Here is a 55874-nt window from a genome sequence, read left to right as displayed (position 1 = left end):
GCAGATCACTGTGCCGCGTTCCAGGTCAAGGGCCGCGTCGGCATAGTGGGGAAGGTCCTGCATGCCGACGAGCGCACCGGCGCTGTCACGTATGACGAGGCGCGAGCCAAGGCTCTGGGATGCTTCGGCTTTTTTGCCGGTAAGAGTCCAAGTGATGGGGTTGATGGATACCGCGTCTGGGAGCAGGGTGATGTTGTGGCCCGTGACACCTGGGGATTCTGTGTTGTATGAAATGATAACGCCTGTGTCTTCTGCTCTCTGCGCAAAGCTTAAATGAGGATTGTCCTTTAAATATCCCCGGGTGATGGAATAGCCGATCACATAGGCGGCGATCATACGCTCCTGAACCTCTGGATGTTCTTTTAAATAGAGACTGAGGATAAACTGGAGCAGCAGTGAGCCCTGGGAATGGCCGGCCAGAATAAAGGGGCGGCCGTTGTTATGGTGCTTAATGTAATAATCAAAGGCTGACAGCACGCAGGTGACAGGCCCTTTTGTGAAGAGCAGGTTGTTTTCCGGCGTATTGTCAAGAAGGCATTCGAGGGCAGCCTGGCGGTACGCGGGCGCGTAAAAATTGCCATAGGCTGAAAAGACAGAGGCCTTTGTCTGGAGATGCTCTGTGGCCCGGATACGCATGGCCTCGTTGTTTATCTCGCAGATACTGGGGCCATGCGGGGTTTTATAGTAGGCTGTGGGGTAGAGGTAAAAAATATCGACGGGCTTGTCGTCAGGCTTTGCTATTTTTTTAGGAAGACACAGCCAGTTTTGAGTGAGGCTGTAGTCGACCGGGGTATCTAAATCAGGGAGATATGGATGCTGTTTCATACGGACTCCTTTTATTTTATAGGATTGTATTATCAGCATCTATTATAGCTTAAATATTTTTTTACAGCAAATCAAAAAGGCCTTGACCTTTACGCGGCGTCAACGTCTATAATGGGTGGCAGGAGGAGCAGAATGATGGAATATACGGTTAAAAAGCTGGCGGCCCTGGCAAAGGTTTCGCCGAGAACACTGCGTTATTACGATGAGATTGGGCTGTTGAAGCCGGCGCGTATCAACAGTTCAGGCTACCGGATCTACGGGAAGAATGAGGTTGACCGCCTTCAGCAGATTTTATTTTACCGTGCGCTGGGGATTGAGCTGGCAGAAATCCTGCAGGTTTTGGACGCCCCGGGCTTTGACAGCCTGGCCGCTTTAAAAACCCACAGGGAACAGCTCCTTCTTAAAAAGAAGCAAATTGACGATTTGATCAATACTGTGACCAAAACGATTGAGAGCAGGGAAGGAAAAACGATAATGAAAGATCACGAAAAGTTCAAAGGCTTTATCCAGAATAAGATTGAAGAAAATGAGAACCGTTACGGTGAGGAGATCCGCAAAAAATATGGCGATGAGGCGATTGACAGAAGCAACGCCCAGTTTAAGAACATGTCACCTGAAAAATACAGTGAATTTGCCGGCCTGGAAGAAAAAATCCTCGACCTTTTAAAGGAAGTAACCCGGCTGGGAACCATTGATAATCTGGAAGGTGAGGAGATTGCCCGGCTTCATAAGCAGTGGATTACGCTGGCGTGGGGAAGCTACAGCCCGGACGCACACCGCGGGCTGGTCCAGATGTACACAGAAGATAAACGTTTTAAAGAATATTATGAAAATAAAGCAGGAAAGAACAGTGCAGAACTGCTTAAGCAAAGTGTGCTGAAGTTCATCCGGTAAACCCTTAAGTCTATGAGCAACAGGGCCCTGCAGAGAAGGTAAGTCTGCAGGCTCTTTTTATTTTTGCCTAAAAAAGGGTTTAAAACAAATAAACATAGTTTGTCAAAAAAAATCTCAGCCGATTTTGATCTCCGAATATAAAATGATATAGAAATTTTATTTATCAGGAGGAAATCATGAAAGAACAGAGAAGAAACATCTACAAGCGAAAAGACAACCGTTACGAGGGGCGTTACATTGTAGGGTATGAAAGCGTGTATGGAAAGGCCATATACCGGTCGGTCTACGCCCATACCTATGAGGAAGCGGTAGAAGTTTTGGAGGAGGCAGAGGAAAGGGTTCACGAGGAGGTTGAGCTTCAGCGTCTGCTGCGCAGACAGAAAACACAGCAGCAGACAACCGGGATTTTACAGAGAGCCTTCAGCCATGACGAAATGCTGAAGGTCGTCCGGACACTGACGCTTCAGGAATGGATGATTGAGTGGCTGGAGGGGCACAAGAGAAATACGATTCGGCCGACCTCCTACATGCGGTACTACAATGTGATTTACAAGCATATCATCCCGCAGATCGGCAGCTATAACCTGCTGGAGCTGACACCGGATATTATTCAGAAATTCGTCAAGTATTTGTGCGAGGACGGAAAAAATGATGATACAGGCCTGTCGCCTGCAACGGTCAGGAGCTATATGATGATTCTAAAGAGCGCGCTTGAGCTGGCTGTGGACCAGGAGCTGATGATCAAAAATCCCTGCAGAAAGGTGTCGCTGCCACCCAAAAGATTCCATAAGCCGGTTTATCTGGAGCCGGATGAGTGTAAACGGTTGGAATATGTGCTGCTGCACACGGATGACAACCCCAAGTCTGTCGCAATTCTGCTGGCATTAAAAACCGGGATGCGGCTCGGCGAGCTGGCGGCCCTCAAATGGGGAGATGTTGATTTCTCCAACCGGGTAATACATGTACGGCATTCGGTTCAGCGGGTTAAAACCTTTGAGCCGGAGGGACCAAAGACAAAGCTGGTCGTTTCAGAGACAAAGACAACAAACTCTGTGCGGGATATTCCCATGAATAATGGGCAGTACGAGTATTTAAAGGCTTATCACCGGATGGTCGTGGCCGACTCGTGGGGAAACATCAATGAAAACACCTTTGTTTTTCAAAATCAGTCGGGGAGCTTTATTGACCCGAGGGTGTACCAGCAGTATTTTAAAGTCGTTCTGAAAAAGGCAAAGGTCAAGGAGGTCAATTTTCATGCGCTCCGCCACACCTTTGCCACCATCGCAGCCAGCAAAAATATGCAGATATCTGTCTTGAGCAGGATATTAGGACATTCAAACGCAGCATTGACATTACAGTTATATATCCATTCCATCACAAATCAGGACAGGGCCGAAATGTCTAAAGTAGATTGGGAATATTCAGCCTGATCTTTTTTTACAGGCCAAAAAGACCGTGTAATGAGGACACTTGTACCCATAACTTGTGCACTAACATGAAATGTGGTAAAATGGACAGGTATATTTAGAAAAGGGAGGGAGAAAATGAGTTTTTCTGAAATTGTTGCTGCGGTCAATGACTTTGTGTGGGGCCCATACATGCTTGTACTGCTGGTGGGTACAGGTGTTTTTTTGACCATACGCCTGAAGTTTTTGCCGTGGCGGAATCTGGGATATGCCCTTAGATCGGTGTTTACCCGTGCGCCCAAGGATGAAAACACTAAGGAGCACAGCGGAGATATCTCGCCGTTTCAGTCTCTGATGACCGCTCTGGCCGCGACTATTGGCACCGGCAATATTGTCGGTGTTGCCACCGCCATGGTATTGGGCGGCCCAGGGGCTCTGGTGTGGATGTGGATCAGTGCGCTGTTTGGGCTTTCCACCAAATACGGCGAGAGTGTTCTGGCGGTCAAATACCGTGAGACCAACTCGTCTGGTGAGATGGCTGGCGGCCCCATGTACGCCATGAAAAAGGGCTTTAAGGTTAAATGGCTGGGGAGCCTGCTGGCATTTTTGTTTTCACTTTTTGCCGTTATAGCGTCCTTTGGGATCGGGAACCTGACACAGGCGAATTCCATCTCCGATGCGGTACAGAATACCTTTGGGGTACCAACCTGGATAACTGGTGTTGTCCTGACTGTTTTGGCGTTGATCGTTCTTTTGGGCGGTATCAAGAGTATTGGCCGTGTCTGCGGTTTTATTGTTCCGATCATGGCGGTGTTCTATTTTGCAGCCGGAATCCTTGTTATTATCATCAATTTTCACAACGTACCGGCTGGAATCGTTGAGATTTTCCGCATGGCCTTTTCACCTCAGGCAGTCGCCGGCGGCGTGGGCGGTTCCATCATTGCGAGCATGCTTTCAGCCATGCGCTGGGGCGTCGCGCGAGGGGTGTTTTCAAATGAAGCGGGTCTTGGCTCTGCGCCGATAGCAGCGGCAGCGGCTAAAACAGACCACCCCTCAAGACAGGGCTATATCAATATGACGGGTACCTTCTTTGACACACTGGTTGTCTGCACGATTACCGGCCTTGTTATCGCATCCTCAGGTGTTCTCGGGACAATCGATGCGGCGGGTGAGCTCTATACCGGAGCGAACCTGACCATCCGGGCGTTTGAGTCAGCCATTGGACCAGTGGGCGCTTTGATCGTCACCATTGGTATTATGCTGTTCGCCTTCTCGACCATACTGGGCTGGGAGTACTATGGCGAAAAGTCACTGGAATATTTGATCCCTTCAACTGCGGCGGTTAAAATTTACCGGTTTGTCTTTTCAGTCGTCACATTTTTTGGCGCGACAACGGCACTGCAGATTGTGTGGGATTTTTCCGATACCATGAATGGCCTGATGGCCATTCCAAATCTTATCTGTCTGTTGGTGCTCAACAAAGTGATCGCCCGGGAATGCTTTGATTATCAGGAAAATATCCTGATTCCTGAAAGGGAAATGCGCAAGCTCAAAAAGCAGAAGAATTGAAAAAAACGCCTGCACGTAGATGCAGGCGTTTTTTATTTAATTTTTCGGGCTGTGACAACCAGACGGCCATCATCCATGTCAAAAACACAGGTAGAAAGGGTCAGGATTTCATCGTCAGGCTCAAGAACCACATCGGTTTTGTAGAGGCTTCGGGCCTGGATACGCTGGAAGTAAGAGAGAAAATCCTCGTCGCCTGCAAAATCGGGGCGTCTGTAATCATAGTTGGCCTCGGTTTTATAGACAGAGAAGATTTCCCATTTCCCCGGGTCACCAATACGGTCATACTCGATGGTCTGGTGTGCCTTAAAAAAGCTCTCATCCAGATAGCTGTGAAGATCCCCGAAGGTGGAGGATTTCTGGATGTTGTGGCTGTGCCCATACAGAACGCTGTTCTGGGCCTTTGGCACACGGTTAAAGTTGTAGGTATAGTCGAGAAAGACCGCGCCCCATTGGGATTCCTCGCCCTCAAAGGTAGTGTATAAATACTTTTCGTTATTGTCGGTCTGGACAACCGGATAATCAATGGTGGTGCCCTCTATTTTTATCCAGCCGACTGTATCCGGATTAACGGCTTTGAGAGCATCGAAATCAATGCCAGCATCCTCTGCTGTTGGCTGGGCAATGCTCACAACCTCTTCTTTTTTAAAATACTGGCGGATATAGGGCAGGCTGTAGTAGATCAGGCCAGCCAGTGAGGCGATGATGACAATAATACAGATGCTGTTTATGATGCGGTTGTTTGTCTTTTTATTTTCAGTCTTTTGGTTTTTGCTCATTTTGGCTTCCTTTGTCAAAAATAGTAATGGGTCTATTTTAGCATAATTACATTAAAAAGAAAGTACCTGCGTTTTAAAAAGAAAAATTTTTTATTTGTGATTGACAAAGACTTTGAGCATGTGTTATGATTAACGAGTTATGAAGCCGCACATGTAAGGTTATAAGTCAGAAATGCACCTTTCGTGGCGAGACTGGTATGAGGAGGTGTTTTTATTATGTACGCAATCATTAAAACAGGTGGTAAACAGTACCGTGTTCAGCAGGACGATGTGATCGAAATTGAAAAAATCAATCTCGAAGACGGCGCAAAAGATATTGCTTTTGACGAAGTTTTAGCTGTAAACAAGGACGGTGAATTAACCGTTGGTACTCCGGTTGTTGAAAATGCAGTGGTTAAAGGCGAAGTTTTAGAAGTCGCTAAGGCTTCAAAGGTAATTGTTTATAAATACAAATCTAAAAAAGATTACCGTAAAAAACAGGGCCACAGACAGCCATTTATGAAAGTTAAAATTACAGCAATTGAAGCGTAATGATTACAGTAACTTTTGAGAGAGACCGGGATACAATACGAAAAGTAGAGGTATCCGGACATGGAGAATATGCGGATTCAGGCGAAGATATTGTATGTGCAGGGGTTTCGATCTTAACCATCAGCATATTGAATGGTCTGAGTGAGATCGTTGGTTTGAAAGATTTAAACCGCCAGGTGGAGGAAGGCTATACTTCCTTTGAAATTCCTGAGATCAAAGACCCAGTGCAGAAAATCCAGGCGGACGCCCTGATGGATACCTTCCATTTGGGGCTGTGTGCCACAGAAGCCGCTTACAGAGATTATGTTAAAATAATTGATAATTAACAGGAGGTGAAAATAATGATTAAAATGAACCTTCAACTGTTTGCCCACAAAAAAGGGGTAGGTAGTTCTAGAAACGGTCGTGACAGTGAATCCAAACGTCTTGGCGTTAAAAGAGGAGACGGTCAGTTCGTATTGGCTGGTAACATTTTAGTAAGACAGAGAGGAACTCATATTCATCCTGGCAAGAACGTAGGCCGCGGTGGCGATGATACTTTATTTGCGATGTGTGACGGTGTCGTAACTTTCGAACGTAAAGGCAAAGACAAGAAACAGGTCAGCATTTATCCTCGAGAAGCAATGTAGTTCTTTTAGGACGACAGTCGAATAAGTTCAAAAACCTCTTATTGTATTTTTATGATAAGAGGTTTTTCTTATATATGGGTATATAAACATTGGAAATGAGGTGCTATAATGTTTGTTGATCAAGCGCAGATATATGTAACTGCCGGCAACGGTGGTCATGGCGGAATGAGCTTCCGCCGTGAGAAATACGTCCCGAACGGCGGGCCAGACGGCGGAAACGGCGGCCGGGGAGGCAATGTTATTGTCCAGGCCAATAACGGCCTGAGAACGCTGCTGGCGTTTAAATACCGAAAAAAATACAAGGCGGAAAGCGGCGGCAATGGGACCGGAGGCCGCTCGACCGGTAAATCCGGTGAGGACCTGCTCATAAAGGTGCCGGTAGGCACAGTAGTCAAGGATAAGACAACTGGCCGGATTCTCTGTGATTTAAGCGAGGACGGCGAATCCTGTATCGTGGCCCAGGGCGGCCGGGGCGGACTTGGGAACATGAATTTCTCGACCTCCACCAGGCAGGCCCCGCGCTTTGCCCAGGGCGGTGTAAAGGGCCAGGAGAGAACCCTGGTGCTGGAATTAAAGCTTTTGGCAGACGTTGGACTGCTGGGCTTCCCAAATGTTGGGAAATCAACCTTTTTGTCCATGGTAACAGCCGCCAAGCCAAAAATCGCGAATTACCATTTCACGACCATTGTTCCAAACCTTGGCGTGGCAGCGTGGAAGGATTACGATCCCTTTGTCATCGCGGATATTCCGGGCATTATTGAGGGCGCCCATGAGGGCACCGGCCTGGGAATCCAGTTTTTGCGCCATGTTGAGCGGACGAAGCTTTTAATCCATATGCTGGATGCCTCGGGCAGTGAAGGCCGGGACCCTCTGGCGGATTTTAAAGCGATTAATGAAGAATTAAAAGAATACAATGAGCGCCTGGCACAGAGAATGCAGGTGGTGGCCCTGAATAAGACCGACCTGATCGCGGATCCTGAAGAGCTGGAGCTTTTGGTGTCAGAATTTGAAGCGATGGGCTATGAGGTATTCCCCATATCCGCCGCTACAGGAAAAGGCATTGACGCCCTGCTGAGCCGTGTGATTCAGCTGCTGGACGAAATTGGCGAGGTTGAGCCGATCTTTGAGGTGGAAGCCGACGAGGATGTGGTGTACAAGGCTGATTTTGATGAAGAACCCTTCACAGTACACAAGGAGGGCGATGTCTATGTGGTCGAAGGTGATTTTGAGCGGCTGATCAATTCCGTCAATTTTGAGGACTTTGACTCCATTGGATATTTTCAGAGAGTGCTTAAGGATAAGGGGATATTCAAAAAGCTTGAGGAAATGGGGATACAGGACGAGGACACTGTCCGGCTCCAGGATATTGAGTTTGAATATTTTAAATAAAATTGAGCGAGATATGCTATAATAGAAAGAGAGAAATATGCTAACAAGTAAACAGAGAAGCTATTTGAGAAAGCTTGCCATGGACATTCCCGATATTATTTTTATCGGAAAAGACGGGATTACCCCTGAGGTTATTCAGCAGACAAGAGACGCCATTGTGGCCAGAGAGCTGATAAAGGGGAAAATCCAGCAGAATTCCATGGAAGAGGTGGAAGATGCCGCCCGGAAACTGGCCGAGGCGACTAGGTCAGAGATTGTCTGCACCATCGGCAATAAATTCATATTATATAAAAAGAATCTTTTGAAAACAAAGATAGAAGTGCCGTCCAAAAATTCTAAGACACTGAAGAAGAAAAACAAACGGTAGCTTTTTAAAGAGGTAAGTATGGAAAAAATAGGCTTATTAGGCGGGAGCTTTAATCCGGTTCATACCGGACACCTTTTGCTGGCAGAATCGGCCAGAGACCAGTATGGTCTGGATAAGGTGCTGTTTATACCTGCCGGCAACAATCCTTTTAAAGAGATGGATAAGGAGATTGACCGCAGGCACCGCCTGAAAATGGTGGAGCTCGCGACCCGGTCCAACCCTTATTTTGAAGTGCTGTCCATTGAGATCGACCGGCCAGGAATGACCTACACCGTCGATACCATCGAGCAGATCAAGCAGACTTATCCGGAGAGTGCGTTTTATTTTATCACCGGCGCGGATATTATGTTTGAGATCACGCTTTGGAAGGGAGCACCAGAGTTGCTGGCCTCTGTCAATTTTATCACGACCTTCAGGCCGGGCTATTCACACAACAAGCTGGACGCGCGGATCGAGGAGCTCCAGGAAATTTACGGCGCCAGGATCTATAAACTATTTACCTCAGAAATGGACATCGCTTCCTCCGATATACGGGGAAGGGTGAAGAATGGTTATTCCATAAAATACCTTCTGCCAGAAACGGTGGAGCAGTATATTATTGAAAATCAGCTTTATTTGGCGAAGCCGTCTCAGGGAGATGCAGAATGAATGTTGCGGAAATTCAAAAAAAATTAAAAAAAGAACTAAAGCCCAAGCGTTATGAGCACACCTTAAACGTGGTGGACTCAGCCTTGAAGCTGGCAGAAATCTATCCCTGTGACGCGAACAAGGTGAAATACGCGGCCCTGCTGCACGACTGTGCCAAAAATTACAGTGACGCAGAGCTTCTGGCAACAGCGGAGCGGCATTACCTCAATGTGGATGAGATCACCCGGCGTGAGCCGCAGCTGCTGCACGGCCCCGTAGGGGCAGTGGTGGCCCGGACGGAATACGGCATTGAGAACAAGGAAATCCTCGGCGCCATCAAATACCACACAACCGGGCGCAAAAACATGAGTGTGCTCGAAAAAATTATCTATCTCGCTGATTTTATCGAGCCTGGGCGCAGTTACCCGGGCGTGGATAAGCTCAGGAAGATGGCTTTTGAAAATCTGGATGACGCGATGATCCAGGCGCTGACCAACACCATCCGCTATATCAGCGGAATTGGCGGCCTGATTCACGAAAGGACTGTCTCGGCACGTAATTATTTGATCCTGGAAAAAATGGATCGTGAGAAAAATGAAAAGGAGTGATTGATATCGAACCAAAAGAGTTTGCAGAAAAAGTAAAAGAGTGGATTGACGCTAAGAATGGAACCGACGTTGAAATCATTGATATTGCGGAGGTTTCGACCCTGGGCGATTATTTTGTCATCGCCAGCGGTAATTCGGAACGCCAGGTTAAGGCCATTGCCGACAACGTTGAATATGAAGCCGAAAAGCTTGGTATTGTCCCGAAAAGCATTGAGGGCGAACGGGAAGCCCGCTGGATTTTACTGGACTATTATGACGTGATCGTCCATATCTTCCACGCAGAGGAACGCCAGTTCTACAACCTGGAACGCCTCTGGAAAGACGGAACAAGACCTTCTGCCTTTGAATAAGCAAGGGGCCGGATATTTATTCGGTCCTTTTTCTTTGTTTATGGGGCGTGTCCGCTTGCGATTATGCTTTTCCTATTGTATAATTATAAAGTTAACAAACACCGAATTGTAAAAAGAGAGGTATACAGATGAAAATTGGAATTGTCGGATTACCCAACGTCGGTAAAAGTACAATTTTTAATGCGATAACAAAAGCCGGCGCAGAATCCGCCAACTATCCCTTTTGTACCATCGACCCCAATGTAGGGGTGGTGACCGTACCGGATGAACGGCTGGAAGTGCTTGAGAAAATGTATCAGTCCAAGAGAGTGGTGCCCACCACCATTGAATTTGTGGACATTGCGGGCCTGGTCCGAGGCGCCAGCAAGGGCGAGGGTCTGGGCAACAAGTTTTTGTCCCATATCCGTGAGGTCGATGCCATCGCCCATGTGGTCCGCTGCTTTGAGGACGAGAATGTCGTTCATGTCGAGGGAAAGATCGACCCTCTGGACGACCTTGAAACCATCAACCTTGAGCTGATTTTAGCCGACCTGGAAATGGTAGACCGCCGGGTTGAAAAAACGCGTAAAGCCGCAAAGGGCGATAAAGCTGAAAGGGCGAACCTCGAAATTCTGGAAAAGCTGAAGGCCATTCTGGAAGCGGGAAGAATGCCCCTGGATACGGATTTTTCGGAGGATGAATGGCAGTATGTTTCCGGGCTCCAGCTCATTTCGACAAAGCCGGTCCTGTACATCGCCAATGTGTCTGAGGATGATCTGATTTCAGATAACGCCATGGTCAAAGCCTTAAAAGAAAAGGTGTCCGGCGATAACCGTGAGGTCATCAAAATTTCCGCCAAGATCGAGGAAGAGATCGCTGAGCTCGACGATGAGGAAAAAGCCCTGTTCCTGACAGATCTGGGACTTGAAGCCTCTGGGCTGGATCAGGTTATCCGCGCGGGTTACAAGCTGCTGGGCCTGATCACCTTCCTGACTGCCGGGCCAGAGGAAACACGCGCCTGGACCATCCGAAAGGGCACAAAAGCGCCGCAGGCAGCCGGAAAGATCCATTCCGATATTGAGCGGGGCTTTATCCGGGCTGAGATTACAACCTATGAACAGCTGGTGGAAGCCGGCTCGGACGTCAAGGCCAAAGAACTTGGAGTGACCCGGATCGAGGGTAAGGACTACGTCATGCAGGATGGCGATGTCACATTTTTCAGGTTTAATGTATAATAAAATTGTCCCGAAACGTGTGCTGCATGTTTCGGGATTTTTCTGTAAAAGAGGAAACAAATGAGTAAATGTGTATTAGTGGGTGTCAATGCAAAATATGTGCACACCAATCTTGCCATAAGAGCCCTGAAAGCAGCCGCGCAGGCGGAAAATATCGAGCTCTGTGAGGTAACCATTAACGACCAGATTAACGTGGTGGTCGGCAGGCTTTTGAGGATGCAGGGAGATTATTATGGCTTTTCCTGTTATATCTGGAATATGGACTTTATTGCAAAAATCAGTGAGGTGCTGAAAAAGAGCAGGCCCAACTGCATTGTCTTCTGGGGAGGGCCTGAGGTTTCCTATGACAGCGGGCGCCTTCTGGAGGAGCATCCATTCGTGGATTATATTATTTCCGGCGAGGGGGAAACGGTTTTTCCTGAATTTGTAGAGACACTGCAGAGCCGGGATAAAACCCCGCTTCTGAAAATGGAAAACGTCAACTGGTTTGGGCGCAATGTGTCCCATTCGCATGTAAACGGCGAAAAGGTGGGGATTGTCGAGGATCTCGGCGCGCTGCCCTTCCCCTATGACGACCAAAATATCCAGCCGGTTTCAGACAAAATCATTTATTATGAAAGCATGCGCGGTTGCCCCTTTCAGTGCTCCTACTGCCTTTCTTCCACCCTGCAGAAGGTGCGCTTTCTGCCCCTTGAGCGTGTTTTCAGAGAGCTGGATTTTTTCATCCGTCACGATGTAAAGCAGGTGAAATTTGTGGACCGCACCTTCAATGTCGATATCCGGCGGACCAAGGCCATTATCGCTTACCTGGTCGAAAAAAAGTGCGCCACGAATTTTCATTTTGAGATCGCGGGGGATCTTCTGGACGACGAGCTCCTTGAGATAATTGCAAAAGCACCAAAGGGCCTGCTGCAGTTTGAGATCGGTATCCAGAGCACTCATGATGAAACGCTGGAGGCCATCACGCGAAAGACCGATCTGAAAAAGATCCGGAAATATGTGAAACGTCTCATCGGGTTTAAAAACTGCCATGTGCACGTGGACCTGATCGCCGGGCTGCCAAAGGAAACCTACGCGGTTTTTAAAAAATCCTTTGACGAGACCATTGCCATTGAGCCGGATATGCTGCAGCTGGGATTTTTAAAGCTGCTGAAGGGAACAAAAATCCGAAAAGAAGCGGATAAATTTTATTACCGCTATGCGAGCTTTCCGCCCTATGAGGTGATCAGTAATGATTTTATCTCCTCAGACGAGCTTATGCGCTTAAAGGACATTGAGGATCTGGTAGACCGCTATTACAATTCCGGCGCCTTTTATCTGAGTTTGAAGTATATTTTTGAAAACCAGTGCTGGGGCTCCCCTTTTGAGTTTTTTGAGGCTTTCTCGGACTATTGGCGGGAGGAAGGCTTCTATGAGCTGGGAAAATCAAAGGAGCAGCTCTACGGAATTATGCAGACATTTACGGCCTCAGGCGTCGAGGTGCCCCATAAAGAAATGCTCGGGGAGCTGATCAAAATGGATTATCTCAGGCAGGGGCACCGCTCCCTTCCCGGTTTTTTTGAAAACCGAACCCTCTCAAAAACAGAGGCCTTTGAGCAGCTGAAGGACGAAGCCTTTGTGGCTGCATGTCTGCCAGCGCTCTCAGGACAGCCTGCCAAGCAGGTGATCAAGCGCGTCTTTTTCCAGTATTTTGAAGAAAACGCCCTTGACCTTGCCCAGAGGTATCTGGGGACAGCGCCGGGCAGGGGAAGACTCTGCGTCTTTTATGAGGGTGCGATGGTCCGGGTGGCCGGGTAAGCACACACGCCATTTTACGGCATAAAAGCATGTGTGTCTGGACAGCAAACCGGATAGTAAACCGGACAAGGTTCCGGTTATGGTTCCGGATAGCAAACCGGACACATTATATAAACCAAACCAAATGAAACCAAACCAAAGAGAGAGGGCGCTGCCCTCCCTCTACCGGATTAAAATAATTTTCATATTCGTTCCCTGTCCCAGGGTGCTCTCGATCACGAGCTCTCCCCGGTGGAGTTTTACAATGCTCTCGATGATGGAGAGGCCAAGGCCTGTGCCGCCGGTTTCCCTTGAGCGGTCGCCGTCGACCCGGAAGAAACGCCGGCGGACATTTTCGAGTTCGCTCTCAGGAATGCCGATGCCTGTGTCGGTGACAGACAGGATGCACCTGTTTGCCGTCTCAGTGCAGCTGAAACAGATTTTTCCCTGTGCCGGGGTGTATTTCATGCTGTTGTCGGCAAGTGCCCTTAAAGCCTGCAATATGAGCGATTCATTGCATTTTACCAGACAGTGGTCGACCCGGGTCAGCTCAAAGGAATGGGTGGCGTCGATCATTTCGCATTCATTGTATACCTTTGTGACAAGCTCGCCTAGGTCCGCCGGCTCAAATTTCTGTGTGAAATAGTTGTTTTCAAGGCGGGTGATCAGGAGCAGCTCCTCCACCAGCTTTTTCATATTCTGTATCTCTTCGTTAATAGAATCCACAGATTCTTCCAGGAGCTGCGGGTTTTCCTTGCCCCAGGAGGAGAGGATGTCCGAGTAGCCCTGGATGACGGTCAGAGGAATCCGAAGCTCGTGCGACGCGTCTGAGACAAACTGCTTCTGAGCGTCAAAGGCTGATTCGAGCTGGCCGATCATCTGGTTGAGGGATTTGATGAGCTGATCCAGCTCGTCGTCGTTTCCGGTCTCTTTGATACGGGTATTCAGGTTGTTTTCTGTGATGTTTTTAGCGGTCTCGGCGATCTCGATCAGCGGCTTAAGAGAGCGCTTGGTGCCGTAAATCCCGATAAAGATAATGATCGCAAGGCAGACAATGCTGATGGCGATCTGAATACTGAACAGGGCAGTCATGTAGACAAAGCTGTCATTCAGATTTTTTACGACCTGGATGTAAATAGTGTAGTCGTCGCTGACAAGATAGCTTGAGCCGAGATAATAATACTCATTTTTGTTGTAGCGGAAGGAGTCCACGTCCACGTTGTCCTCGGTCTGGTCGGCGGGGTTGTCAATGTGCACTTTAAAGATGTCAATGTTGTATTCCGAAAAGTTATCCTGGTTCAGAAGCTCATCCACGCCTTCGGAGGACAGGTACACATCCCCGTAGTTATCCGAAATTTTATAAGAAATCAAGGTATTATCCTTGATATTGGGGTATATTTTTTCAGAGATAAAGTCCAGCCGGCTGCTGGTGGGAAGCGACAGCAGCGCCTCTTCGTTTTCCTTGATCACGTTGATGATATAGCTGTTGAATTTTATGAGATTGCTCCGGTTTTCGTTTAAAACGATTTGCTGGGAAAAATAAAACACCATTACAAAGGAAATGACCAGCAGAATGGAGAACGCCAGCACAAAAAACAGGACGATGCGCGTGTAGAGCTTCATCGGTTTTGGTTCCTGAACCCTATTTGATGACATAGCCACGCCCTCTCACTGTCTGGATCAGCTTTTTTTCAAAGGGCTTGTCAATTTTATCCCTCAGGTATTTTATATAAACGTCTACGATATTGTCATTTCCAAAATAGTCAAAGCCCCACACCTGGTCCAGAATTTGTTCCCGGGACTGGACCAGCCCGTGGTTGAGCACAAGGTAGTGCAGAAGGTCAAACTCTGTTTTTGAAAGCTCGATGCTCTCGCCCCCGCGGCTAACCATAAAAGTATCGAGGTCGATGGACAGGTCTTCAAAGGCAACTCTGTTCCTGGGCGAGACAGCGGCTTTTTTTCGGAGATTCGCCTTGATGCGCGCCAGAAGCTCATCAAAAATAAAGGGCTTGGTGATATAGTCGTCGGCTCCGAGATTGAGGCCGTTGACCACATCGCCGGTATCATCCTTCGCGGTAAGAAATATAACAGGCAGCTCGGGAGAACGCTCGCGTATATACTTTAAAACCTCGTAGCCGTTAAACTGGGGCAGCATGATGTCCAGCAGAACCAGGCCGATGTCCGGGGTGTTGTTGAAAACATCAATGGCCTCTCGTCCGTTAAACGCCTTGACCGTTTCAAAGCCTGCGTGGTTCAGCTGAAGCTCGATGATGCGGGAAATTTTTTTATCATCCTCAACAATAAGTATGCAATCCATGGGGTACCTCCTCCTTTTATCTTTCTTTATTATAAGGATTCTGGGGGTGGGTTGCAATGAATTTCGCTTGTTCAGGCGCTTTAGCTCTTGAATTTATCCAAATTTAAGGATTGGCCTATATACTTAATAATAATAAAATTCCAAAAAATAGGAGAATAAAATGCGCATATTATTTATAGAAGATGAAGTGAAAATTACAGACGCTCTCCAGGAGCTGTGTAAAATCCAAAATATAGATTGTGATGTGGCGAACGACGGTGAGGAGGGGCTTCTCTTTGCCCTGAATCCGATTTATGACGTCATTGTACTGGACATTATGCTGCCCATGAAGAGCGGACTTGAGATTCTCAAGGAGGTCCGGGACAGGGACATTACAACGCCTGTTTTAATGCTGACGGCCAAGGGGACGGTTGACGATAAGGTCAAGGGCCTTGACCTCGGCGCAGATGATTACCTGATCAAGCCGTTCTCTGCCAAGGAGCTCTTTGCCAGAATCCGCGCGCTGAGCAGACGCCCCGACCATGAAATAAAAGGGGAAATCATCTCCTTTGAGGATGTCAGCTTTAACACCAAGAAGAACATGATGCAGACGCCGGAAAATGAGTATAAGCTCTCTGTGAAGGAAGCGAAGATCCTTGAAATGCTGCTGAAGCGTCCGAACCAGGTATTTACAAGAGAACAGATTTTAGACCGGGTGTGGGGCTTTGACAAGGAAGTCAATGAAAACAACATTGAAATATATGTCCATAATCTCCGTAAGAAACTCGCCAATACAAACGTTAAGATTGACACAATCCGTGGTGTGGGTTACACTTTGAGTAAAAAATAATGTTTAAAGAGATCAAGAGGCAAATTACGCTGTTCAACACTTTGATTCTCATTGCTTTTCTTTTTTTATTTATCCTGCTGCTGGGCTTTCTCGTCCAGTGGAGTCTGGGCCTCACCGGGGAGGTTTACCTGATGGATACCGCCAAGGGCATCATCAATAATTCCACGGAGTCTGAAAAGGGCGACGGTATTTTCAACAATAATTCCATGCACGACAAAATGGGGTATGAATACATTGAATGGGATGAAAATAACCAGACCGTCAGCATGAAGGTCGAAGATAATGATTTGATTATGCATGGCTACGAACTGGCAATGGATCAAAGCTTTAACAATGATTTTAAGGTTTTTAATCTTAACGGGGCAGATTACAGAGTTTATGTCACGCGCTTCAGCCGTGATGATGAATCCCACACACTGGAGGTTTTTCAGCAGATCACGACCGAGCGCTCAATGATTACCTATGTTATTTCCTTTCTGCTGTTCATCGGCAGCGGGGGAATCCTTCTGCTGATCCCGATCAGCTATTTTCTGGCCGGGAAATCCTTACAGCCGATCAAGGAGACCTTTGAGAATCAGAAGAAATTCATTGCCGATGCTTCCCACGAGCTTAGGACACCGCTGACAGTGATCCAGACCAATGTGGAGGTCTTAAAACTGAAGGAGGATGAGGTGCTTAAGGATAATATCCGGTGGCTCAACAACATCAGCCTTGAGAGCGAGACCATGGCGCATCTGGTATCGGAATTGCTATTGATTGCCCAGGCGGACAATAAAAAGGTCATTATGAAAAAGGAAGTATTTGATCTGAGTGCGCTTTGCGCCGAGATTATCGACCTGATGTTTGATGTTGCCAGGGAAAATGAGATTGCGCTGAAGGGCAGCATCGCAGAGGGCATTGACTATAAAGGCGATGAGGAGCGGATAAAACAGGCGATTCGTATTCTGGTTGACAACGCCATTAAATATACGCCTGGAGAAGGGACAGTGACGCTCTCTCTGACAATGACAAAGCGGAATGTCTGTATCGCGGTTAAGGATACGGGCGTCGGGCTGACAGAGGAAGCGAAAAAGAAAATATTCAGCCGCTTTTACCGTGTGGATGACGCGCGGAACCGTGAAAAAGGCGGTGTGGGCCTGGGCTTAAGCATTGCGGATATGATTGTTAAGCAGCATAACGGCAAAATAAAAATCGACAGTGTGCCCGATCAGGGAAGCACCTTTACGATTGTACTGCCCAAGACCATTTTAAAATAGTAATAAAGATAAATTTCATGACGTTCTGAGTGTTCGGAATGAGATTTATCTTTTTTTATGGTTTTAACCTCCATAAAATGGACATTAAATAAGGAAAGAGAGTAACGAAGTAAAAATGAATGTTGTACTGTATCAACCGGAAATACCACAAAATACTGGAAACATCGCGCGTACCTGCGCGCTGACAAACACAAAGCTGCACCTGATAAAGCCACTGGGTTTTTCACTGGACGAGAAACACCTGAAACGCGCAGGGCTGGATTACTGGGATCTCCTGGATTTGGCTGTCTACGACGATTTTGAGGATTTTCTGGACAAAAATCCAGATCCCGAAATCTATGTGCTCACCACCCACGCCAAAGCGTTTTATTCGGACATTGAATACACCGGGGATGCCTACCTTTTGTTTGGCCGCGAGACTGCCGGCCTGCCGGATGAAATCCACAGCGCTTATCCAGACCACCGGTTTCGTATTCCCATGAGGAACCATGAGCGGGCCCGTTCGCTTAACCTGTCGAATTCGGTCAATATTGTTTTGTATGAGGCGCTCAGACAACTGGGCTTCCCTGAGCTGATTTAAGCTTTGTGCAGCGTATCATGAAAAACAATGAAAAAAACTGAAAAAATTTTCAAAAAGTGTTCTAAATTCCATTAATTATGTGTTATAATATTTGAATGAAAAAGTAAACGATTCGTCATTAGAGTGAGAAACGTTTACGGGTAGGTGACTATGAATGACAGCAACAGTGGAAAAGCGAAAAGCCGCTTTTCTGAGTTTTGGAAAAAGTATTCAAACTATATCTTTTTTGTTTTCTTAATCGGCGCGACCGTTATTGTAATCCTGACGCAGGTGGATCTCAAGGAGTTTGCAGATACCCTGCGCCGCGCGAATATCGGTTTTCTTCTGCTGGGAATCGTTTGCGTTTTTATTTACTGGCTTCTGGAAGGGTACATGCTCCTGAAGCTGATGCAGCGCGATTATCCCGAGGAGAAGCTGTCTTTTGCGATGATCGTCACCATTATAGGGCAATATTATAACCTGATAACACCCGGCTCCTCCGGCGGTCAGCCGCTCCAGCTCTACGAAATGTCCCGCAGGGGCTACAGTATGGGGACAGGAACCGCCGTGCTGGTCCAGAAATACGCGCTGTACCAGGTTACGGTCACACTCCTTGCCATTCTGGCCACACTGCTCAATCTTTCTGAGATTAACAGTGGCCTGGTTGCGGCGAGATGGCTGATCGCCTTTGGCCTCATCATTAATATCGCTGGGGTTATCCTTGTTTTTATCCTGGCTTTAAGCCCGAGGATGGCCCGCGGGATCATGAATGGCGTCGTTCGGTTTTTGCTGTTTATCCGTGTCTTTAAGGACCCGGATAAATATTATGCCAAGGTGGACCACTTTATCGGGGAATACTCAGAAGCCATCACTGCGCTCAAGGAGCACAAGCTGGAAACCTTTAAGCTTTTCATTGTCTCCATTGTGCAGATCATGATTTTTTACAGCATTAACTACTGGGTTTACTGTTCGCTGGGCTTAAGCGGCTCCAGTGCTTTTCTGGTCATATCCATGCAGGCGATCCTCTATGTAGCGGTTGCCTTTATCCCCACACCGGGGGCGGCAGGCGGCGCCGAAGCGGGCTTTGCTTTGCTGTTCGGGCCGATTTACGGCGCTGTTAACATGTCGGTAGCCCTGATTCTGTGGCGTATTATCACTTTTTACTTCATTATTTTATTTGGGGGTATCTTCCTTTCCCTGAGGTCTGTCATCATGGGGAAAAAGGAATACAAAAAAATCACGCGGACCGAGGCTTTGGACATTGAGCATGTCATCAAACAGGAAGAATTAGAAGAATCATTTAAGAAGAAAGAACAGCTGAAAGAAGGAGATAAATTTGAAGAAAATTGATGTTAAGTACATAAGAGACACTGTCGCAGAAATGTGTATTGAAGCAAACACTGTACTTACCGATGATATTCTCAAAGAAATGGAAGTCGCTCTGGCGCGGGAAGAATCGCCGAGCGCCATCGCCATTTTGGAAACGATGATTGAAAACTTTGAGGTAGCAGAAAAGAAAGAGATTCCCATCTGTCAGGATACGGGAATGGCGGTTATCTTTGTTACCATGGGACAGGACCTGCAGATAACCGGCGGCTCCCTGGAGGACGCCATTCAGGACGGCGTCGAAAAGGGCTACCGCGAGGGCTATCTGAGAAAATCGGTCGTGGACGACCCTTTTATCCGAAACAACACAAACACCAATACCCCGGCCATCATTCATTATAAGGTCGTCCCGGGGGATGATCTTCATATTAAGGTGATGCCAAAGGGCTTTGGTTCAGAAAATACCAGTGCCATGAAGATGCTTAAGCCATCGGACGGGATCAAAGGTGTTGAGGAATTTGTGCTGGAAACCGTTGAGAAGGGCGCGCCAAACGCCTGCGCACCGATCATTGTCGGTGTGGGGGTGGGCGGTACCTTTGAAAAGGCCGCGCTGTTAGCCAAGGAGGCTCTGAGCCGGCCCATCGGGGTGCGCAATGCCAGGCAGCACATTCAAGGCCTTGAGGAAATACTGATCGAACGGTGCAATAACCTGGGGATCGGGCCCATGGGGCTCGGCGGCATCAACACGGTTTTGAGTGTCAATGTGGACGTTTTCCCAACGCATATTGCCGGTTTGCCCGTTGCTGTCAATATCTGCTGTTATGTTAACCGTCATGTGGAACGGACACTTTAGGAGGCTTACATGAGTGTGATACGATTAACGACGCCGCTTTCAAAGGCCGACGCCGCAAAATTAAAAGCCGGGGATCAGGTTCTGATTTCAGGAGTCATCTATACGGCGAGGGACGCGGCGCACAAAAGAATGGTTGAAACCCTTGAATCCGGCGGCGCACTACCCGTCGATTTTACCGATCAGATTATCTACTATGTAGGGCCCTGTCCTGCCAAGCCGGGTGAGATCATTGGCTCAGCCGGGCCGACCACAAGCCACCGTATGGACGCTTATGCGCCTGTGCTGATGGAAAATGGCCTGCGCGGCATGATTGGCAAGGGAAACCGCGGGGAGCTGGTCATCAACAGCATGATGATCAACCAGTGTGTTTATTTTGGGTGTGTCGGCGGCGCAGGGGCACTGTTGCAGGATTGCATAAAATCTGTCGAGGTTCTGGCATACGAGGAGCTGGGGACAGAAGCGCTGCGCAAGCTGGTGGTAGAAGATTTTCCTGCCCTTGTTGTCATTGATTCCAAGGGCAACAATCTGTATGAAACGGAACGTCAGAAATACGCTAATAAATTTATTGATTAGGAGGAATAGGAAATGTCACGTATGGTTATCGAGAGTTCTGTCCGGGAGGCCGGGACAGATCCGATTTTTAGAGTTGCAGGCGAAGCTGCGCAGAGAACAAAGGAACTGGGAACCGAGGCAGCGATCAATTCAACGATTGGGGCATTGATGGATGATCATGGCGATCTGGTTGCCTTCAAATCAGTGTTTGATGTTCTGAAGGGGCTGCCAGATGAGCAGATCTGTGATTATGCCGGGATTCCGGGGATTCCAGAGTTTTTGGATAAGGTGGTGGACGCCTGCTTTAAGTCCTACAGACCAGAAGGCCATATTCGCGCAGTGGCAACACCGGGCGGAACCGGTGCTGTGCGCCACGCGGTGTGCAACTACACCGAGTTTGGTGACCAGATTCTGATTCCAGACTGGTATTGGGCGCCCTACAGCACCATTGCCGATGAAAACAGACGTGAGACCACAACCTTTGAGCTGTTTGATGAAGCGGGCAATTTTAATATGAAATCCTATAAAGCGGCGTTTACAGACCTGCTTAAAAAGCAGAACAGAGTGCTGAGCATTCTGAATACACCGGCGCATAACCCGACCGGCTACAGTATTTCGCTGGATGAATGGAAAGAGCTGACCGCGTTTTATACCGAAATGGCCGAGGCTAATCCTGATGCGAGAATCATTATTCTGTGTGATATCGCGTATATTGATTTTGCAGGAAAGGGTGAGGACGCGCGGGCTTTTATGCCGCTGCTTTCCGGACTGCCGGAAAATGTTCTGCCGCTGTACGCCTACAGCGCTTCAAAGGGCTTTACCATGTATGGCCTGAGAAACGGCGCTATTATCTGTGTCGCGCCGACGGAAGAAATTGCAGAGGAATTTGCAGCGGCCTGCGCCTATTCAAACCGCGGCACCTGGTCAAATGGAACCAGAGGCGCCATGCAGACGCTGGCAGACATTATGTCTGATGACAATCTGCGCGACCGCTTTATCGCAGAGCAGGATTTCCACAAGGGAATCTTACAGAAGCGCGCCAGGGCATTCCTTGACGAAGCAGACAAAATTGGTCTGAAGCTCTGCAATTATTGTGATGGATTCTTTATCAGCATTCCCTGTGAAAATCCAAAGGCTGTCAGCGATCTGCTGATGGAAAAAAATGTGTTCATTGTTGCGCTGGCAAAGGGATTGCGTTTTGCACCATGTGCCGTATCCGAAGAAAAATGCCGCAAAGCGCCGCAGCTCATTTTAGACGCCATTAAAGAAGTAGCAGGATGCTAAAAATAAATAAACGGAGGTGTTATTTTGAAAGTAAAAATTGTTGATGTTGCAAAAGAAGCAAACGTATCGGTGGCAACAGTATCGCGTGTTGTAAACAACATTCCCTTGGTCAACGAAGAGACAAAGGAGCGCGTGCTGGAGGCCATCAAGAAAACTGGATATAAGCCGAATGCCATTGCGCGAAGCCTGAAAATCCAGAAGACCAACACTCTGGGCATCATGATCCCGGATATTACCAACCCTTTCTATACAGAAATGGTGCGTGGTGCAGAGGATGTCTGTGGTATTTATAATTACAACATCATCCTGAGTAATACAGACTTTGACCACGAAAAGGAACAGAACTCCCTTGGCGTTCTTGTTGAAAAGCAGTGTGATGGAATTATCTATGTCGGCAAGCATCTGACCGATGAATTAAGAGACGACCTGATCGACGCTCCCAGCGAGATTGTTCTTGGCTGTGTACCGGACGAATCCGGACAGCTGAGCGGTGTCCTGATTGACAATGAAGCCGCTGCCTACGACCTGACCATTGAATGCCTGAAGATGGGGCACACCAAATTCGCGATTTTCTACGATGAGTACAAGGAAGGCTACATTAACCAGAAACGCCTTCAGGGGATTAAGAAAGCCCTTGGCGAATGGAATGTTGAGCTGGACGATGACCTGGTCTATTTTGGAAGCCAAAGCACACTGGGCGGCTATCATATGATGGAAGAAGCCCTGGCAAGCGGAAGAGAGTTCACCAATGTATTCTGCTTCAATGACCAGATCGCCCTGGGCGCAATGCGCGCGGCTGAGGATAACGGAAAGGTTATTCCGGACGATGTGAGTATCTGCGGCTTTAACAACTTCTGGATCGCAGAGTGGACCAGACCGCAGATCACAACCGTTGGCCAGCCAATGTATGATATTGGGGCTATCGCCACAAGAATGCTCATCAAGATGTGCGAAAAGGAAGAGCGTGAGACAAAAACCGTCTTTGTCCCTTACGAAATGCTGATGCGCAATTCTGTCAAAAATCTGAAAAGTGAATAAAAAAGAGCTGTCGGCTGTCTTTATGGCAGCCGATCCATGTATTTGAGGATATTAAAATGATTTTTATTAATAATACTTACAGCACAGACCCGACGTTTAATCTGGCATTTGAAGAATATGTCTTTGAATCCATGGACCAGGATGAAACTTATTTCATGTTGTGGCAGAACGACCATGCCATCATTGTTGGCAAGCATCAGAATACGATTGAGGAGATCAATCAGGATTTTGTCAAGGAGCAGGGCATTAAGGTGGTTCGCCGTTTAACCGGCGGCGGCGCGGTTTATCATGATCTGGGTAATTTGAATTTTACCTTCATTGTAAATAATGATTCCGGCAAGCCCTTTGATTTCCAGTCCTTTACCAGACCGGTTGTCAAAGCACTGCAGAGCCTGGGCGTCAATGCCGAGTTTAACGGGCGCAATGACATTACCATTGATGGAAAGAAATTTTCAGGCAATTCTCAGTACGCCAAGCGCGGCAGGGTCCTCCACCACGGAACCGTCCTCTTTAATTCAAAACTGGACACGGTTCAGAGCGCCCTGAAGGTAAAGAAGGATAAAATCGAATCAAAGGGCGTGAAATCCGTCAAGAGCCGGGTGACCAATATTGCCGACTATCTGGACCCGGACTTTACACTGGAGGATTTTAAAAAGGCCCTTGTCAGCTATATGTTTGAGGATGGCGAGCTTAAAGAGCGCAGTCTTACCCAAGAGGATATTGCGGCCATCAAAAAGCTGCAGGAAGAGAAGTACGCCACCTGGGAATGGAACTACGGCCGGTCTCCGGAATACAACCTGAGAAGAGAAAGAAAATACCCCTGCGGTCTTGTAACTGTTTTAATGACAGTCGATAGGGGTATTATTAAAGATATACACTTCTACGGTGATTTCTTTGGGAATGGTGATATTACAAAGCTTGAGGGGCAGCTGGTAGGATCAAAGCCCGAGGAAAGTGTTTTGCGCCGCCTGCTGCAGAATAATGATCTGTCGGATTACATCAATGGCATGACAGATGACGAGTTCATCGATCTGATGCTTTATTAGGGAGTGATGAACGATTGGAATCAGAAAACATAACGCGCCTGCAGGTAAATGACAAAGAGATTATTTTGATTGGCACAGCCCATGTATCCCCCACAAGCGTATCTGAGGTAAAGGATCTCATCGAGAGCGAGTGTCCCGATTCGGTCTGCATCGAGCTGGATGCCGGCAGATATGAGTCCATGAACCAAAAGGAGCAGTGGGCAGATACAGACATAGTAAAAGTAATAAAGGCTGGAAAGGCAGGCTTTTTATTTGCCAATATCATCTTGTCAAATTATCAGAGAAAGCTGGCCGAGCAGTTTGACATCCGCTCTGGCCAGGAGATGATGCAGGGAATTGAATCCGCTGAAAAATGCGGGGCCCAGCTGGTGCTGGCAGACCGCAGTATCCAGGTTACCTTTAACCGTATCTGGAAGGGCTGCAGCCTCTGGGAAAAGATGAAGCTGCTGACCACCATCATCATGAGCATCATTGATGATGAAGAAATTACCGAAGAAGAGCTTGAGGAGTTGAAAACAGAGGACATGCTGTCAGCGGCGCTGTCCGAACTTGGAAATTCCTTCAAGGGTGTAAAAAAATACCTGGTTGACGAGCGGGACCAGTATCTGGCGTATAAGATCAAAAACGCTCCGGGTAAAAAGGTGGTTGCGGTTCTGGGGGCGGCACATGTTCCGGGAATACGGGAAGAGCTCTACAAAGACCAGGATATTGCTGAGCTTGAGTCCTTACCGCCCAAGTCAAAGGCCGGTAAGATTATCGGCTGGTCCATCCCGATTTTGCTGGTGCTTCTGGTATTGGCCACCTTTACGGTCAACCCCGGGTCGGGCTGGGAGCAAACGCGCAACTGGCTTTTATGGACTACGTCTCTGGCGGGTATTGGCGCACTTCTGGCAGGAGGGCATATCCTTTCGATCCTCACCGCCATTGTTGCGGCTCCGATTTCCGCTTTAAGCCCTGTTTTGGCCGCCGGATGGTTTTCCGGCATCACCGAGGCTCATTTCAGAAAGCCCAAGGTGGAGGATTTTGAATCTCTGCCAAAGGATCTGGGCTCGCTAAAAGGCCTCTGGCATAATAAGGTGACCAAAATACTCCTGGTGGTAATTTTGACCAATGTCGGCTGTGCCATCGGCAACATTACAGGCAGCCTCAACATTATTGGTATTTTTATACAAACATTCTCCTGACAATCCCGATCTATCGCAGTAATAATTGTATAAACATGCAGAAAAATGAAAAAATAAGGTGTTTTTATAAAAAATACTTGTATATGTATACAATATGCGATATAATGCTTTTAATCAATTTTCGTATATAAAAGGAGGAAATGATGAAAAAGAAATTTTTGGTGTTGTCTTTGGCATTTATGCTGGTGTTCTCCGTGACGTTGGCTGGTTGTAGTGGTAACGGTAAAGGCGATTCTGCTTCAAATGACGATCCGATCGCAGACGGTACATTATCCGTTGCTGTTGATGATACCTATCTTCCAATGGAATTCAGGGATGATCAGAACAATCTGGTGGGCTTTGACGTGGATCTCGCAAAGGCGATCGGTGAAGACCTGGGTGTAAAGGTTGACTTTACAACTGTGGCCTGGGATGGTATTTTCAATGGCTTAAACGCAAAGCAGTATGACGCGATTATCTCCAGTACCAGTATCACACCGGAACGACAGGAAGGTTTCAATCAGACAAATCCTTATGTATCCAACGGTATTGTCATCGTATCCCGCAAGGATGCCACACCTGTAAAAACCTTTGAAGAGCTCGCTGGTAAAACCGTCGGCGTACAGCTGGCCACAACCGCTGATAACGGCGCCCAGAAGTTGAAAGAACAGACTGGAACCAATGTGGAAATCAAACAGTATGACGGCATGTTAGACGCTTTCGCCGCGCTTGAAGGTAAACAGATTAATAATGTCATGACCGATGTGGGCGTTGCCATGTACTATGTGGCTCAGAAGCCAGAGCTGTTTGAAGTAACATCTGAAGTTTTAACCAATGAACCAATTGCGGTTACTGTACGTAAAGGTGAAGATGCATTTACCGAAAAATTAAATGAAACATTGAAAAAATTACAAGAAAATGGTACAATGACAGAGATTTCTATGAAATGGTTTGGAGAAGATATGACCAATAATATCAACTCCGAAATCAAAGTCATTGAATAATCCATAGAAAAAAACGGTTATAAGTTCGGCAAACCACTTTGCCGGACTTATTACTTAAGAAGGAGCGATTAATTTGTTAAACCAAACCCAGTTGTGGGCGATTTTTGACGGAACGATTGTTACCCTTGAGATTGCGGTTGTCGCGATTATCTTTGGTGCAATTTTTGGGGTAGTCATAGCCCTGGGACGAATCTCAAAGAATAAGATTTTTAATGGACTTTCATGGTTCTATATCTGGTTCTTCAGAGGAACACCACTCTTACTGCAATTATTCATTATCTTTTATGCGGTACCGATTGTTTATCTGGATATGACCGGCGCGACCTTTGAAATTGATCCGATGATCTGTGCGTTCATTACTTTTTCCTTGAACTCCACAGCTTACCTGGCAGAAATTATCCGTGCGGCCATCGAATCCATTGACCATGGACAAATGGAAGCTGCCAAAGCCTTGGGAATGAGCTATAAACAGGCGATGGGTAAGATCATTATTCCCCAGACCTTTAAACGTCTGGTAGCCCCGGTGGGCAACGAGCTGATCATGCTTTTAAAGGATACCTCCCTTGTCTCCACGATCGCATTGTTTGATTTACTCAGGACAGTCAAAACAATGGCCAGTGCCACAGGCAGTTGGGTCTACTATATCTATGCGGCCGTCATTTATCTTTTCCTGACAACCATCCTTCAGGTGGTATTCGACAAATTGGAAAATAAGCTTGGCGCATATGAAAAGAGATAGGTGGTAACAACAATGAGTATGGTAAAATTAGTCAATGTAAAAAAATCTTTCGGCGCCCTTGAGGTTTTAAAGGGAATCGATTTTGAAGTAGCATCCGGTGAAGTGGTCTGTATCATCGGGCCAAGCGGCTCTGGCAAGAGTACAATGCTGCGCTGCCTTAACCGCCTGGAACGCATCACAGAAGGCGAAATCTATATTGAAGACGAGCTGATGGAAAAACGCAAAAACGGAAAAGATCTGGAAAAAATTGACCCTGGAAAATTACAGAATCTCTGCTGCGATTTAGGGATGGTATTCCAGAACTTTAACCTTTTCCCACACTTATCTGTTTTAGATAATATTACGATAGCCCCCAGAATTGTGCGCAAGGCCGATTCGGCTGAGACAGAAAAGCGGGCCCTGGAGCTGCTCGACATGGTTGGACTTGCCGATAAGCGGGATGAATACCCGGTGCGCCTGTCCGGCGGACAGCAGCAGCGTGTGGCCATCGCGAGAGCGCTGGCGATGAACCCGAAGATTATGCTGTTCGATGAGCCGACCTCAGCCCTTGACCCTGAGCTGGTCGGGGAAGTGCTTGCCACCATGCAGGAACTCGCCAATGACGGGATGACAATGCTGATCGTAACCCACGAAATTGGGTTTGCCCGTGAAGTGGCAGACCGCGTCATTTTTATGGACGAAGGTGTGATCTGCGAGCAGGGAACACCGCAGGAGGTTATTCTTAATCCACAGGAAGAACGTACACAGAGCTTCCTGAATAAGATTCTTTAGTGGTGTAATGTATTTCAAAAAATGCCCTCAGGGGCTTTTTTTTATACATCTTTTTATGCTACAATAATAAAGATGTCGCATTTCAGATATGTCTTCTAAAGGAGGAGCTATGGTACATTCAAATTATCATATTCATTCGAACTATTGTGACGGCAAAAATTCATTGGAAGAAATGGTGCAGGCAGCCATTCAAGAGGGGCTCACAAGCATTGGCTTTACAGGCCACGCGCCGCTTCCCTATGAGAACGACTGGACCATGAAAAAGGAAACAGTCCGCAGCTATATGGACGAGGTCCGGACTCTGGCAGAAAAGTATCAGGAACACATCGACATCAGCCTGGGCATGGAAATCGACTATTTTATGGATACTGAAGACATCAGCAGCGATTCAAAGGCACTGATTCCGGAACTGGATTTCTTTATCGGCTCGATCCACACCATCGGAAAGATGAGAAACGGATTGATGGCTGATATTGACTACACGCCCGAGATTTTTGAAGCGGGGATAAAAGACTGCTTTGACGGCTCGGTTTCGGCCTTTGTCCGGCGTTATTATGAGTCGCTTGGAAATATGGCCCTCACGATTCAGCCTGGTATTATCGGACATATGGATATCATCAAGAAAAACAATGCGGATAACCGTTTTTTTGACGACCAGGAAGCCTGGTACCAGGAAGCCGCAGGCACCTGCCTTGATAAAATTAAGGCTTCAGGCTCAATCATCGAGGTGAATACCGGCGGCATGATTCGCTATGGAGACCGCTGTCTTTATCCGGAACGCTGGCTGATGGAAACGATTTTGGAAAAAGAGATCCCCATCACCCTAAACGGCGATTCGCATACGACAGAGGGAATTTGCTATGCGTATGAGGAAGTTTTAACGCTCCTGAAAAAAGTCGGCTTTAAAGCCATTATGGTGCGAAAAAAGGGCAGCTGGGCTCAGGAAAGTATCTGAGCGCCATGGAAAAGTCTAAGAACCTGAAAAGGTGGATTTATATCAGTATTATAACAGCAGCTCTGGTGATCTTTGCCCTGTGGCTTTTCCTTCAGGAGGACAGCCGGCAGAAAGCAGTCTTAAAGACCTCCGATACAGAAGTTGTTAATGCCGAAAACGGCCAGGAAAACGCCGCGGAGATCTACGTGCATATTACCGGGGCCGTCAATAACCCCGGCGTCATCAAGCTGGCCCAGGGCTCAAGACTGATCGACGCCATTGAAAAACTGGGCGGCCTGGCAGAAAACGCAGATACCGACAGCGTCAACCTCGCGTCAGTGCTGGAAGACGAGGATAAAATCCACATTTACACCAAAGATGAAACCGCAGAGACAGGCGTCGGCAGTGCGTCTGCTGCATCTGGTACGGGCAGAGTCAATATCAATACAGCCAGTCTGGAGGATCTGAAAACCCTGCCGGGAATCGGTGACGCCATCGGGAAGAGCATCATCGACTACCGGGAGAAAAACGGCGCTTTCAGATCCCTTGAAGATTTGAAGGAGGTTGACCGCATCGGTGACAAGGTTTTTGAGAAGCTGAAGGATTCAATTACACTATAAAAATTATTTTTTTACGAGTTTGTGAAAAGGTTGACAAAGTTTTAACAAAATAATAAGATGAAATGACAGAAAAGTATCAGGATTAGTTATTTACTTTTTGGCCATATGTGTTATACTTTATATTATAAAAGTTACATGAATGGTAGGTGGTTGAATGGAGCTATCAGAAAGACAGAATCAGATTGTGGAAATTGTTAAGGCCAGAGAACCCGTGAAAAGTGTCGAAATTGCAGAGCAGCTCGGCGTTAACAGAGCGACGATCCGGCCTGATTTAAAGGTGCTTACCATGATGGGCATCCTGGAAGCAAAGCGAAAAGTCGGGTATAATTATACGGGGCGTTCGCTGCTGCATGTTATGGGCAGCTACATTAAAACCATCAGCGTCATGGACATCCAGTCTGAGCCGACCACCGTCGAAGAAGACACAACCATTTATGACGGAATAATCACCATGTTTACGAAAGACGCCGGAACACTCTATGTGGTGAAGGACAAATACCTGTCTGGCATTGTCTCACGTAAGGATTTCATCAAGTCGATGATTGGCCGGAAGGATGTTGAAACCCTGCCGATTCCGATTATCATGACCCGAATGCCCAATATAGTCTATCTGGAGGAGCACGAATCGGTTTATGACGCTGCGGTTAAAACCATGGAGTACGAAGTCGAATCGCTGCCCATTGTGAAAAAAGAAATGGATGAAAAAAACAACCTGCGTTTAATCTTGCTCGGAAAGGTTTCCCGTACCAATATTACACGTTATGTTGTGAATTTAGGTAAAGACGATGATACGAATGAATGACAACAAGCCTTTAACCCTATATGTTGTCTCCGATTCCCTTGGCGAGCCGGGTGAAGTGCTGGCAAAGGCGGGGAGAGGCCATTTTGAGGACTCGATTGAGGATGTTAAGGTTTTTTCCTTTGTCCATGAAAAGAGAGAGATTGATCAGATTTTAGCTGAGGCGAAGGGAAAAAACGCCCTGCTTGTCTGTACGATCACAACGCCGGAGTTATTAAAATGTGTTAAAGAAAGAGCAAAAGAAAAACAGGTGCCGGTTTACGATGTGCTGGATCCCTTTCTGGATGAACTGAGGATTTTAACAGGCGTTAAACCGAATCTTGACCCTTTCAGCAGAAGCAAGCTGGATGAGGATTATTTTAAAAAGGTGGAAGCCATTGAGTTTGCCGTCAAATATGATGACGGAAAACGCATGGACCATCTTAACAAGGCAGACATTATTCTGCTTGGGGTTTCACGAACCTCAAAGACGCCGATCAGTGTTTATCTGGCGAACAATAACTTCAAGGTTGCCAACATACCGGTCATGCCTGAGGTAGAACCGCCAAGAGAACTTTTTGAGATATCCAGTCAAAAGATATTCGGATTGATTTTAAATCCCAATAAGCTTGTCAGCATCAGAGAAGAGCGTTTAAAAACCATGAAGCTTACCGGAGATTCAAATTATGCTAGTTTAAAAAGAGTGGAATATGAGCTTGACAAGGCTCAGGAGCTCTTTGATAAATTAGGATGTACGGTTATCGACGTTACATCCAAAGCAATTGAAGAAATTGCGAATTTCATACTTGCAACCATTATGAGGAGGTAGTCAATATGGATAAAAAATGGGTTTATTTATTTAGTGATGGCAATGCGGACATGCGGAACCTGTTAGGTGGAAAGGGCGCGAATCTGGCGGAAATGACGCGAATCGGCCTGCCTGTACCACAGGGCTTTACCGTTTCGACCGAAGCGTGTATCGAGTATCTGAAGGAAAACAAGCTGACCTATGAAATGATCGGCCAGATCAACAGCCATATGTCGGTTCTGGAAGATATTACCAAGAAAAAATTTGGCAATAAAGACAATCCTTTGCTGGTATCAGTACGCTCCGGCGCAAGAATCTCAATGCCGGGTATGATGGACACCATCTTAAACCTTGGCCTTAATGATGAAACCGTTGTAGGTCTGGCTGAAAAGACAGCAAATGAACGTTTTGCCTATGACAGCTACCGTCGCTTTATCCAGATGTTCGGTGATGTTGTGCAGGAAATTGACAAAAACAAATTTGAAAACGTTCTGGATGAAATCAAAGAGCGCGAAGGCTTCCAGATTGACACACAGCTCACGACCGATCACCTGCAGGAAGTTGTAGGGCGTTATAAAGAAATTGTTTTAGCCGAAACAGGTAAACCTTTTCCACAGGACCCGAACGTACAGCTGCTCATGGCTGTTGAAGCAGTATTCAGATCTTGGAACAACCCACGCGCGTTTGTCTACCGTGACATGAATGATATTCCGCATGACATTGGTACAGCTGTCAATGTACAGTCAATGGTATTCGGCAACATGGGTGATGACTCCGGTACTGGCGTTGCCTTCACAAGAAACCCAGCAACAGGTGAAAACAAGCTCTTCGGAGAATTCCTGGTAAATGCCCAGGGCGAAGATGTTGTTGCAGGTATCCGTACTCCTCGTGAAATCGATGAACTCCGGAAAATTATGCCTTTAGTCTACAAGCAGTTCCACGATACCGCAGAGCTCCTTGAAAAACATTATAAAGACATGCAGGATATGGAATTTACCGTTGAAAAGGGCCAGCTGTACATGCTCCAGACCCGTAATGGTAAACGAACCGCCCCGGCTGCGCTCAGAATTGCTGTAGAAATGGAAGAAGAAGGCCTCATCACCAAGGAAGAAGCCGTTATGCGCATTGAACCGTTATCCTTAGACCAGCTGCTCCACCCGACCTTTGACGAAACCGCCCTGAAGGAAGCAGTCGTTCTGGCCAGCGGCCTGCCCGCCTCTCCCGGCGCTGCCACCGGTAAGGTTTATTTTACAGCGGAAGAAGCAAAGACCGCTGCAGAAAATGGCGAGGAAGTGATCCTGGTCAGAAAAGAAACCTCTCCCGAAGATATTGAAGGCATGTACGCCGCCAATGGTATCCTGACCGCACGCGGTGGTATGACCTCACACGCGGCGGTTGTTGCGCGCGGCATGGGTAAGTGCTGTGTTGCAGGCTGTGAGGACGCAAAGGTCGATGAGGACGCCAAGCAGTTCCGCGTCGGTAAAGAATATATTTACGAGGGCGATTATATCTCTTTAGACGGCTCCGCCGGTAAGGTTTATAAGGGAAGCATCGGAACAAAGGAACCTGAGCTCTCCGGACATTTCGGACAGCTCATGGAATGGGCAGACGCCTGCAGAACCATGAACGTGCGCACAAACGCCGACACCCCGAGAGACGCCGCTGTAGCGGTAGGCTTTGGTGCAGAAGGGATTGGGCTCTGCCGTACAGAGCACATGTTCTTCAACGAAGACAGAATCCCGAGTGTACGCCGTATGATCTTGTCAAAGACCAAAGAACAGCGCGAAAAATATCTGGCCGAGCTGCTGCCAATGCAGAAGGAAGACTTTATGGGTATCTACAAAGCCATGAAGGATCTGCCGGTAACCGTCCGTCTGCTGGACCCGCCACTGCATGAATTCCTGCCAACTGAACCGGAAGATATCGAAGCTTTAGCGGGAGATATGGATATGAGTATGGATGAAATGATGAGCACGATCCATGGCCTCGAAGAATTCAACCCGATGCTCGGACACCGGGGCTGCCGTCTTGCAGTCACCTTCCCGGAAATTGCGGTGATGCAGACAAGAGCCATTATGGAAGCTGCCATCGAAGTGAAAAAAGAAGATGGCTATAACATTGTCCCAGAAATCATGATTCCGTTGATCGGCATGAAAGAAGAGCTGGACTATGTCGAAAATGTTGTCAGAGAAACCGCAGAAAAGATCAAGGCAGAAAAGGGCTCCGACATTGACTATAAAGTAGGGACCATGATGGAAATCCCAAGAGCGACCCTGATCGCGGATGAAATTGCCGAAAGAGCAGAATTCTTCTCCTTTGGTACCAATGACTTAACCCAGATGACCTACGGCTTCTCCAGAGATGACGCAGGCAAATTCATTGGTGAATACAAAGAAAAAGGCATCCTGCCAAACGACCCATTCCAGAGCATTGACGTAGGTGGCGTTGGTAAACTGGTCGAAATGGGCGTCAAGCTTGGCCGCACAACAAAACCTGACCTCAAGATCGGTGTCTGCGGCGAGCACGGCGGAGATCCCAAGTCCATCCACTTCTTCCAGCGCGCAGGACTTAACTATGTCTCCTGCTCACCATACCGTGTGCCCATCGCGCGCTTAGCCGCTGCACAGGCCGCACTGGAAATGAAAGAAAAATAGAATGATGAATTGACAAAAACGCTGGCCTGCTATTTTATAACAGGCCAGCGTTTTTAAAGGAGGAACCCATGGCTTATGGAAAACAGACAGAAAAAAACAAACCAACCTTAAAAGACTTTGAAGAACAAACCTCACCCCAGGAAAAGAAGCTGTGGAACGAGTACCTTAAAACCTATCCCGAACCCTTTAAGCGCAGCGCGCTGCCGGGCTTTGACGGCTTTCTTTTCTTCTGCCCCTCTGCCAGACTGGTGGTGGAGCTGGAGAAATTTAAACAGTTTGGGGACACCAGCAGCGGCTCGCTGGGGAAAAAGGGCGACGCCCTCAGGGATTTAGGCTTAAAACGCATTGCCTACACCTACCGTGAAATTGACACCGACTTTGAAGGCACCTGCGCCGCCATCGACCGGGCCGTCAAGCGGGAGATCAGCCAGATGAGCCTGGTAGAGATCAAAAAGCCCGTACGGCTGTCACTGGATGATGAGGACGAGCCCGTGAAGAAAGGGTATAAGATAACCGTCTCCGGTGAGGATGAGGAGTGATGGGATAATCGGTAAGCAATAAAATGGGAATTATTTCCTGAGGCAGAGTGGATGGGTGGCTCATTATGAAAGCTTTGCGTTTAAAACAAAGGTTTTATAGTTGGGCTTGGCCCATCCGTAGACCTGAAATCCTTCCTGGCTGAGGAGATCAATGATTTCAGATTTATGGTAGATGTGGTGGTCACCGGAATTGCTGTGGGCCATAGTGCTGTTTAAAAAGCCAGTCAGCAATTTGAAGGGAACCGTTGGGTCGCCCAGTATGAGGGTCCCGTCTTTTTTCAAAACACGCTGTATTTCACGGATAACCGCTTTTGGATGGGGGTAGTGGTGAAAGGAAGCGTTGCAGACAATCGCGTCAAATTTATTATCCTCATAGGGCAGTTTTTCGGCGTCACCTACCATAAAATGAACGTTGAGCAGCCGTTTTTCAGCCTGAGCGATCATTGCCTCTGAAATGTCCAATCCATAATAATCAGCGTTCAGACGTTTTTGAAGGCGGGCGATAATATTGCCATTGCCACAGCCAAGATCTAAAATTGTTTTAGGATTTAAATCAAGGACGCGGTTCACGATAGTGTCATACATACACTGGACAAATTTTCCATCGTGACTTTTGTCATAATCCTCCGCGGTGCTGTTAAAATAGTCTATAGTGGTCTGTTTAGTGTTTCTGGTGTTTTTCATAATAATCCCTCCATTGATTCAGATTCATTGATAAATATTCAATGAATGGCTATTTTTAACCCCGCCCGTAAAGGCGGGGTTAATTGTGGTGTTATTTTAAAATTAAGGTAAGCATCTGCCGTATAAAAAAATTTTTTTCTTTAACAGAGCCAGCGGCATTGTTCGTGACGGCCATCTGTCCGCCCCATATAAAGCGCGATAGCATGTGTGCATCCCTTTTTTCGATTTCTCCGCGCGCCATCAGGCTTTTAATATAGGTTTCAAGATGTGGAAAAATTTCTTTTGACATATATACTTCCAGCTGGGCATGGAAGAGTTCATTTCCGTCTTTATCGAAAAAGTCACGGTATTTATAGTTTTCTGCTTCGTTTTCGGATGTTGTTTCCAATATTTTGATACACTTGGCTAACGATAGCTCGGTCTGTTTAAAAATATCTACAAAGGGCTTGCTGCACGCCCTAGCGTACTGCGTGAGGGCTTCCTGGTACAGCACATGCTTGTTTTGAAAATAGTGATAACACAAACCGGCTACAACACCGGCCTCTTTGGCAATATCCTTCATCGTTGTGGTCTCATAGCCTTTTTCTGCAAAAACACGCATGGCAACATCTAAAATTTCTTGTTTTCGGATATCCGGGTCCTTTGATACTCGCATTTCATCACCTCACATATATGATAGCATAGTGATTGAATAAGTGTCAATGATTGAAATTCAACAAAAGAGAAGCCTTAAGGAATTGTTGGATGACAAAGTGCAGATGAGTTTGGAGAGGATGTTTGAGCGTTTGTGATGGTGCAGAATGCCTAATGCTGTTCTCAGTCAAAAACCATAAAAAGCTGAGCGGCGAGCCCCGAAAAGGTCTCGCTGCTCAGCTTTAAAGTTTAATGGTGGAATAAGCGGACTCCGGTCATGGCCATGGCGATATTGTATTTATCACAGGCTTCAATGACAAGGTCGTCTCTGATCGAGCCACCGGACTGGGCGATACAGGTGACACCGCTTTTGTGCGCGCGTTCAATGTTGTCGCCAAAGGGGAAAAAGGCATCACTTCCAAGCGCGACACCGCTTATCTGGGACAGCCAGGCTTTCTTTTCCTCCCGAGATAAGGGCTCAGGTTTGCTTGTGAAAAACTCTGGCCATACATCATCAGCCAAAATGTCCTCAGCGTCGTCTGATATATAGACATCAATAGCATTGTCCCGGTTAGCCCGCTGCATATTTTCCTTAAAAGGCAGGTTCAGCACTTTTTCGTGGTAACGCAGCGCCCAGTTATCTGCTTTGTTACCTGCCAGGCGGGTGCAGTGGACACGGGACTGCTGCCCGGCGCCGATGCCGATGGCCTGTCCATCCTTGACATAGCAGACGGAATTTGACTGAGTGTATTTTAGAGTGACCAGTGCAATCAGGAGATTGACGCGGTCCGAAGCGCTGAGCGTCTGGTTCTTGGTTGGAATGTTCTGAAACAGGTCCTCGGTGATGGCCTGGTTGTTTCTGGCCTGTTCAAAGGTTATGCCAAAAACATCCTTATATTCCAGTGGAGCGGGCTCATAATCGGCATCGATCTGGAGAATAACATAATTTCCTTTTTTCTTTTCGGATAACAGCGCTAAAGCCTCTTCTGAGAATGAAGGGGCGATGATACCATCGCTGACTTCCATCGAAATATAGCGGGCGCAGGCCGCGTCACATTCGTCGCTCAGGGCGATAAAGTCGCCGTAGCTTGACATACGGTCACTGCCTCTTGCCCGGATATAGGCTGTGGCGGCAGGTGTGAGCTCCGTGTCCTCGACAAAGTACATTTTCTTTTCAATGTCGGTCAGGGGAACATACACAGCGGCGCCGGCAGGGCTGACGTGTTTAAAGCTTGTGGCGCTCGGCAGGCCTGTGGCTTCCTTTAATTCCCTGACGAGCTGCCAGCTGTTAAAGGCATCCAGCAGGTTGATGAAGCCGGGCTTTCCGTTTAGCACCTGAAGGGGAAGCTCACCATCCTTCATAAAAATTCGGGCAGGCTTCTGATTGGGATTGCAGCCATACTTTAATTCCAGTTCTTTCATTTTTTTCATCCTCCATGTCATATAAAAAGAGCCGACAGATCCGGACTCTTTTGCCCAGACGGTCGGCTCTTGATTATTATACTTCATGTGGTTTATTCCACTTCCGTCAGTCGTATAACTATAAAAACTTTATCATACTCTTAATCTGGTGTCAATGCATTTGTCAGTAATCGTATAAAACCTGTCGTGTCAAGTAGCACTCCCTGGCTCTTTTTCCTGACAAAGACAACAGAAGAAGGCCACGGAGCTGGACAATCCAGACGCGCTCTGCCATTTCTGCAGCGCCCGATGCAGGGAACACTGCGGACCGGGGTCTGTTTCACTGGGCAGAAGCGCATCGGCGTATAAGCCCGTGTTTGATTTGAGGCATTTTAGCTTTATTCTTTTTTAAGACAAGCATAAAATCCTTTTTGTTATCATTTAAGTCTTTATCAATTTAGAAAGATTTGATATAATGAATAACCATAAAAGGAGGTGGAAAGCCTTTGGGTTTTAAAACTATGGATGACAAAATATGGGTGCGCAAGGCCCGAAGGCTATAGAGCATAAATATGACAAAAAAGAAAGTAAAGAAAAAAAGAAGCGCAGTGCGCATTGTTGGAGACATCGTCATTATTCTGATCATCCTGTCCCTTTTGGGGGCGGCAGGATGGATGCTTTATAAGGAGTTTTTTCCCAACAATACGCCGATTCTTAAAATGCAGGTTACAAACCGCGAAGATAACAGCATCGACTGGGCGGCGCTGCGTGAGGTGAACCCCGAAACCGTTGGCTGGCTGAGTATTGAAGGGACAAATATTGATACCCCTGTGGTACAGACAACCGATAATGACAAATATCTGTACACCTCATTTAACGGAGAGTCGGATGAAAGGGGCGTGCCCTTTTTAGATATGAATTATAAATGGCAGCCTAAAAGCCAGAACTCTCTGATTTATGGGCACAGCACCATGCGCAGCGGTGTGCACGTCATGTTTGACGATCTGCTTTATTACTATAAAGACCCCAATTTTATCACAGAGCACAATAAAATTGTGTACAGAAGACCGCCAGAGCTGGGCGGTGATGGCGTTTGGGAAATTTTTGCCGTGCTGGTGGTTGAGCAGGATTATGATTACAGACAGTTGGAATTTGCCGACGATGAGAGCTTTCTGAACTATTACCAAAATATAAAGAATCAGAGCATTGTCGCAAGCAATGTGAGTGTACAGCCGGGTGACGAGATCCTCACGCTGTCCACCTGTATCTTTAATGTCGGACTCAATGACGGCCGCTTAGCCGTTATTGCCCGCCGGGTTTCATAAAAAATCGCCTGGCAGAAGATTGCAAAAGCCGTATCCACAGAGATACGGCTTTTTATTTTGCTTTTTCAGTCCCATTTCTCAAAGGCTTTTATTTTTTCAGTCAGGACTTTTATGTATTTTTCGCCGATCGCGCTTAAGCCGTGCTCGTTTCTGAGAATATATCCGGCGTGGAGCCGCTGGTCATTATCCAAAAGACGGATAGCCCTTACTTCGCTCATGTTGGAATGCATACGGTCAGCGTCGCTGTTGGTCAGGTCCGGTCCGATACTGAAACAGTTTGTGCCGCGAACCAGGGCAATTTTGGAGCAGCGGTCAATCACATGGATATTTTTATCCCAGATTTCATTGAACAGGATCTCCTCAGAGAAATGCATCATGCTGTCCTCCCCCTGGTCGTAAGTTACAAAAGGGTATTCCCTGAGCATATCCAGCGTCAGGGAGGTATTGCCGCTCAGAGGGTGTTTTTTCCGCAGGAAAACATAGGTGGTGAGCTGTCCCAGCTCATAAAAGCCCAGATTGCTGGAATCAAGGAGCTTTTGCATGGTATTGAGATAATGCTCGTTGATACACAGGATGCCGAGCTCACTGCGCCTGGACGCCACATCGTGTATGACCTCATGGGTCGGGCACTCGCGGATGGCAATGTCATAATGCCTGAGCTCAAGATCCTCGACAATCTGTATAAAGGACATGACCGAGAAGGGAAGGCGCTGGGTGGAAACGGAAAAGCGCATAGGCAGTGTTTTCCGATGCTTGTACCGCCTTTCAAGGTACTCGCTTTGCTCAACAATATCCTTGGCGTGGTTTAAGAAGTCCTGTCCCTCAAAGGTGACCTCAATGCCACGGTTGTTTCGTTTAAAAATTGAGATGCCGAGCTGCTGCTCGACCTCACGCACTGCGGTGGAGAGCGTTGACTGTGAGACAAAAAGCGACTTGGCGGCAGACGAGATCGAGTGGTGCTTTGCGATCTCGACGATGTATTTCATGTTCTGCATGGAGATCATATTGATACGATTCCTTTCCTCTGTTTTAATTATACTATCAAAAAATACGATAGCTGGCAATCAAAAATTGAGTTAATTGCAGTGGTTGTGAATTATCAGATATCGTGATATAATATAGCAAAATTACATAGAAGACTTGTTGCATGAAAACCGGTGAGAATCCGGTACGGTGCCGCCACTGTAAGGGGGAGCCGCTGTAAGTTTTATCAACACTGGAGAGCAGTCTCTGGGAAGTTGTTACAGCTGGCAATGAACCCAAGTCAGGATACTTCAACATTTCTTGTTTATACCTAACCTAACGGATCATTGGGAGAGGGTGTTGCTTGTGTTGAGGAACTCTTCTGATGAATCGGTCAGAAGAGTTTTTTTAATGGGAGAAATTATGGAAAAAAGCAGTAAAAGAATTGCGTTTTATGGAAAGGGCGGCATTGGAAAGTCGACCATTGCGGCCAATGTATCCGCCGCCTTCGCCAAAATGGGAAAAAGGGTGCTGCACATAGGCTGTGACCCCAAAGCTGATTCAACGCGGTGTCTGATGAAAAAGCGGATTCCCACAGTCATTCAAAGGCTGAATGAAAAAGGGGAACAGGTGACAACTCAGGATATTCTGTTTACGAGTGAGACAGGTGTGGCGTGTGTAGAGGCCGGAGGGCCGGAGGCAGGTATTGGCTGCGCAGGAATGGGGATCGCCACTACTCTGGAGACATTGGAAAAGCTTGGGATATTTGAAGCGGGCTGGGACTTAATCACCTATGATGTGCTGGGCGATGTGGTCTGCGGTGGGTTTTCAATGCCTATGAGAAAAAAGTGTGTGGATCAGGTATATATTGTCACCTCCTCTGAGCTGATGTCGCTTTACGCCGCCAACAATATCATGAAGAGCATTGTCCGGTACTCTGCCGGGACACAGCCGTTGTTTGGAGGACTGATCCACAACCGGGCACGTCCCGGTACGGATCACCAGGTTGTTGAGTGCTTTGGCAGCAAGACAGGCAGCCCGATTACGGCTTCTGTCTGCCAAAGTGACACGCTTCGCCTTGCGGACTATCGGAGGACAACTGTTTTTGAACAGCGAGAGGGTGAGGTGCTTCAAAAAAGCTTTATGGCATTGGCCAAAGCCATAGCCAGCCAGAAAGGGAAGCTATGGCCGAAGCCGCTTTCCGACGCGGATATGGATAACCTGGGTGAGACACTCTATCAGCTTGAGAAGGAGGACCGTCATGGGCGCAGCAGCTGTTGAGAAGGCGCAGCCAGGCATGGGAGATGAAGCGCTGTCCAGACTTCTTTTCCAGACCGAGGGTGTGCGTGTTCTGGCAGTGGGGCCGCCGGCCTGTCTCCGAATTCTTTATTTCAGAGCGATGGAGAAGGAAGCGCTCAGCCGTCTGAGGCTCTGTCCTGTTTCCAGGCTGGAGTACACACTTGGCAGTTATGTACCCAGGGTTCGTAGGATGATTGAGGAGCTTGTCATGACCAGTGGGACAAAAGGGGTGGTGCTTTATGTCTCCTGTCCAGACCTGCTCACACAGACCGATTTTGAGGCCATGATGTCGGAGGCAGATAACCCTCATAATGTGCCGGTCGCTGTTTTCAGGCGAGGCCCCATGGAAAAACGGAAGAGGAAGCCTGTGGAGCGGCTTGAAGAAATACTTCGGGGCTTTGAGACGGCTCGGGAAAACCACTGGGTTGGAAAGGATGCGTGCCTTTGTCCACCGCCGCCTCTGGCAGCAGATTACAGCGGTGCGATGACGGCTTTTGAAAAGGACCGCGCCCTCTGTACCTGCCTGGTAACAGGCTCAGGCTGTGCCTCCTGCCCCAGATCCATTGACAGTTTCAGCGGGAAGCCCTTCTGGTATTCAAAGATGAATGACCTTCAGATAACATTGGGTGCGGCTGAGAGCATTGAGAAGGGCATCGGGGCTGTCATGCAGGAAGAAAAAAGGCGCTCGGCGTTCATTGTCGGCACGCCGCTGACTGCCATGACAGGTATTGATGACAGTTCTTTCCCAGTGCTGAAGGAAAAAATATTCATACAGACCGACGGGTTTCAAGATGCCCTTGACGGCACCCGGCAAGCACTGTCTACCGTTTCAAGACAGGAGATGCGGCGCTGTGAATACACCGAAAAGCGCATTAATCTTGTGGGATATACGCCCTTTCTTTTTGGAAACCAGCGGCAATTTGAGACGATTGCGCACGATCTGGAGCGATTGGGCTATGCTGTTTACTGGCTGGGAGGCGGAACGCTCGCGGACTTTAGAGACGCGCCAAAAGCAAAGGCCAACTGGGTTATCTCAGAAGCAGGCCTTGATCTGGCAAAATGGATGGAAAAGCAGTATGGTACGCCGTGGTTTTATCAGATGCCTGTCAGCGTAAGCGGCGTCCGGACAGCTTATCAATACCTGGAAAGCATAACCGGGGACGCTGTGTTTCAGGGCTGCACCGAAGATCCGGCGCCTTCAGAGCAGCCGGTAAGAACCGCTGTGATGATCGGCAGCCATGAACTGAACCGCCAGGTAAGTGTGGCCCTGAGAAATGAATTTATTGTTGAGTGCACCATAGTTGAGGCTCGTTCTTTTGGGTGGCCTTTGGATAGAGAAACGGATTATGTCATCGCAGATCCGCTGTATTTTCAGTATCTTCCTGAAGGTGCAGCGCTCAGGGTTCCCTTACCCTTTCCGGCACTTAGCGGAAACCGTTATGTGAAACGGGACTATTGTATCATTGGCCGAAAAGGACACCAGTATTTAAAACAGTTTTTTATGTAATCTAAAAATAAAGGAGTTTAAAATGAAAAAAAAATGGTTAAAAGCAGCAGGCCTGTGCCTGGCTGTCAGTTTGATTTTTGGAGGCTGCGCCAGCAGCGGAAATACCGCAGAAAATGCAGACAAAGTGGAGGCGCATGTCATAACCGATGAGGGCGGTAATCAGGTAGAGCTGCCGGAAAAGATCACCAAGGTGGCCATTACCCCGATTCCGTGGGCATCGGCAGTGTGGACGATTGACGGGGGAAGCGACCGGATTGTGTCCATTAACCCCAGCGCGATGGCCCAGTATAAAAAGAGCTTTATGACTAAGCTGGCGCCGGAATTTGCGGATATTTCCACAGGAGAAATCTCTCAGGATTTTTCCATTAACATCGAAGAGCTTATGAAGCTTTCACCAGAGGTGGCATTTATCTGGAATGACCAGGAGGCTGAGGCCGAAAAGCTGAAGGCTGTTGGCATTACCCCTGTGATGCTGAACTACGCCGAAAACCTTGAGAACCTCAAAAAAGATTTAACACTGGTGGGCAGGGTTCTGAACAAGGAGGATTTTACCCAGGAGCTCATTGATTACCACAATGATACCGAGACATACTTTATTAACAAAAAAGATCAAGTTGCCGCGGCAGACCAAAAGAGCGTTCTCTATCTGCAGAATAAAAAGCTGAGCGTCGCAGGGTCCAAAAATATTAACAACTACCTCCTTGAACTGACAGGTGGGCGCAATGTTGCCGCCGGCTTAGAGAAAAAGTGGGCAGAGGTTAATATGGAGCAGATCATGGAATGGAACCCTGAGATCATCTACCTCTCAAATTTTGACGACACCATGCCAGAGGATTTATATGAAAATAAAATTGAAGGCCAGGACTGGAGTAATATTGACGCAGTCAAAAACCACCGTGTTTACAAAACCCCGGTAGGGACTCTGCGCTGGGATGCCCCATGTGTGGAAACACCGCTGATGCTTAAGTGGATGGGCAGCATCCAGCAGCCTGAAATCTTTTCGGATTATGATATCCGGAGCGACATTAAAGATTTCTACAAGAAGTTTTTTAATCACGATTTAGCCGAAGAAGAGATCGACACCATTTATAATGTGAAAGCAAACCAGTAAAGCTTGAAGAGGAGAGAATATGGATACAGCGGGACTTAAAAAGAAAATCAACCAGAAATACGATGCTGTTTTCGCTGGACTGATCCTCGTTTTGATTTTGGCCGGGATTCTGGCCTTGTGCCTGGGGCGTTACTGGATACCCTTTCCCGATGTGGTTAAAGTGCTTTTATCCAGAGTTTTTCCGGTTTCGGGAAGCTGGGACGCCAATACAGAGAGCGTGGTCATGACCCTTCGTCTGCCGCGTGTAGCGGCAGCGGTACTGGTTGGCGGCTCTCTGGCTTTATCTGGCGCGGTTTATCAGGGCGTTTTTCAAAATCCTCTGGTGGCGCCGGATTTGCTGGGGGTATCCTCTGGGGCCTGTATTGGCGCGGCCCTTGCCATTCTTTTCAGTGTCGGTACCTTTGGTGTGCAGGTTGGCGCTTTTATCGGGGGCATTATCGCAGTCATGATCACAACCGCCATCCCCAGAGTCATCAAAAACAATTCCAATATGATGCTGGTGCTGGCTGGTATCATTGTTACAGGGCTTATGAACTCCATTATGGGGATCATCAAGTATATTGCTGACCCCGAGACGCAGCTGGCAGAGATTACCTACTGGCAGATGGGCAGCATTGCAAAGGTACTGCCAAACAGTCTTCTGATGATCTGCCCTGCGGTGCTTATCTCCACAGTGGTATTGATGGCAATGCGATGGCGGATTAACGTGCTGTCCCTCGGAGAGACAGAGGCCAAAAGTCTTGGGATCACCATCAAAACAACACGGATGATCGTGATTGTCTGCGCGACACTGCTGACAGCCTGCTCCGTCTGTATCTGTGGGACCATCGGCTGGGTCGGGCTGGTTGTGCCGCATCTCGGCAGGCTTTTGGTAGGGCCAGATAATATGAAACTGCTGCCAGTCTCTTTTGTAGTCGGCGGGATTTTTCTGCTGGTGGTGGATACCATTGCCCGGACACTCACAAGCGCCGAGCTGCCCCTGAGCATTTTAACCGGACTGATCGGCGCGCCCTTTTATTTTTATCTGCTTAAGAAGCAAAGGATGAACCTCTCATGAAGCTGGAAGTCAATAATCTTAGTTTTAAATATTTAAACAGCCGCGTTATCTTTGATCAGGTGAATTTCGAACTTGAAAAAGGTCAGATATTATCTGTTTTAGGGCCAAACGGAGCGGGAAAATCGACATTGCTGAACTGCATTGGAAATCTAATGACACCGCAGAAGGGAAAAATTCGGCTGAACGGGGAAGCCGTCGATAAAATGCCGCCCAAAAAAGTGGCACAGAGAATTGGCTATGTGCCGCAAATTCATATTCCCACCTACGAGTACACCGTCAGAGAGTTTGTAGTCATGGGGCGCACCCCTTATCTGGGAAAAATGCGTTCACCGGGCGACGCCGACTACGAGCAGGTGGAGCGGGCGCTGGATATGGTAGGCATAAAGCATCTTATTGAAAAGCCCTATACACAGATCAGCGGCGGAGAGAGACAGCTTGTAACCATTGCCAGAGCCATTGTGCAGGAGCCGGATTTTATCCTTCTGGATGAGCCGACAGCCCATCTGGACTTTGGCAACCAGATTAAGACCATGCGCCTTGTCAAAAAATTGGCTGAAAATGGATTTGGTATTATCATGACAACGCACAATCCCGACCAGGTGTTTTATACCGGTGGTTTTGTTGCCTTGTTAGACCGGCAGGGAAAACTGCACTGCGGAGTGCCTGAGGATATCCTCACAGAGCCAGCTCTCACACAACTCTATCAGGAAAGAGTCTGTGTGTTTTATTCGGATGAGCTGAAACGCCAGGTGTGTATATCGGGGATTTAATGGATGAAAAAATGTAAATTAAAAAAACGCGGCGGATACCCAGTGACAGGTACCCGCTGCGTTTTTTATTTATTTAAACTGGCTCAGATATTCCCGGCCCATGGCTTCTGCCGCAGCAATGAGGGCAGCGGCGCTTTTTAAAGCGACATGGTAGTGTGTCTGGACGCCAACCTTTTCACTCTCAATGATGCCAGCTTCCTTCAGTATTTTCAGGTGTTGGGAAAGATTGGGCTGGCTGAACTCAAGGTTCTCTTTCAGCTCACAGACACAGTGGGGCTTGTCCAGTAAAAATTTAACGATTTTTAAGCGGATGGGGTGGCCCATCGCTTTTAATATTTTGACGGATAACGCTTCAATATCCATATTAAGCCTCTTTTCTATAATAATATAATTGATCTATTATATAATGATTATATAGGATGTATGGTTAAAAAACAAGAGACCTAGCGGATTAATAAAAAGGAATTGACAAATTCCCGATATAAAATGCCTTGACTTTCCCCTGAAAACGTAATATTATAAATATATAATTAAATAATTATATAAAGAGGTGCTAATGTGAATGGAGAATTGCCGGGTTTTATAATGTGTGTGTGTACGGGAAAATGTCCGGGATTTCAGGCGATGGATATATGGGATTTTATCAATCAGGTGCGTGTGGAGCTGCCTGTGGAGTATGCCGTCATTCATCCGCAGCTGTGTGAGGAGGATGGGGACCGTTTTTGGGCAGATTTTTTAAAAACACATCGAAAACTTATAATTGGCGCCTGTGCGCCGAATATGCAGCGAAAAATGTTTAAGGATGCCTTTAGGGAGGCTGGGATGGATATTGAAAAGGATGCGGTTATGCTGGATATCCGGGATATGACAAACGAGCAGGCTTTTGAAAAGCTTGAAAAAGCCCTTGAAGCTATGGGACTGGAGGTTTAAGTATGAGTGACACAACATTTATGGGCGTGGAAAGAAACCGGATTGACTGGTTCCCCCGCATTGATTACAGCAAATGCAGCGATTGTATGGACTGCGTGGATTTCTGTCCGCACCGGGTATTTGAAGTGCAGGAGGGCAGCGTGCACCAGCTGGTGGTAAAAAATCCGGTAAACTGCGTGGTTTTTTGCCGTGCCTGCGGAAAGACCTGCGGTCCGGAGGCCATCACATTTCCAGATAAAGCAGCGACAACCCAGGCCATCAAAGCAATGCGGAGAGAGGATAAAAAATCATGAAGAAGGATTTTTGCGTGCTTCCCTGTAACGGGCTGGATAAATTCGTGGGCTCGCTGACCCGCGAAGTCGCCCTTAAGCTTTTGGAAAATGGCGATCATGAGATGATCTGTCCGGTGCTGTACCACACCGCAGAGAAACAATACAGGAAGGCACTGGCTGAAAAGCCGCTGCTGGTCATTGACGGCTGTAATACGAAATGTGCCAGCAAACTGGCTGCCGAAAAAAATTTAAAGGTATCTGAACGGATCAATGTGAGTGAGAGCGCCAGGGAAAGGGGCTTTCCATTAATCGATTATCTGGAAATGGATGAATCCGTTGAAGACTTTGTAAATGCCCTCGCCGACGGTTTTGAGACAAAGCCCGACGAGGGTGAAGCCTCTGTCTTTGAGATGCCAAATCCCATCCATTACAGGTCCTTTTCCAAGGGGAAATTTATTTTCAAAGTCCCTGAGAGCGATTATTACTTCAATGAGAATGACTGCTGGGCTCTTGTGAAAAATGGCATTGCCCGTGTAGGTATAACAGATTTTGTCCAGCAGAACCTGTCCGATATTTTGTTTGTAGATTTTCCAGAGGTTGGACGGGAGCTTGCTCAGTTTGACGATGTGGGCTCAGTAGAATCCGGGAAATCAATTTTTGAGCTGGTTTCACCGGTCAGCGGTGTGGTTACAGCCATCAATACAGCCCTGGAGGAAGCCCCTGAGCTTGTCAACGAAAGCCCTTATGAAGCGGGCTGGATCGCGGAGATAAGGCTGGAGCAATGGGAGGAGGACACCGAAATGCTTATCCGTGATGAGGCGTATTATGAAATCATGAAGAGGAAGGTGGAAGAAATTGAAATCTAAGGTAAAGGTTATTCCATGCAGCGGTATTGGAAAGGTGCTTGGGCTGATTGCCCGTGAATCAGCCTTGAGGGTGACGGGTGAGCTGCTGCCCGAGACAACCGAGAGCCTGTGCCTGGCCCACATTGTCACCGGCGATGATGAAATTGTCGCGAAAATAGAAGGGCAGCCCTGTATCACCATCGACGGCTGTGCCAAATGCTGCGCGCAGAAAAGTGTGGAGGCCGCGGGAGGAAACATCTGTAATAAGCACCGTGTGATTGATTTTATGAAACCGCACCGGGGCGAGGAACATGGCAACGGAACCCGTCTGACAGAGGACGGCTGGAAATTCGCTGATGAGCTGGCCGAAGTTATGGCAGAAGAAGCAAAAGCAGTGCTGGAAGGAGAGTAGGCAATGGGCGAACAGAATATTGGGATTATCGCGTGCAGTGGTGAGGAATGTCTGGGCGGAACCCTTTCACGGCTGGCAGTCCGCAAGATGATGGAGGAGCTGAGGCCTGGAGAAGTCAGCACCCTGTGCCTGCCCCTGTTCATCGCAGGCGGCGAGCAGGAACGGGCCTTTGCCCAGAACCATCCAACTATATCAGTGGATGGCTGCAGCCTGTGCTGTGCCAGACGCGCCATTGAAAAATACAGCGGTCCGGTATCAGGAATGGTCGATGTGGAGACGCTTCTGGAAAAAAAGACAGCGCTGAAGGACAGCGTGGTTTCGACAAAAAACTTAACACCTGAGCAGTTTAAGCTTGTGGACGTGGTAGCAAAAGAAATTGTCCGGATTTTTGACACGCTGTGAGAATGTACGGTACTCTGGGCAAAAGGCCTTTCATGATTGGATGAGGATCATGAAAGGCCTTTTTTTAATGGCGCTTTTCAAGAAGAGTCTTAAGGAAAGTTTAAAGTAAAAAGCCTGTAAAATCCCAATAGTTTCCATTTGGAAACTACCCCACAATATTGTGCCTTCTTCACAGCTGGCACGCGCTGTTTTATGATAGAAGTGTGAAAAAAATCATGAACCACGAATCGAGGTGAGCCGGTTGTCTTTTAAAAATATGATGACAAAAGAAGACGGTATAGGCCGAAAGATCCGCTGGCTGAAAAAAGCCATTGAAACAGCGGAGGCGGTATTGATCGGCGCTGGGGCCGGCTTGTCGTCCTCCGCGGGCATGACCTATTCTGGTGATCGCTTTAAATGGCTTTTTCCGGATTTTATCAGGGCTTACCATTTTCCGGATATGTATTCGGCAGGCTTTTATCCCTACGACACGCCGGAGGAGCACTGGGGCTACTGGAGCCGGTATATCTACCATAACCGCTACGAAGAGAATGACCGCAAGCCCTATGAAATACTCCTTGGGCTTGTCGGACATAAGGATTATTTTGTGCTTACGACCAATGTTGACCATCAGTTCCAGCTGTCAGGCTTTGATAAGAAAAGGCTGTTTTATACGCAGGGGGACTATGGTCTGTGGCAGTGTTCAAGGCCCTGCTGTGATAAAACATGGGACAATGAGGCCGCAGTCAGGAGAATGGTCACATCGCAGAAGGACCGGCGGATTCCATCAGCATTTTTACCGCATTGCCCGGTATGCGGCGCGCCGATGACAATGAATCTCCGCTGCGACAATAACTTTGTCCAGGATGAGGGCTGGTATGCGGCGCACAGCCGATATGAGGATTTCTTCCGCCGACATAAAAGCTCGAGGCTTTTGCTTTTGGAGCTCGGGGTAGGCGGAAAGACACCGGTGATCATTAAATATCCATTTTGGCAGATGACTGCTGAAAATCCAAGGGCCGCTTTCGCTTGTATCAATCTGGGAGAGGCAGTATGTCCACAGGATATTGCGAAGCAGTCTGTCTGTATCGACGGTGATATTGGGAAGGTGCTCCTGGAGCTCAAAAACGACAGGGGGAGTGACGCTGAGGCTGTAGCGTCTCTAGCGTGCTCAGAGAATAAAAAAAGTAAGGAGTAAGACAATGAAAAAGATAACAGGTGTGTTTGTGAGTATTTTGATGGCGGTTTTGATTTTGGCCGGCTGTTCCGGCCAGGGAGGCAGCGCCCAGAGCGGAGAAGCTCCGCTTAAGGTTGCCATGGACCTGAAATTTCCGCCTTTTACAGAGATGGATGAAAATGGCAATCCCAAAGGGATCGAGGTGGATATCGCCAAAGCCTTTGGCGATTACCTCGGACGAGAGGTCGAGATAATCAATACAGATTTTTCCATGCTTATTCCAGCGCTGGAAACAGGAGAAGCTGACATTATCATCTGTGACATGACAGTCAATGAGGAGCGAAAAGAAGTGGTTGATTTTTCAGAGCCTTATCTGTATGGGCGGACTCTGGCGCTGGTGGGCAAAGATTTTGCTGTACGGAACAATGTTACAGATGAAATGAAGCCAGAGGACTTCTTTGCCATTAAGGACGCCAGATATGTCGGGCTGGCAGGCACGATCTCCGTGTCGGTTCCCCAGAGCTATGGTATCCCGGTTGAGGAGATCACAGATGTGGCCAGCGGTTTAATGGAGATAAACAACGGAACCGCAGATGTGTTTGTGGGAGCAAACACGATCATCGGTAATCATGATGCTTATCCGGATACCACAGAAATTTACTGGGGCATTAAAGAATACAGCCAGTCCGCAATGGCGGTTAAAAAGGGCAATACCGAGCTGCTGGACCAGGCCAACGCTTTTGTAAAAACCATGTATGAGGACGGCGGATTCTACAAGACAGCCGGCGATAAATACGATGAGGCGATCCATAATTATTTGAAGGATGACAGCCTTGGCCTTGATTTTATCATTTATCCGCCAAAGCAATAGGAAGGACGTGCGGATTATGGTAAGAAAGTACAGCAGGCCGCTTCAATACCTGGCGGCAGGCGTTCTGTTTTTTCTTTTGATCCTTTATGTTCTGGGCCATACCACCGATCACCCGCGGTACCACCTGATTCTTGACCAGTGGCCTTTACTTCTGAGCGGCGTAGGCTATACGCTGCTGGTAAGCGCCATCACCCTGGTTCTGAGCGCTGTGCTTGGATTTGTTATTTACCTGATGATGAAAAGCCGCATTCCTTTTATCAAAGGGATCGCGGTTGTTTTCAGAGAGATCATCATGGGAACGCCGCTCTTAGTTATGGTTTTTCTGGCGGTCTATGTGCTGGGAGAGGCCGTGCATATAAACAACAAGTTTGTACTTGGCATTGCGGCCTTAACCCTGTACACAGCCCCCTATGTGGCCAACTCCTACCAGAGCGCAGCGGAGGTGATTGATGAGGACCAGTATGTGGTTATGCAGCTCTACCATTTCACAGGTTTTCAGAAGTATTTTTATGTGATTCTGCCTCAGATGGTAAAGCCTCTGCTGCCGGCGTTCATCAATCACCTCTCAGGGATCATTAAGGGTTCTGCGCTGCTGAAGGTCGTTTCCTTTCCGGAAATCGCCTATGTGATCACCGTGATCGCAGCCAAAAACTGGGCTTCGGTAGAGGGCTATCTGGTAATGTGGATCGCGTATCTGGCTGTGACAATCCCGCTGTCGCTTTTGGCTCAGGTTATTGGAAGGAGGCTTTCACAGTGAGAATAGAGCTGCAACAGGTTACAAAGAAGTATGACACCTGTGTATTAAAAAATTTGAATCTTCTAATTGAAGATAAAAAGGCCGTTGGTATTATGGGCGCTTCGGGCTGCGGCAAATCAACCCTGCTGCGCCAGCTGGCAGGGATCGAGTTTCCAGAGGAGGGAACCATCAAGGTGAATGATACAGTGGTTAACCGGGAAACCGTTCAGGCATACCAGCGGGAGATCGGTGTTGTGTTTCAAAAGCACAGCCTTTTTCCCCATCTGACCCTCAGGAAAAATATTCTGCTGATCCTTGAAACGATTAAGCGTGTGAGCCCAGATGCGGCTGAGCTTAAGGCCAGCGGGCTCCTTGACCAGTTTCATCTCACGGAGCAGGCTGATAAGCTGCCCCGCCATGTGTCCGGTGGCCAGGCCCAGAGGGCGTCCATTGCCAGAGCGCTGTGCACAGAGCCAGAGCTTCTGTTTCTGGATGAACCAACAGCAGCCCTTGACCCGATTCTGACTGGCGAGGTTCTGGAGGCCATCACTGAGCTTAAGCATCTGGGAAAAGACTGTATTTTTGTCACGCATGAGATTGACTTTCTCAAAAAGTTTGCCGACTATTTTGTGTTCATGGACGAGGGAGAAATCGTTGAGCATGGGCCGGCAGGGCTGCTTGAGTCGCCTGAGACAAAGAAGCTGGCTGCATTTCTGAGAAGGGAGGAATAGAAAATGGTTGGGATTTTATACGAGTCAGAGGAATGGTCAAGCTATAAGCTCCTTGAAGAAATCCAGTCCTTTGGAATTGAGGCCTGTCTCATCAGCCTTGAAGAGGACCATGCCTTTGATCGGGTTAACGGCTGTGATCTGCTTGTCAGCCGGATATTTGCCAGCGCGCAGTTCAGAGGGCATCACAAATCGCTTGAGCGCATGCCGGGGGTTATAAAGCAGGCAGAGCGTAAAGGTATTCCGATACTCAATTCGCCCAGGGCGCATTTTTATGAAACCAGCAAAGCCCTCAGTACAGCCCTTCTCAGGGAGAAGGGCATCGCGGTTCCAGAGGTCTACGGCGTGTTTCTGCCCGATGAGATTGACCTGGGAAGCCTCCGGTATCCCTGCGTCATCAAGCCAGACTGCGGAGGAAGGACCAACTGCACAGCCATCATCAGCGAGGCCGAAACGATGGCAGAGACTCTGTCGGAGATGCCGGCGATCAGCATGATTGCGGAGGAATACATCCGTCCTGTTTATGGTTATATCACACGGGTCGAGGTGATTGGCGGAGAATGCCGTCTCATTTTAAAGCGCAGTGTGACATCGGATGGATTGTCAGCCTATCACCTGGGCTCTGTCTACGCCCACTATGCAGACTGCCCCGAAAAGCTCAGGCAGACAGCCGTAAGGGCAATGGCGCTTCTGGACATTGAGTTCGGCAGCCTTGATATTATTGAAACAGAAAGGGATTTTTATATTATTGATGTGAACGCTGTCTCCAACGCGTCAGAGGACAATACCGAGATGTTTGGTTTTGACCTGATGAGGGAGACCGCAGCTTATATTGCAGGACGTTTTAGAGAAATGGAGAAAAGAAATGATGACGATAAAAGAAATATATGAAAATTTTGATCAGATTGGCTGTGTGACTTTTTCAACCCTGGCGGAGAACGGTTATGTGGAATCGCGGATCGCCCATTTTTTCGCCTTTGATGAAGACGGGCTGTACTTTCGAACCATGGACGTTAAGCCGTTTTACAGAGAGCTGAAGCAGACGGGCAAGGTCAGTGTGTGTGGCATGTACCCCAGCAGTCAGGTGAGCCATGATGAAAACAATCTGCCCTCCTTTGTGCCGGGCTATACCATGCGGATCACCGGGGACGTGCGGGAGCTCACAATGGATGAGGTGGAGGAAAAGGCCAGGGGAAGCCGGGATTTTAACGTGGCGGTCTATGACATCCAAAAATATCCCAGGACACGCATTTTTGTGCTCTATCGGGCCTGGGGAGAACGCTATGACTTTGATTACGCAAAAGAAAAGCGGGATCATAAGCTGGAGCGTGCGCGTTTTGCCTATGGCGGCATGTCCTTTGAAAAGCCCGGCCTGACCATAACAGACGCCTGCATCTCCTGTGGAAAATGCACGGAACTCTGTTATTTTGACGCCGTTGAGGAAGGTGAACCCTATAAAATTAACGGAAACCGGTGCGATGAGTGCGGCAACTGCTATCACCACTGCCCAGTAAACGCCATTATTAAAAAATGGTAAATGACTGAAGATCCGCTTTATTGATGCGGGTTTAAAAGTGAGCTTTCAAATAATGACCCTTTGGACAGGCTTCTCATCCATAGGGCCATTATATTTATCTTAAAAGCGGCATGCTGCCAGTAAGCTTATTCACTTTCTTTTTGGAGCCGCAGATGGCAACGCCCATATACTGAAGATCAGCCTCCGGCGCGCCTGCCATGAGGTCAATAAATTCCTCGTAATCATTACAGCCCTGCGCTAAATCTGAAAAATCCACAACGGTCACATCGCTGAAATCGGATGTGTAGAGCCTTTGGCGGATTTCCCGGATGCTGTCTTTAGTTCCCTTCAAAACAGGAATGGGGAAGGCGATAATGCCGAGGTGCACGTTTCCATTTTGGTCTGTTACATCACAGCCCACAATGTCCGGCCTTTTTTTACCGAGCGTAATACCCAGGATAGCGGCGGTATTGGCGATGATGCCAAGGGGAAGCGCTTCATCAATAATCATGACACTTTTTTCATTTTCCAAGTTCATTTTCAGTCTCCTTTTTTGGTTGCTGAAATTCATTTTACACGTTAAAAAGAAAAAAGGCTTGAACGATATTCCTTTAATGGGTGGATTAATTTTAAGGATTAAGAAGCTGATAAGCCAGCTGATTTTTCGAGGCGTCCTCATCCCAATAGGCTGAGAAATCGGCTTGAAAGGCGTCTCTGTCCAGAGGAACGTTTTTAACGATGTCCACTGTTAATGGCAATGAGGCGCTAAAGCTGCCAGACGCCTGAATGCGGACTGTCATCTGCCCGGTCTGGCTCAGGTAGTGGCTCGTCTGAACCGCGTTATAATACTGCTCGAATTTTTCAACAAAAGCCTCCTTTCCTTCAGAAGGGCTGTAATAAAGGTGGCACAGGTTGGTAAAGCTGGTGTCTAGCATGGCCCACTGTCCCTTGGGGTCAATGCTGCACTGGGCAGCGAAATAATCAGAGGTTTCCCGTGCATAGGTATCGGACAGAAGATCAATTTCAGGATTGTTATTTTTCCAGAGCGCCTCAAAGCCAGTGGCATCCTGAAGACTCTGGTCAGCCGTTTTGACCGTATACAGCCGGCCATCAGGATAAAGGCTTCGGGTTGGGTCCTTTTCAGGATTAACGCTCTTGGGCTCATCCACGGTTAAATCAATCTGATATAAATCCTCCAGATAGGCTTCGACGTTTGCGGCGCTGTATTTTTCAGCATCACGGGCGGATTGGGTGAAATGATAAACCATCATTGCCCCGAGTGCAATAAGGACGATTCCAAAGGTGATAAAAGAGCGTGTCTGGCTGTCACGCTTAATGCGTTTATCCAAAAAGTCGAATAGAGGCTGACAGGGCAATTCGCTGTCAGCAGTAAAAAAGGTGGATGTGTAAGCGCTTTTGATCAGATGGTTTACTGTGGCGTCGATGGGGCATCTTTTCAAAATATGGATAAACTGACTGATAAAATAAGGGTCTTGGTGAAATTCGGCAAAAAAATCGGACTGTAAAAATGAATTGAGCGTTTTCAACCGCTGTTTTTTTGTTTTCAGATAAAGATTTTTCACACAGGAAAGGCCTGCGTCGATTTCACGGCGGCTTGCCTCCTGAGCTTTTTTCTGACCCTGCTCAATCAGCTGTTCAAAATCAGGCTCGTCTTTCTCCTGAGCCTGGTTTGGAATATTTTTTTCATTTTCAGAGACAGGAAAGACCGATGCTGGTGACGGCCCGGGGATGGTCTGTGCTGTAAGACTGCCCTTTGCGTATTTAACCGCTGCCTTGTAGGCGTCGTTGAGCTGCCTGAATTCCTCAGGGTGCTCCTCAGGATGATATTTTACTGACAGACGGGCATAGGCTTTTTTGATGGCTTTGAGATCCCGGGTTGGGTTGATATCAAGTATCTTCCAGATATCCATTTAGTCATCCCTCTTTTTTCGGTTCAACTGCCAGTTCAGGAACAGATTTTTCAAGTCCTCTTCTGAAGGGATTCCTGTCTTGTCGCCTGTATCCTCAGTCTTGAATGTCTGATACCAGTTTTCATCCGGGTTTGTGAGTGACGGCCCAAAGCCGCCATTTTCAAGCTCCCAGCTAACCTGATCAAGAAAATAAGAAAAGCGCTCCCGGGCCTTTGATATTGCGTGCGTTTTCTGGCTTTCCAGAGCGTGGGAAAACAGGAAAAGCTCAAATTCCACGGCTTTTCTGAGTTCGCCCACTGTCTGAGTAAACAGCCGGTCACCTCTGGCGAGAAGAAGTCTGTTTTCATCTTTATCCTTTGGATGAATTTTATATTTCTGCAGCGCCGCAACCTTTTTTTCGATTTCATGTTTATCCATGGTGTTGGAATCGCTGATGAGCAGAAGGCTTTTGGTGTTTTTTGTTGAGAGGGCAGTGGCTTCCACTACCAAAATGCCGTTGATATCATAGGTGAAACGGACATCAACGGTCTCCTGGCCCTTTGGCTTTCTGGGCACGGGCAGATCAAGCTTGCCGAGAAAGCTGTTTTCATCTGCGTAGCGCCCTTCGCCCTGGTAGACTTTAAGTTCGATTTTTGACTGGAAATCGCTGGCTGTGCAGTAGATACCCGTGCGGCTGGCAGGAAGCGTCGTGTTGCGCTCAATAAGGACAGACATCAAATCTCTGGAGTGCTCCAGAGGGTTAACAATATTAACGCCGAGAGAAAAAGGACAGATATCTGTCAGGAGAATATCCCGAATATCCTGGTGGCGCGCCTTGATACCAGCATAAGCACCGGTACCCAAAGCCACAATGGTATCTGGCGAGCCAATACTGTCCGCCTCCTTGCCGAGGACATAATTCACATAGAGCTTGACCACAGGCATCTTGCAGGAGCCGCCAACCAGAACGACCTGGTCAATTTCATCGAGGGAGAGACTGCCGTCAATGAGCACTTTTTTTATGGGCTCTGTAAGGCGCGTGAAAAGCGGCGCGGCAATTTCAATAAACTGCTCACGGCTGATTGGAAGTGTGTCGTGAAGCTCCTCGGCAGAAACCGTCATCTTTGCCGTTTCGGCGTCAGTGAGGTCAAATTTGCATTTTTCCGCACTCTGCAGGAGCACCCCTTTGGTATTTTCGTTGAGCGCCTCAAAATCAAGTCGTTTTTCCTGGCAGAAATAACGGGCCAGCAGCCGGTCAAAATCGCTGCCCCCAAGACGATTATCGCCGCTGACAGCCAGAACGTTGATAACATTG

General features: G+C 47.7%; 61 protein-coding genes and 2 riboswitches (2 of these 63 running past the window's edge). Of the genes, 49 read left to right on the top strand and 12 right to left on the bottom strand.

Going from position 1 to position 55874, the window contains the following annotated elements; all coding sequences use genetic code 11:
* Nucleotides 1-825, bottom strand: the 5' portion of a protein-coding gene (locus BUC22_RS04720) for a DUF3089 domain-containing protein (RefSeq protein ID WP_013379983.1). 177 nt of this gene lie to the left of the window's left edge; only the first 825 of its 1002 coding nucleotides appear in the window; the start codon lies at nucleotides 823-825; its stop codon lies beyond the left edge, outside the window.
* 135 nt (nucleotides 826-960) lie between these two features.
* On the opposite strand from BUC22_RS04720, the gene BUC22_RS04715 reads away from it, so the two are divergent.
* The 3 genes from BUC22_RS04715 (at nucleotide 961) to BUC22_RS04705 (ending at nucleotide 4694) form a co-directional block, all read left to right on the top strand.
* Nucleotides 961-1719, top strand: coding sequence for a MerR family transcriptional regulator (locus BUC22_RS04715; RefSeq protein WP_073382579.1), 759 nt, complete (start codon nucleotides 961-963; stop codon nucleotides 1717-1719).
* Nucleotides 1720-1895: 176 nt separating this feature from the next.
* The gene (locus tag BUC22_RS04710; RefSeq protein ID WP_013379985.1) at nucleotides 1896-3149 is read left to right on the top strand and encodes a tyrosine-type recombinase/integrase; all 1254 of its coding nucleotides are present in this window, start codon (nucleotides 1896-1898) and stop codon (nucleotides 3147-3149) included.
* A 114-nt stretch (nucleotides 3150-3263) separates the two neighbouring features.
* Nucleotides 3264-4694 carry an alanine/glycine:cation symporter family protein gene (locus tag BUC22_RS04705; RefSeq protein ID WP_070081170.1) on the top strand — a complete coding sequence of 477 codons (1431 nt, stop codon included), beginning with the start codon at nucleotides 3264-3266 and terminating at the stop codon, nucleotides 4692-4694.
* A gap of 32 nt (nucleotides 4695-4726) precedes the next feature.
* On the opposite strand, the gene srtB is transcribed toward BUC22_RS04705, so the two are convergent.
* Nucleotides 4727-5470, bottom strand: coding sequence for a class B sortase (srtB, locus tag BUC22_RS04700; RefSeq protein WP_070081169.1), 744 nt, complete (start codon nucleotides 5468-5470; stop codon nucleotides 4727-4729).
* 216 nt (nucleotides 5471-5686) lie between these two features.
* Here srtB and rplU point away from each other — a divergent pair, with 216 nt between their 5' ends.
* The 10 genes from rplU to BUC22_RS04650 all read left to right on the top strand — a co-directional run bounded on the left by rplU (nucleotide 5687) and on the right by BUC22_RS04650 (nucleotide 12982).
* On the top strand, nucleotides 5687-6001 hold the full coding sequence (rplU, locus tag BUC22_RS04695) for a 50S ribosomal protein L21 (RefSeq protein WP_013379988.1): 315 nt from the start codon (nucleotides 5687-5689) through the stop codon (nucleotides 5999-6001).
* On the top strand, nucleotides 6001-6327 hold the full coding sequence (locus tag BUC22_RS04690; RefSeq protein WP_013379989.1) for a ribosomal-processing cysteine protease Prp: 327 nt from the start codon (nucleotides 6001-6003) through the stop codon (nucleotides 6325-6327). The genes rplU and BUC22_RS04690 overlap by 1 nt, the downstream gene beginning before the upstream one ends.
* A gap of 15 nt (nucleotides 6328-6342) precedes the next feature.
* On the top strand, nucleotides 6343-6630 hold the full coding sequence (gene rpmA, locus BUC22_RS04685; protein WP_013379990.1) for a 50S ribosomal protein L27: 288 nt from the start codon (nucleotides 6343-6345) through the stop codon (nucleotides 6628-6630).
* Between the two features lie 108 nt (nucleotides 6631-6738).
* The gene (gene obgE, locus BUC22_RS04680; protein WP_013379991.1) at nucleotides 6739-8019 is read left to right on the top strand and encodes a GTPase ObgE; all 1281 of its coding nucleotides are present in this window, start codon (nucleotides 6739-6741) and stop codon (nucleotides 8017-8019) included.
* A gap of 37 nt (nucleotides 8020-8056) precedes the next feature.
* The gene (locus tag BUC22_RS04675) at nucleotides 8057-8386 is read left to right on the top strand and encodes a YhbY family RNA-binding protein (RefSeq protein WP_013379992.1); all 330 of its coding nucleotides are present in this window, start codon (nucleotides 8057-8059) and stop codon (nucleotides 8384-8386) included.
* Nucleotides 8387-8404: 18 nt separating this feature from the next.
* Entirely contained in the window at nucleotides 8405-9034 is a 630-nt protein-coding gene (gene nadD / locus BUC22_RS04670; RefSeq protein WP_013379993.1) for a nicotinate-nucleotide adenylyltransferase, read from the top strand.
* Complete coding sequence (yqeK, locus tag BUC22_RS04665; protein ID WP_073382420.1) at nucleotides 9031-9621, top strand: bis(5'-nucleosyl)-tetraphosphatase (symmetrical) YqeK; 591 nt, start codon at nucleotides 9031-9033, stop codon at nucleotides 9619-9621. The genes nadD and yqeK overlap by 4 nt, the downstream gene beginning before the upstream one ends.
* Entirely contained in the window at nucleotides 9618-9971 is a 354-nt protein-coding gene (rsfS, locus tag BUC22_RS04660) for a ribosome silencing factor (protein ID WP_013379995.1), read from the top strand. The genes yqeK and rsfS overlap by 4 nt, the downstream gene beginning before the upstream one ends.
* A gap of 128 nt (nucleotides 9972-10099) precedes the next feature.
* The gene (ychF, locus tag BUC22_RS04655; protein WP_013379996.1) at nucleotides 10100-11185 is read left to right on the top strand and encodes a redox-regulated ATPase YchF; all 1086 of its coding nucleotides are present in this window, start codon (nucleotides 10100-10102) and stop codon (nucleotides 11183-11185) included.
* Nucleotides 11186-11245: 60 nt separating this feature from the next.
* Nucleotides 11246-12982, top strand: coding sequence for a B12-binding domain-containing radical SAM protein (locus BUC22_RS04650; RefSeq protein ID WP_013379997.1), 1737 nt, complete (start codon nucleotides 11246-11248; stop codon nucleotides 12980-12982).
* A 162-nt stretch (nucleotides 12983-13144) separates the two neighbouring features.
* On the opposite strand, the gene BUC22_RS04645 is transcribed toward BUC22_RS04650, so the two are convergent.
* Complete coding sequence (locus tag BUC22_RS04645) at nucleotides 13145-14617, bottom strand: sensor histidine kinase (RefSeq protein WP_013379998.1); 1473 nt, start codon at nucleotides 14615-14617, stop codon at nucleotides 13145-13147.
* Nucleotides 14604-15278: a response regulator transcription factor gene (locus BUC22_RS04640; RefSeq protein ID WP_013379999.1), complete on the bottom strand. Its 675-nt coding sequence runs from the start codon at nucleotides 15276-15278 to the stop codon at nucleotides 14604-14606. Before BUC22_RS04640 ends, BUC22_RS04645 begins: the two co-directional genes overlap by 14 nt.
* A gap of 160 nt (nucleotides 15279-15438) precedes the next feature.
* Here BUC22_RS04640 and BUC22_RS04635 point away from each other — a divergent pair, with 160 nt between their 5' ends.
* From BUC22_RS04635 to BUC22_RS04545, 19 genes are all read left to right on the top strand, one after another.
* A complete protein-coding gene (locus BUC22_RS04635) occupies nucleotides 15439-16107 on the top strand; it encodes a response regulator transcription factor (protein WP_013380000.1) in 669 nt (222 codons plus the stop codon).
* A complete protein-coding gene (locus BUC22_RS04630) occupies nucleotides 16107-17363 on the top strand; it encodes a sensor histidine kinase (protein ID WP_013380001.1) in 1257 nt (418 codons plus the stop codon). Before BUC22_RS04635 ends, BUC22_RS04630 begins: the two co-directional genes overlap by 1 nt.
* Before the next feature lie 115 nt (nucleotides 17364-17478).
* Nucleotides 17479-17943: a tRNA (cytidine(34)-2'-O)-methyltransferase gene (locus BUC22_RS04625; RefSeq protein WP_013380002.1), complete on the top strand. Its 465-nt coding sequence runs from the start codon at nucleotides 17479-17481 to the stop codon at nucleotides 17941-17943.
* A gap of 150 nt (nucleotides 17944-18093) precedes the next feature.
* Entirely contained in the window at nucleotides 18094-19272 is a 1179-nt protein-coding gene (locus BUC22_RS04620) for a lysylphosphatidylglycerol synthase transmembrane domain-containing protein (protein ID WP_013380003.1), read from the top strand.
* Nucleotides 19259-20101: a fumarate hydratase gene (locus tag BUC22_RS04615; protein ID WP_013380004.1), complete on the top strand. Its 843-nt coding sequence runs from the start codon at nucleotides 19259-19261 to the stop codon at nucleotides 20099-20101. Before BUC22_RS04620 ends, BUC22_RS04615 begins: the two co-directional genes overlap by 14 nt.
* Before the next feature lie 9 nt (nucleotides 20102-20110).
* Entirely contained in the window at nucleotides 20111-20674 is a 564-nt protein-coding gene (locus BUC22_RS04610; RefSeq protein ID WP_013380005.1) for a Fe-S-containing hydro-lyase, read from the top strand.
* A gap of 12 nt (nucleotides 20675-20686) precedes the next feature.
* The gene (locus tag BUC22_RS04605; protein WP_073382418.1) at nucleotides 20687-21937 is read left to right on the top strand and encodes a pyridoxal phosphate-dependent aminotransferase; all 1251 of its coding nucleotides are present in this window, start codon (nucleotides 20687-20689) and stop codon (nucleotides 21935-21937) included.
* A gap of 24 nt (nucleotides 21938-21961) precedes the next feature.
* Complete coding sequence (locus tag BUC22_RS04600) at nucleotides 21962-22975, top strand: LacI family DNA-binding transcriptional regulator (RefSeq protein ID WP_013380007.1); 1014 nt, start codon at nucleotides 21962-21964, stop codon at nucleotides 22973-22975.
* Nucleotides 22976-23031: 56 nt separating this feature from the next.
* Nucleotides 23032-24021, top strand: a complete 990-nt coding sequence (gene lplA / locus BUC22_RS04595) for a lipoate--protein ligase (RefSeq protein ID WP_013380008.1) — start codon at nucleotides 23032-23034, stop codon at nucleotides 24019-24021.
* A 14-nt stretch (nucleotides 24022-24035) separates the two neighbouring features.
* Complete coding sequence (locus tag BUC22_RS04590) at nucleotides 24036-25205, top strand: TraB/GumN family protein (RefSeq protein WP_013380009.1); 1170 nt, start codon at nucleotides 24036-24038, stop codon at nucleotides 25203-25205.
* Between the two features lie 143 nt (nucleotides 25206-25348).
* Entirely contained in the window at nucleotides 25349-26188 is an 840-nt protein-coding gene (locus tag BUC22_RS04585) for a substrate-binding periplasmic protein (RefSeq protein WP_073382415.1), read from the top strand.
* A 73-nt stretch (nucleotides 26189-26261) separates the two neighbouring features.
* Nucleotides 26262-26927 carry an amino acid ABC transporter permease gene (locus BUC22_RS04580; protein WP_013380011.1) on the top strand — a complete coding sequence of 222 codons (666 nt, stop codon included), beginning with the start codon at nucleotides 26262-26264 and terminating at the stop codon, nucleotides 26925-26927.
* A 12-nt stretch (nucleotides 26928-26939) separates the two neighbouring features.
* Complete coding sequence (locus tag BUC22_RS04575; RefSeq protein ID WP_013380012.1) at nucleotides 26940-27698, top strand: amino acid ABC transporter ATP-binding protein; 759 nt, start codon at nucleotides 26940-26942, stop codon at nucleotides 27696-27698.
* A 109-nt stretch (nucleotides 27699-27807) separates the two neighbouring features.
* Nucleotides 27808-28653, top strand: coding sequence for a histidinol-phosphatase HisJ (gene hisJ / locus BUC22_RS04570; RefSeq protein WP_013380013.1), 846 nt, complete (start codon nucleotides 27808-27810; stop codon nucleotides 28651-28653).
* A gap of 5 nt (nucleotides 28654-28658) precedes the next feature.
* A complete protein-coding gene (locus BUC22_RS04565; RefSeq protein ID WP_013380014.1) occupies nucleotides 28659-29252 on the top strand; it encodes a helix-hairpin-helix domain-containing protein in 594 nt (197 codons plus the stop codon).
* 154 nt (nucleotides 29253-29406) lie between these two features.
* Nucleotides 29407-30054 (top strand): helix-turn-helix transcriptional regulator, encoded by a 648-nt coding sequence (locus BUC22_RS04560; RefSeq protein ID WP_013380015.1) that lies wholly within the window; start codon nucleotides 29407-29409, stop codon nucleotides 30052-30054.
* On the top strand, nucleotides 30038-30859 hold the full coding sequence (locus BUC22_RS04555) for a pyruvate, water dikinase regulatory protein (protein WP_013380016.1): 822 nt from the start codon (nucleotides 30038-30040) through the stop codon (nucleotides 30857-30859). Before BUC22_RS04560 ends, BUC22_RS04555 begins: the two co-directional genes overlap by 17 nt.
* A 5-nt stretch (nucleotides 30860-30864) precedes the next feature.
* Nucleotides 30865-33492: a pyruvate, phosphate dikinase gene (gene ppdK, locus BUC22_RS04550; protein WP_013380017.1), complete on the top strand. Its 2628-nt coding sequence runs from the start codon at nucleotides 30865-30867 to the stop codon at nucleotides 33490-33492.
* A gap of 68 nt (nucleotides 33493-33560) precedes the next feature.
* On the top strand, nucleotides 33561-34031 hold the full coding sequence (locus BUC22_RS04545; protein ID WP_013380018.1) for a PDDEXK family nuclease: 471 nt from the start codon (nucleotides 33561-33563) through the stop codon (nucleotides 34029-34031).
* Nucleotides 34032-34094: 63 nt separating this feature from the next.
* Here BUC22_RS04545 and BUC22_RS04540 read toward each other — a convergent pair whose 3' ends face one another.
* The 3 genes from BUC22_RS04540 to BUC22_RS04530 form a co-directional block, all read right to left on the bottom strand.
* Nucleotides 34095-34715 (bottom strand): class I SAM-dependent methyltransferase, encoded by a 621-nt coding sequence (locus BUC22_RS04540; RefSeq protein WP_013380019.1) that lies wholly within the window; start codon nucleotides 34713-34715, stop codon nucleotides 34095-34097.
* A 91-nt stretch (nucleotides 34716-34806) separates the two neighbouring features.
* Complete coding sequence (locus BUC22_RS04535) at nucleotides 34807-35370, bottom strand: TetR/AcrR family transcriptional regulator (protein WP_013380020.1); 564 nt, start codon at nucleotides 35368-35370, stop codon at nucleotides 34807-34809.
* Nucleotides 35371-35597: 227 nt separating this feature from the next.
* Nucleotides 35598-36770 carry a phosphoribosylaminoimidazolecarboxamide formyltransferase gene (locus BUC22_RS04530; protein WP_041690164.1) on the bottom strand — a complete coding sequence of 391 codons (1173 nt, stop codon included), beginning with the start codon at nucleotides 36768-36770 and terminating at the stop codon, nucleotides 35598-35600.
* Between the two features lie 45 nt (nucleotides 36771-36815).
* Nucleotides 36816-36894: riboswitch (ZMP/ZTP riboswitch) on the bottom strand.
* 427 nt (nucleotides 36895-37321) lie between these two features.
* On the opposite strand from BUC22_RS04530, the gene BUC22_RS04525 reads away from it, so the two are divergent.
* Complete coding sequence (locus BUC22_RS04525; RefSeq protein WP_013380022.1) at nucleotides 37322-38074, top strand: class B sortase; 753 nt, start codon at nucleotides 37322-37324, stop codon at nucleotides 38072-38074.
* A 65-nt stretch (nucleotides 38075-38139) separates the two neighbouring features.
* Here BUC22_RS04525 and BUC22_RS04520 read toward each other — a convergent pair whose 3' ends face one another.
* A complete protein-coding gene (locus BUC22_RS04520) occupies nucleotides 38140-39078 on the bottom strand; it encodes a LysR family transcriptional regulator (protein WP_013380023.1) in 939 nt (312 codons plus the stop codon).
* A gap of 123 nt (nucleotides 39079-39201) precedes the next feature.
* Nucleotides 39202-39367, top strand: a riboswitch (cobalamin riboswitch).
* A 93-nt stretch (nucleotides 39368-39460) separates the two neighbouring features.
* Here BUC22_RS04520 and BUC22_RS04515 point away from each other — a divergent pair.
* Genes BUC22_RS04515 through BUC22_RS04495 form a run of 5 tightly spaced genes read left to right on the top strand, consistent with a single transcriptional unit; the run spans nucleotide 39461 to nucleotide 44781 of the window.
* Complete coding sequence (locus BUC22_RS04515) at nucleotides 39461-40318, top strand: nucleotide-binding protein (protein ID WP_123876046.1); 858 nt, start codon at nucleotides 39461-39463, stop codon at nucleotides 40316-40318.
* Nucleotides 40299-41843: a nitrogenase component 1 gene (locus BUC22_RS04510; protein WP_013380025.1), complete on the top strand. Its 1545-nt coding sequence runs from the start codon at nucleotides 40299-40301 to the stop codon at nucleotides 41841-41843. The genes BUC22_RS04515 and BUC22_RS04510 overlap by 20 nt, the downstream gene beginning before the upstream one ends.
* A 22-nt stretch (nucleotides 41844-41865) precedes the next feature.
* Nucleotides 41866-42954, top strand: coding sequence for an ABC transporter substrate-binding protein (locus BUC22_RS04505; RefSeq protein WP_013380026.1), 1089 nt, complete (start codon nucleotides 41866-41868; stop codon nucleotides 42952-42954).
* A gap of 19 nt (nucleotides 42955-42973) precedes the next feature.
* Nucleotides 42974-44011 (top strand): FecCD family ABC transporter permease, encoded by a 1038-nt coding sequence (locus BUC22_RS04500; RefSeq protein WP_013380027.1) that lies wholly within the window; start codon nucleotides 42974-42976, stop codon nucleotides 44009-44011.
* On the top strand, nucleotides 44008-44781 hold the full coding sequence (locus BUC22_RS04495) for an ABC transporter ATP-binding protein (protein WP_013380028.1): 774 nt from the start codon (nucleotides 44008-44010) through the stop codon (nucleotides 44779-44781). The genes BUC22_RS04500 and BUC22_RS04495 overlap by 4 nt, the downstream gene beginning before the upstream one ends.
* Before the next feature lie 69 nt (nucleotides 44782-44850).
* Here the strand turns inward: BUC22_RS04495 and BUC22_RS04490 are convergent, their stop codons facing one another.
* Entirely contained in the window at nucleotides 44851-45144 is a 294-nt protein-coding gene (locus tag BUC22_RS04490; protein WP_013380029.1) for an ArsR/SmtB family transcription factor, read from the bottom strand.
* Nucleotides 45145-45339: 195 nt separating this feature from the next.
* Between BUC22_RS04490 and BUC22_RS04485 the strand changes: the two genes are divergently transcribed.
* The 11 genes from BUC22_RS04485 to BUC22_RS04435 all read left to right on the top strand — a co-directional run bounded on the left by BUC22_RS04485 (nucleotide 45340) and on the right by BUC22_RS04435 (nucleotide 52670).
* Complete coding sequence (locus tag BUC22_RS04485) at nucleotides 45340-45711, top strand: hypothetical protein (protein ID WP_337926962.1); 372 nt, start codon at nucleotides 45340-45342, stop codon at nucleotides 45709-45711.
* Nucleotides 45712-45713: 2 nt separating this feature from the next.
* Nucleotides 45714-46004 carry a 4Fe-4S dicluster domain-containing protein gene (locus BUC22_RS04480; RefSeq protein ID WP_013380031.1) on the top strand — a complete coding sequence of 97 codons (291 nt, stop codon included), beginning with the start codon at nucleotides 45714-45716 and terminating at the stop codon, nucleotides 46002-46004.
* Nucleotides 46001-46849, top strand: a complete 849-nt coding sequence (gcvH, locus tag BUC22_RS04475; protein WP_013380032.1) for a glycine cleavage system protein GcvH — start codon at nucleotides 46001-46003, stop codon at nucleotides 46847-46849. Before BUC22_RS04480 ends, gcvH begins: the two co-directional genes overlap by 4 nt.
* Nucleotides 46839-47240 (top strand): putative zinc-binding protein, encoded by a 402-nt coding sequence (locus BUC22_RS04470; RefSeq protein ID WP_013380033.1) that lies wholly within the window; start codon nucleotides 46839-46841, stop codon nucleotides 47238-47240. Before gcvH ends, BUC22_RS04470 begins: the two co-directional genes overlap by 11 nt.
* A 3-nt stretch (nucleotides 47241-47243) precedes the next feature.
* Nucleotides 47244-47642, top strand: a complete 399-nt coding sequence (locus BUC22_RS04465) for a putative zinc-binding protein (protein WP_013380034.1) — start codon at nucleotides 47244-47246, stop codon at nucleotides 47640-47642.
* 241 nt (nucleotides 47643-47883) lie between these two features.
* Nucleotides 47884-48819: an SIR2 family NAD-dependent protein deacylase gene (locus BUC22_RS04460; RefSeq protein ID WP_013380036.1), complete on the top strand. Its 936-nt coding sequence runs from the start codon at nucleotides 47884-47886 to the stop codon at nucleotides 48817-48819.
* 4 nt (nucleotides 48820-48823) lie between these two features.
* Complete coding sequence (locus BUC22_RS04455; protein ID WP_013380037.1) at nucleotides 48824-49669, top strand: transporter substrate-binding domain-containing protein; 846 nt, start codon at nucleotides 48824-48826, stop codon at nucleotides 49667-49669.
* 16 nt (nucleotides 49670-49685) lie between these two features.
* Complete coding sequence (locus BUC22_RS04450) at nucleotides 49686-50426, top strand: amino acid ABC transporter permease (RefSeq protein WP_013380038.1); 741 nt, start codon at nucleotides 49686-49688, stop codon at nucleotides 50424-50426.
* Entirely contained in the window at nucleotides 50423-51136 is a 714-nt protein-coding gene (locus BUC22_RS04445; RefSeq protein WP_013380039.1) for an amino acid ABC transporter ATP-binding protein, read from the top strand. Before BUC22_RS04450 ends, BUC22_RS04445 begins: the two co-directional genes overlap by 4 nt.
* A gap of 3 nt (nucleotides 51137-51139) precedes the next feature.
* Complete coding sequence (locus BUC22_RS04440) at nucleotides 51140-52024, top strand: ATP-grasp domain-containing protein (protein ID WP_013380040.1); 885 nt, start codon at nucleotides 51140-51142, stop codon at nucleotides 52022-52024.
* Complete coding sequence (locus tag BUC22_RS04435; RefSeq protein ID WP_013380041.1) at nucleotides 51999-52670, top strand: 4Fe-4S binding protein; 672 nt, start codon at nucleotides 51999-52001, stop codon at nucleotides 52668-52670. The genes BUC22_RS04440 and BUC22_RS04435 overlap by 26 nt, the downstream gene beginning before the upstream one ends.
* Before the next feature lie 94 nt (nucleotides 52671-52764).
* On the opposite strand, the gene BUC22_RS04430 is transcribed toward BUC22_RS04435, so the two are convergent.
* The 3 genes from BUC22_RS04430 to BUC22_RS04420 all read right to left on the bottom strand — a co-directional run.
* Nucleotides 52765-53187, bottom strand: coding sequence for a DUF2000 domain-containing protein (locus tag BUC22_RS04430; protein ID WP_013380042.1), 423 nt, complete (start codon nucleotides 53185-53187; stop codon nucleotides 52765-52767).
* Nucleotides 53188-53278: 91 nt separating this feature from the next.
* The gene (locus BUC22_RS04425; RefSeq protein WP_013380043.1) at nucleotides 53279-54580 is read right to left on the bottom strand and encodes a J domain-containing protein; all 1302 of its coding nucleotides are present in this window, start codon (nucleotides 54578-54580) and stop codon (nucleotides 53279-53281) included.
* Nucleotides 54581-55874: the 3' portion of a molecular chaperone HscC gene (locus BUC22_RS04420; RefSeq protein ID WP_073382412.1), read on the bottom strand. It continues 548 nt past the right edge of the window; only the last 1294 of its 1842 coding nucleotides appear in the window; the start codon falls outside the window, past its right edge; its stop codon occupies nucleotides 54581-54583.

This window comes from Eubacterium callanderi (assembly GCF_900142645.1).
Classification (GTDB): domain Bacteria; phylum Bacillota; class Clostridia; order Eubacteriales; family Eubacteriaceae; genus Eubacterium; species Eubacterium callanderi.
The sequence above is the reverse complement of the archived record's forward strand: the minus strand, read 5'-3'. Positions and strand labels throughout refer to the sequence as shown.

What these genes read in the sequence shown, in the direction of transcription:
- BUC22_RS04540 (WP_013380019.1), bottom strand. Translation starts at nt 34,715, where the DNA reads ATGAAAAACACCAGAAACACTAAACAGACCACTATAGACTATTTTAAC.
- BUC22_RS04510 (WP_013380025.1), top strand. Translation starts at nt 40,299, where the DNA reads ATGGGCGCAGCAGCTGTTGAGAAGGCGCAGCCAGGCATGGGAGATGAA.
- BUC22_RS04645 (WP_013379998.1), bottom strand. Translation starts at nt 14,617, where the DNA reads ATGTCATCAAATAGGGTTCAGGAACCAAAACCGATGAAGCTCTACACG.
- BUC22_RS04480 (WP_013380031.1), top strand. Translation starts at nt 45,714, where the DNA reads ATGAGTGACACAACATTTATGGGCGTGGAAAGAAACCGGATTGACTGG.
- ychF (WP_013379996.1), top strand. Translation starts at nt 10,100, where the DNA reads ATGAAAATTGGAATTGTCGGATTACCCAACGTCGGTAAAAGTACAATT.
- BUC22_RS04495 (WP_013380028.1), top strand. Translation starts at nt 44,008, where the DNA reads ATGAAGCTGGAAGTCAATAATCTTAGTTTTAAATATTTAAACAGCCGC.
- BUC22_RS04520 (WP_013380023.1), bottom strand. Translation starts at nt 39,078, where the DNA reads ATGATCTCCATGCAGAACATGAAATACATCGTCGAGATCGCAAAGCAC.
- BUC22_RS04640 (WP_013379999.1), bottom strand. Translation starts at nt 15,278, where the DNA reads ATGGATTGCATACTTATTGTTGAGGATGATAAAAAAATTTCCCGCATC.
- BUC22_RS04490 (WP_013380029.1), bottom strand. Translation starts at nt 45,144, where the DNA reads ATGGATATTGAAGCGTTATCCGTCAAAATATTAAAAGCGATGGGCCAC.
- BUC22_RS04650 (WP_013379997.1), top strand. Translation starts at nt 11,246, where the DNA reads ATGAGTAAATGTGTATTAGTGGGTGTCAATGCAAAATATGTGCACACC.
- BUC22_RS04675 (WP_013379992.1), top strand. Translation starts at nt 8,057, where the DNA reads ATGCTAACAAGTAAACAGAGAAGCTATTTGAGAAAGCTTGCCATGGAC.
- BUC22_RS04575 (WP_013380012.1), top strand. Translation starts at nt 26,940, where the DNA reads ATGAGTATGGTAAAATTAGTCAATGTAAAAAAATCTTTCGGCGCCCTT.
- BUC22_RS04690 (WP_013379989.1), top strand. Translation starts at nt 6,001, where the DNA reads ATGATTACAGTAACTTTTGAGAGAGACCGGGATACAATACGAAAAGTA.
- BUC22_RS04585 (WP_073382415.1), top strand. Translation starts at nt 25,349, where the DNA reads ATGAAAAAGAAATTTTTGGTGTTGTCTTTGGCATTTATGCTGGTGTTC.
- BUC22_RS04525 (WP_013380022.1), top strand. Translation starts at nt 37,322, where the DNA reads ATGACAAAAAAGAAAGTAAAGAAAAAAAGAAGCGCAGTGCGCATTGTT.
- rplU (WP_013379988.1), top strand. Translation starts at nt 5,687, where the DNA reads ATGTACGCAATCATTAAAACAGGTGGTAAACAGTACCGTGTTCAGCAG.
- BUC22_RS04505 (WP_013380026.1), top strand. Translation starts at nt 41,866, where the DNA reads ATGAAAAAAAAATGGTTAAAAGCAGCAGGCCTGTGCCTGGCTGTCAGT.
- BUC22_RS04630 (WP_013380001.1), top strand. Translation starts at nt 16,107, where the DNA reads ATGTTTAAAGAGATCAAGAGGCAAATTACGCTGTTCAACACTTTGATT.
- srtB (WP_070081169.1), bottom strand. Translation starts at nt 5,470, where the DNA reads ATGAGCAAAAACCAAAAGACTGAAAATAAAAAGACAAACAACCGCATC.
- BUC22_RS04625 (WP_013380002.1), top strand. Translation starts at nt 17,479, where the DNA reads ATGAATGTTGTACTGTATCAACCGGAAATACCACAAAATACTGGAAAC.
- BUC22_RS04610 (WP_013380005.1), top strand. Translation starts at nt 20,111, where the DNA reads ATGAGTGTGATACGATTAACGACGCCGCTTTCAAAGGCCGACGCCGCA.
- BUC22_RS04425 (WP_013380043.1), bottom strand. Translation starts at nt 54,580, where the DNA reads ATGGATATCTGGAAGATACTTGATATCAACCCAACCCGGGATCTCAAA.
- yqeK (WP_073382420.1), top strand. Translation starts at nt 9,031, where the DNA reads ATGAATGTTGCGGAAATTCAAAAAAAATTAAAAAAAGAACTAAAGCCC.
- BUC22_RS04515 (WP_123876046.1), top strand. Translation starts at nt 39,461, where the DNA reads ATGGAAAAAAGCAGTAAAAGAATTGCGTTTTATGGAAAGGGCGGCATT.
- BUC22_RS04465 (WP_013380034.1), top strand. Translation starts at nt 47,244, where the DNA reads ATGGGCGAACAGAATATTGGGATTATCGCGTGCAGTGGTGAGGAATGT.
- BUC22_RS04620 (WP_013380003.1), top strand. Translation starts at nt 18,094, where the DNA reads ATGAATGACAGCAACAGTGGAAAAGCGAAAAGCCGCTTTTCTGAGTTT.
- BUC22_RS04450 (WP_013380038.1), top strand. Translation starts at nt 49,686, where the DNA reads ATGGTAAGAAAGTACAGCAGGCCGCTTCAATACCTGGCGGCAGGCGTT.
- lplA (WP_013380008.1), top strand. Translation starts at nt 23,032, where the DNA reads ATGATTTTTATTAATAATACTTACAGCACAGACCCGACGTTTAATCTG.
- BUC22_RS04710 (WP_013379985.1), top strand. Translation starts at nt 1,896, where the DNA reads ATGAAAGAACAGAGAAGAAACATCTACAAGCGAAAAGACAACCGTTAC.
- BUC22_RS04705 (WP_070081170.1), top strand. Translation starts at nt 3,264, where the DNA reads ATGAGTTTTTCTGAAATTGTTGCTGCGGTCAATGACTTTGTGTGGGGC.
- rpmA (WP_013379990.1), top strand. Translation starts at nt 6,343, where the DNA reads ATGATTAAAATGAACCTTCAACTGTTTGCCCACAAAAAAGGGGTAGGT.
- BUC22_RS04530 (WP_041690164.1), bottom strand. Translation starts at nt 36,770, where the DNA reads ATGAAAGAACTGGAATTAAAGTATGGCTGCAATCCCAATCAGAAGCCT.
- BUC22_RS04565 (WP_013380014.1), top strand. Translation starts at nt 28,659, where the DNA reads ATGGAAAAGTCTAAGAACCTGAAAAGGTGGATTTATATCAGTATTATA.
- BUC22_RS04605 (WP_073382418.1), top strand. Translation starts at nt 20,687, where the DNA reads ATGTCACGTATGGTTATCGAGAGTTCTGTCCGGGAGGCCGGGACAGAT.
- gcvH (WP_013380032.1), top strand. Translation starts at nt 46,001, where the DNA reads ATGAAGAAGGATTTTTGCGTGCTTCCCTGTAACGGGCTGGATAAATTC.
- BUC22_RS04440 (WP_013380040.1), top strand. Translation starts at nt 51,140, where the DNA reads ATGGTTGGGATTTTATACGAGTCAGAGGAATGGTCAAGCTATAAGCTC.
- BUC22_RS04545 (WP_013380018.1), top strand. Translation starts at nt 33,561, where the DNA reads ATGGCTTATGGAAAACAGACAGAAAAAAACAAACCAACCTTAAAAGAC.
- BUC22_RS04430 (WP_013380042.1), bottom strand. Translation starts at nt 53,187, where the DNA reads ATGAACTTGGAAAATGAAAAAAGTGTCATGATTATTGATGAAGCGCTT.
- BUC22_RS04435 (WP_013380041.1), top strand. Translation starts at nt 51,999, where the DNA reads ATGATGACGATAAAAGAAATATATGAAAATTTTGATCAGATTGGCTGT.
- BUC22_RS04555 (WP_013380016.1), top strand. Translation starts at nt 30,038, where the DNA reads ATGATACGAATGAATGACAACAAGCCTTTAACCCTATATGTTGTCTCC.
- BUC22_RS04560 (WP_013380015.1), top strand. Translation starts at nt 29,407, where the DNA reads ATGGAGCTATCAGAAAGACAGAATCAGATTGTGGAAATTGTTAAGGCC.
- BUC22_RS04635 (WP_013380000.1), top strand. Translation starts at nt 15,439, where the DNA reads ATGCGCATATTATTTATAGAAGATGAAGTGAAAATTACAGACGCTCTC.
- BUC22_RS04715 (WP_073382579.1), top strand. Translation starts at nt 961, where the DNA reads ATGGAATATACGGTTAAAAAGCTGGCGGCCCTGGCAAAGGTTTCGCCG.
- BUC22_RS04535 (WP_013380020.1), bottom strand. Translation starts at nt 35,370, where the DNA reads ATGCGAGTATCAAAGGACCCGGATATCCGAAAACAAGAAATTTTAGAT.
- BUC22_RS04455 (WP_013380037.1), top strand. Translation starts at nt 48,824, where the DNA reads ATGAAAAAGATAACAGGTGTGTTTGTGAGTATTTTGATGGCGGTTTTG.
- nadD (WP_013379993.1), top strand. Translation starts at nt 8,405, where the DNA reads ATGGAAAAAATAGGCTTATTAGGCGGGAGCTTTAATCCGGTTCATACC.
- BUC22_RS04500 (WP_013380027.1), top strand. Translation starts at nt 42,974, where the DNA reads ATGGATACAGCGGGACTTAAAAAGAAAATCAACCAGAAATACGATGCT.
- ppdK (WP_013380017.1), top strand. Translation starts at nt 30,865, where the DNA reads ATGGATAAAAAATGGGTTTATTTATTTAGTGATGGCAATGCGGACATG.
- obgE (WP_013379991.1), top strand. Translation starts at nt 6,739, where the DNA reads ATGTTTGTTGATCAAGCGCAGATATATGTAACTGCCGGCAACGGTGGT.
- hisJ (WP_013380013.1), top strand. Translation starts at nt 27,808, where the DNA reads ATGGTACATTCAAATTATCATATTCATTCGAACTATTGTGACGGCAAA.